The sequence below is a fragment of the Pseudoalteromonas piscicida genome, from assembly GCF_002744175.1.
In the GTDB taxonomy this organism is placed as follows: Bacteria; Pseudomonadota; Gammaproteobacteria; order Enterobacterales; family Alteromonadaceae; genus Pseudoalteromonas; species Pseudoalteromonas piscicida_B.
Genome location: NZ_NKHF01000062.1, coordinates 57,672 through 115,342 on the forward strand (window position 1 = coordinate 57,672; position 57,671 = coordinate 115,342).

The following is a 57,671-nucleotide window of genomic DNA, read 5'->3' on the forward strand; positions in this document are numbered from 1 at the left end:
AGGAGGCACTTACTAACCTTGCAGGTGCACGTTTTATATTGACAACTTACCCACTACTCAAACGAGATGTGGCATATTATAAAGGGCTAGATTTCGATTCTATTGTTTTAGATGAGGCCCAATACATTAAGAATGAAACTGCTCAAATTTCCAAATGTGTCAAAAGTCTTTCGGCACGCTTTAAGCTATGTTTAAGTGGAACGCCCGTTGAGAATAATTTACTCGAGCTCAAATCTTTGCTCGATTTTGTTATGCCAGACGTATTAGGGACTAAACAGCAGTTTAAGCAGCATTTCCAGATCCCGATAGAAAAAGAACAAGATCGCCCACGCGCTCGAGAGCTAAGATCTTTGATCGCACCATTTATTTTGCGTCGAACCAAAGCCGAAGTTGTCACTGAACTTCCTAACAAAACAGAGCTGATTAAAGAGTTGGAGTTTTCTGACGAGCAACAGCGCCTGTATCAGGGAGTTCAGCATCAGGTCGAAAGCAAGTTGCTCAACCTTTTCCAAGAGCAAGGGGTGGAAAGAAGTAAATTGGCATTCTTGGATGCGCTGTTAAAGTTGCGCCAGATCTGCTGTCATCCTCAGCTCGTGGATAAAACCCTGACAGATCATAACGGTGCTAAATTCGAATGGCTGGCTCAACACCTACCTACGTTATTAAGTGAAGGACGTAAGATTATTATCTTTAGTCAGTTCACCAGTGTCTTAGACTTAATTGCCAAGCAATGTCAGCAACAGCAGTTAAAATATACCATGCTAACAGGACAAACTAGGCAAAGAGACAAAGCAATAGAAGCGTTTACCCAAGGTAAGTGCAATGTATTTTTGATCAGCTTAAAAGCCGGTGGCACTGGTTTAAACCTCACCCAAGCCGATACCGTTATTCACTTTGATCCATGGTGGAACCCTGCGGTGGAAAATCAGGCAACCGATCGTGCCTATCGTATCGGCCAGGATAAGCCAGTGTTCGTCTATAAATTGATCATGGCTAACTCCATAGAAGAGAAGGTATTTAAAATGCAACGCGACAAACAAGCGTTAGTTGACGCATTATTTGCCGAGTCAGGCGTTAATCTTGGCCAGTTTGATGAGTCTCAAATGCTCGCGTTAATAAAAAACTAAAATAATTTTGAACTAAATAGAAAAGGGGTGGGTCTATGATAGTGCTTATTGTGAAATTGCTTGAGCAATGGGCATATGTTGATTTCCCCCTTTGTTACTGATTGTAATAGGCCAGCTTATTTAAGCTGGCTTTTCTTTTTTGGCAATTGCTATAATTTGTACTGGTTGAAGTAAAATCACATTTCCCTCCATTTTTATTCCATAATCTCGCGCTTTAATAGCCATAACGGAGAAACGCCATTGGCCAATTAGGATAATGCTATGCTTTGCTATGACGAGACTATGTCACACCTAAACTTTATTGAGACACAATCAGAAACTGACTATGATCTACTAAATGAAGTTGCGAGCTCAGAAGATTTGTCTAGTATACTAACCATGTTACTGTTCGATGATACGCTTTCTGACAAACTCAAACGTCAAGTTAGGCAACAGTTAAAAAAGTTAAAAGCAAAGAGTAAATAAACCCTATGTCGACCCCATCAAGAGTTTTGCTCGTCGAAGACGACCAAGATATTGCAGAGCAGGTGTTATTGTTTTTTAGAGCGTCTGGTTTTGAAATGTTTCATATTGCCGACGGGGCTGAGGTTGTACCTTGGGTGCGTGCTAACCAGCCAGATGCAATCTTGATGGACATTATGTTACCGAATCAAGATGGCGTGGAGTGTATGCGCCAAATACGAACCTTCTCTGAAGTGCCCATCGTAATGTTAACGGCAAAAGTTGCAGAAGTAGACCGTCTTAAGGGCCTTGAGTTTGGAGCGGATGATTATGTCTGCAAGCCCTTTAGTGCCGCAGAGTTGGTCATGCGCATGAAGGCAATTTTACGCCGTTGTGTTAACGCTAATGCCTATCAAAAACCCATTGAAGTGAATCGCGAAGAACTCACGGTGAGGTTAAACGGCAATACTCTGGGTCTGACCAAAGTTGAGTTTGATGTTTTTGCGCTTTTATACGATGCGCCAAATCGGGTATTTTCAAGACAACAAATACTCGATCATATCCAGCCCGATAACTTTGATATTTCTGACCGTGTGATAGATAGCCACATAAAAAACATTAGAAAGAAAATCAAAGGGTTAGATTTATCTCCTAAGATTGTTGAATCCGTTTATGGCGCGGGTTATCGCTACAACGGCCAACAGATCACAGAATGACTAAGTGATTGAAATTTATATCTAAGGTATTATCAAAGTAGAAGAACTGATGAGATCTTAATATGCTTTGGTCAATGCTTTCAAATACGCCTGCATGGTTTAGTTTAATGCTATTTGCGGGCGGAGCTGTCACTCTCCTCCCCGTTGTTTGGGTTATTCGAAGTACGCTAAAAGGCAAGCTTAATGCCCAACAAGCTACAGAACAAGCGTTACGCAGCCAATTAACACAAGCGGAGCAAGTTGCTGAGCAATTAAGATCTCAGCAAATGCAAAACCATGGGCAGTTACAACAATTGCAGGCGCGACTAGCCGAGCGTCAGCGCCAAGCCTCAGAATATCAGCAATTATGGCAGCGAGAGCTAGATGCCAAAGAAGAAATTCAGGCCCATGCCCATGGCCTCGAAGTAGAGATGGCCAATCTACAAACGCTATTGGAACAGAAGCAACAGAGTTTTGAGCAGCAGCTCGCTCAACTAGAGCATGCTAAAGTACAATTAAAAGAAGAATTTCATAATCTTGCAAATCAAATTTTTGATGAAAAGAGCGAGCGCTTTAGTCATCAAAGTAAAGAAAAAATCCAACAGTTGCTCCAGCCAGTTCAAGGAGAATTAAAAGGTTTTCGAGATAAAATGGAAGCCATTCATAGTGAAGAGTTAAAACAACGGGCCTCGTTGAAAACTGAGCTCTTGCACCTACAGGCCAACAACAAAGCCATGACCGAGCAAGCAGATAGGTTAACTACGGCGTTGCAAGGACAAAAAAAGGCACAAGGTAACTGGGGTGAGCTCATGCTTGAGAATGTGTTGGATAGTGCAGGGTTACGACCTGGTTATGACTATCAGCGTGAGGTTAACTTCAACACCGACGAGGGAAAGCTTCGCCCCGATGTGGTGGTATATTTACCGCAGTCACGGCACTTGGTTATTGATGCAAAAACCTCTCTAAATGCCTACACTCGTTATATTAACGCCACGACTGACAGTGAAGCAAATCAAGCCATTGTTGCACATACCGAGGCAATTACAGCACGGATCAAAGAATTGGGAAGTAAATCCTATGAGCGCTTACCTGGATTGAATTCGCCTGAGGTCGTTATCATGTTTATTCCTGTTGAATCGGCATTTGTAGAAGCGGTTAAACACAAACCAACGCTTTACCAGGACGCACTACAAAATAATGTGCTCGTTGCAACGCCTACAACTTTGCTTACTAGTTTAAATATCGTAAAGCAGCTTTGGCGCTTTGAGGAGCAAAGTAAACATACGCGTGAACTTGCGCTAAGAGCAGAGAAGTTTTACAACAAACTCAATAGTTTTTTGCACAGCATGGAGGGGGTTGGCAAACAGCTTGATAAAGCCAAAGAGAGTTATGAACGGGCATTTTCACAACTTTACATGGGTAAAGGGAACCTGATTAAGCAAGCCTCAGAATTTAAAGAGCTCGGTGTAGCCGTGGTGAAAGAATTACCTGATGAATTAGAAGAAAAAGCCAAACTTGAACTTGAGCCAGTAAGCCCTATCGTAAACAGTGACGAGTCTTCATAATTCTACAGCGGAAAAACTTTAAAGGCCCTTCAGGGCCTTTATAGCAATTGAACAAATTCTAAGTACCTTACTTAGGCGCTGGCATTAAGGTGCCTTACATTTTGCGTAGTCGCTATGCCTAGGTGAGTCCGAATATAAATGCATATACAGCGCAAATTGACTGACATCGCGCCAGACATTGCTGTTAGCTGGTGGACAAAGCGATTGTTCGATATACCCCTTAAGTGCCTGTCCTGTTAAAGCCAACTTAGTCGGAATGCGAATAAATACATTGATATCGTCTTTACTGGTTTTTACATGTGAAAACTGCCAAGTGCCAACCATATACTGCTTGGTAAAATAACGGTTAATGCGCCTTTTGGACTCTTCACTCAGCACTAAGCTCGGCGTAGCTGAAGTTTCAGTGGTATAGGCCCAAGCACTAATGAATGAGACTATCGTCGCCAGCACAAAAGTCCAAATGATGGCTGGTGATAAAGTATTTTTAGGTTTGATCTTTACTTGCTTTTGGCTTGCTCTAGATTCAACAATCTTCAACCATTCGGCATGTTTTAGCGTCCGTTGTGTCATTGATACTCTCCGTTTTTGCATGTTGTTATTTAAGCGCTGCAATGTGGAGTAAAGATGGAGTGTCAAAACATCAGACCAGTGCCGTTATGAGGTATAAGGTAGATCAAAAAATTCTTTATTATTGATGTAAGAATAATTCTAAAATCCGCGTCTTTTCTTAGATAGAAAGCTTAATATTAGGTGAGTATTAACTAAGTAAGTACCAACCTTTTAGTCGGAAGTCGAATAGTCAGCAGATTCTGTTGTGTTGTTAACTTATTTACGCAATACGAAGTTGATTTCCCTTCAGAACGACCAAATTAAGTAAACGTATGCTTTTTATTGACGCTGCGTTCAACATATTCACGGGACAAACTATGCAATTTTTGAATAACAAGCTAGAAAACGCGGTTCGCAAGCCTATCTCGTTGGCTGTCGGCGCTGCGCTTCTTTCAACTATTTCAGTTCACGCACAAGCGGAGAGTAACAACACAGAAGCCAAAGAAAGTGTTGAAGTCATCGAGATCACAGGGACAAGAAGAAGCCTTCGTAGTGTCGCTGAAAGTACCGTACCGGTAGATGTGATCTCTTTAGATGACATGCAAAGTACCGGTCAGTTAGAGCTGAGCCAAGTACTAACTACTCTTGTACCGAGTTTCAACTTCCCTAACTCTACGCTTGCTGATGGCACCGATCATGCTCGTCCTGCGGTACTTAGAGGCCTAGCACCAGACCACACATTGGTACTTGTTAATGGCAAGCGTCGCCATGCCGGGGCTTTACTTAATTTAAATGGCACTGTGGGCCGTGGCTCAACAGCGGTTGATTTAAATACTATTCCAGCTGCTGCAATTAAACGTGTTGAAGTACTGCGTGATGGTGCGGCTGCGCAATACGGATCAGATGCCATCGCTGGTGTTATTAATATTGTTCTTAAAGATGCAGAAGAAGGCGGCAGTATCAGTGTGACTTATGGTGAGCACGATACACAAATGGCGGGTGTACCTGATTTATTAGAAACCCGTAGCAATGCTGAAGGCGACTTAGATTTTGTATTAGGTGGTGACCGTAAGCGTAACGATGGTGGCACAACCACGATTGGTGCTAACATCGGCTTTGCTCTAGGTAACGATGGCTTTATAAACTTGTCTGCTGAGTATAGAGATAAGAACCCAACGAATCGTTCAGGCTTTGATCCACGAGAGCAGTATGCTCGCGATGAAAATGGTCAACTAGACTCGAGAGAATTTTCATTTGACCGTTACAATCATCGCTTTGGTAAGGCTGAAGTGGAAGATTTTGCATTATTCTATAATGCTGGCTACAACCTAAATGGTGATACTGAGCTTTACTCATTTGGTAGCTACTCAACACGTGAAGGTAATTCAGGTGGCTTTTATCGTCGCGCAAAAGACAGCCGTAATCTTACCGCTGTCTATCCTGAGGGATTCTTACCACAAATCGTTAGTGATGTAGATGACTATTCGTTTGCAGTAGGCGTGAAAGGTACTGCTGGCGAGTGGGACTACGATGTTAGTACTAACATTGGTACCAATGACTTTTCGCTAGGCGTAGTCAATAGCTTAAATACCTCAATGGGCGCAACGAGCCCTACAGAATTTGATAACGGTGCATTGGTTTATTCGCAGTGGCTGGTTAATGCTGACGCAAAAACGGTATTGGACTTAGGGCTACCAGACGATGTGTTTGTCACTATTGGTGCTGAATACCGTCGTGAAACTTATGAAATCGAAGTGGGTGAAGAGGCCTCATACCTCACTGTGTTAGACGCAGAGGGTAACCCTGTCGCTGCTGGTGGTGCTCAAGTCTTAGCTGGATTCTCACCAGCAAGTGCGGTTGATGAGTCTCGTCACAACATTGCTTTATTTGCAGAGTTTGATACGTATTTAACACAGGACTGGAACTTAGTGTTGGCTGGTCGTTTCGAAGATTACAGCGACTTTGGCAGTACCTTTACTAGCAAATTGGCTTCGCGTTATGTGGTGTCTGACAATTTATCACTACGTGGCGCTATCAGCACGGGCTTTAGAGCCCCTTCTCTTGCGCAAACTTCGTATAAATCAATCGCTACAGTATTCGAAAATGGTGTGCCAAGTGAAGTGGGTCACTTCCCTGTTGGTACAACAGCGGCAAAAGCGCTAGGTGCTCGTGAATTAGAGCCTGAAGAATCAGTTAATATGACTGCTGGCTTTGTGTATACGCTAGATGCCTTCTCATTTACAGTTGACGCCTATCAAATTGATATTGACGATCGCATAGTGCTTTCTGAAAACCTAAGCGGTCCAGAAGTCATTAATATTCTGCAACAAGCGGGTGAGCTAAATACGCAAAGCGTGAGATACTTCACTAATGCCATTGACTCTCGCACTAAAGGCGTTGATGTTGTTGCTACTTATAGCTTAGATCTTGCTGATTATGGCAATTTGCGTTTAAGTGCCGCGGTAAATATTAACGATACTGAAGTAACTCACGTTAAAGCGAACCCCGCAGAGCTTGAAGCGCTTGGCGATAGCTATGAGTATTTTGCGCGTCGTGAAATTGCTCGATTTGAAGACGGCACACCAAAAGATAAATGGAATTTGGCTGCAATTTGGCAGTATGGTGATTGGCAAACCACCTTGCGAGCGACACGTTATGGTGAAACCGTTGATTCTTCAAGTGCCGTTGAGGGTGATGAGGTATTAGATGCTAAGTGGATCACTGATTTAGAAGTTGCTTATAACCTAGGCGATAACTGGAAGTTTGCTGTGGGAGCCAACAACCTATTTGACCAGTATCCTCAAGATACGGTGAGTAATATTGGTTTTACAACGTTTAACCAAATCTTCCCTTACTCTGCGTTCTCGGCATATAACACCGATGGTCGCTTTGTGTATGGCAACATTAGCTACCGCTTCTAATACTAATTTTTAAAAAGATGAAAGGCCAAGCAAATGCTTGGCCTTTTTGTTTCTTAATTGACTTGAACTTCGGATATTCAATGCCTTCCTAGCAGCTAGGATTTAGCGTTAACCGCGTTGAATTCACTTTTAATAGCTGGCTGTGGGATAACAGTTGCCTAAAAACAAGTTGTTATCCCAAGCTCTGATTACTTACAATTCGGGGTCATTTTCTACTGGGGTATCTACCGCATGAGGTAGATCTATTTGTATACACAGGCCACCAAATTTACCTGACTTCACACTGATTTTTCCATTCATCGCTTCTATGATGCTTTTACAAATAGAAAGGCCTAATCCCGATCCCCCTGTGGCACGGCTTCGCGAAGCTTCAACTCGGTAAAGCCGTTCGAACAATTTACTCTGCTCATCCTCTGATACCCCAGGCGAGCTATCATCGACCTGTAAAAATAACCCATGCTTATTCACAACAGCCTTAAATCTCACTTTTCCTGGTTTGTCTGTATATAAGCAGGCATTTTTCGCGAGGTTATCTATAACGCGATCTAGCTTTGGTTTATCAATGTAGATAGCCGCAGTATCATCAACGTGAATGTCGGCAATAAACTGTAGCTGATTACTCGTTACTAACCTATCAATGTCATAGACATAGCTTTGAATAACGGTTTGAGCATCATGTTGTTGACTATGGATCACTAGTGCGTCGTGGTCGGCCTGAGAAAGCTGATAAACATTCGAGATAAGATCGTTAAGTTGGTTGATTTTGTTATTTATTTTCGCATAAGCCAAGGTGCTATCATCAATGAGGTTATGCTCCATCGCTTCAATATGCAGCTTTAATACGCTAAGCGGTGTGCGAAGCTCATGGGAGATATCAGCGAGCATTTTGTCTTTATGTTCGATGTTTAATTGGTACATTTTCGCTTTTAAGTCAGCATTTCTGTGTTTAACAATAAAAAATCCAACAAAAAATAAACCTGCCAAGAAAGTAGCGATTGCGGTAATTAACCACATTTGTGTTGATAGCTTTGCATTTTTTAGGTTGCTCTCTGCCAGTGCTTGAGTATTTCTAGCTTGTTCGAGTTCTTGGGCTTGGATCAGTGCATCAATACTTGCCTTGTAGGTACTGACTTGCTTTTTGATATTCTCGGCATGCAACCATGACTGCAGTTCTGAGGTGGACTTCATAAGCTGATATGCTTCTTTGTAGTCTTGAGTATAAGCTAACGTAAATGCCTTAAGACGATGATATTTTTCTAGTAATACTTCAGCTGTTTCTATCTCTGTTAATTCATCAAGCTTAGTCAATAGCTTCTGGGCTTCGGGTATTTCTTCACGCGCTAATCTGACCTCGAGCTCAGTTAAATAAGCGTAGAACTGTTGTAGTGTAGAGCTTGTTTGGGAAGCATATTCAACGCCCGCTAGCGCATCTGTCAGCGCGCTATCTAGGTCAGACTTTGCTATATAGATAAGTGCCGATGTGCGATAAGAGCGGCTTAATGAAACTCTAGCGTTTAATTGTTTTAAAAACTCAATCGCTTCTTTAATTTGTGATAAGGCCTCGTCAGTTTTACCATTTTGAAATTTTAACTCGGCCAACCTAAGCGCAGTACCTGCCACATTTCGTAATTCCTTTGAAGCTTTGTCGGCAGCCAGCGCTTGTTGAAAAAAGTACTCAGCGTTTTCTTTGTCACCCAATCGAATTGAAATATCTCCGAGGTTGTAAAAGTTAGCGCCTTGCTTTTCGTATTGGTCCGTTCCTTTTAACAGTTCGTATGCTTTTAGATGGTATTGCATCGATTGGGCTAGTAGATTTCTGTGATCAGCAACAACGCCTAAATTATTGTAGGTTTGGGCGATTAGGTTCGACTTGTTCATCGTTTGAGCCGACGTAAGTGCTTTTAGGTAAAAATGTTCTGCTTGCTCAAGTTTACTTAAACTTCGGTAATTAATACCTATTTCTCTATATAGATCGTATTTACGACTCTCAGTCAGGAAAAATTGCTGCTCAATAAAGTTCAGAGTCGATATCGATTTTTCATATAGATCCTGCTTTCTATAAATCATAGCCTGCAGGTAGATGGCTTGATAACGCGTATCTTCATCTTCACTGTCGTCAATCTGCTCAATCATTGCGAGCGCTTCGTTATATTTACCCGCTATTTCAAGCGATTTTAGTTCTGAAATCACGGTCTTGTCTGCTTGACAATGAAATGCAGCAAGTAAAGCAAGTATGGGTAGTATGTTCCTAAAAGGATTCATATAGCAAATTCATCTAGATTTATTCGATGTTACAGTGTGACACTGAAAAGTGGGGTAAATATGGAAAGTGTAAAGGGGGTTTACAACAAAATAGTAAAGCTCCAGACTAAAGAATAGTAATATTATGATATTTAGCCAAAAAAATCCCAGAACAAAATTTTACTAAGTAAGTTAGTAAAAATGTGACCTGTCGAAGATTTAGTTAGTAAAAATTTGGTTTGTGAAGGTTGTAAAGGCGAAAAAACACACGGTTTTTAGCTGGGATCTGGGATCATGTCGATAAGATCGGGATCATTTTGCTTTAAGTTAATAAAAGTCTGATCCATAAACCTAACTGGTTAGTAAAAATATGATCTAAATAATAGTAGTTGGTAAAAGCGTGATCTGTATAGTGAAGGCTAGTAAAAATGTGATCCAGAATAGATAAAAGGGCCTTGCGGCCCTTGCTGATTAAGGAACTATATAAGTAGCTATCTAAATCGACTATTAGAATTGGTTCATCGTGTTGGCTTCACCGCCAGCTTTTAGTGCGTTTTCTCCAGAGAAGTACTCTTTATGGGTGTCGCCAATATTAGAACCCGCTAGGTCTTGGTGTTTTACTGATGCTTGCTCGCGACGGATTTCTTGTCGTTGAACATCACGTACATAGGCAAGCATCCCCGCATCACCAAAATAGCCTTCGGCCAAAATATCCGTGCTTAGCGCTGCGGTGTGATACGTTGGCAATGTAATAAGATGGTGGAAAATCCCCGCTTCTCTTGCCGAATCACGTTGGAAGTTTTGCACCAACTGGTCGGCTTCAGTTGCAAGCTCTGTGGCATCCAGTTCTGGTGCCATTAGTACTTTTGCATCAGCACTAGGATCTGGGTAAGCGGAAAGGTCTTTGCCTTGCTCTTGCCATTGTTGATAAACCTGCTCACGGAACTTCAGTGTCCAGTTGAACGAAGGCGAGTTATTGTACACTAGCTTAGCATTAGGTACTTGCTCACGAACTCGGTTAACCAGCTCTGCGATTTGTTCGATATTTGGCTTTTCGGTTTCAATCCATAATAGATCTGCACCAGATTGAAGACTAGTTACACAATCAAGTACAACGCGGTCTTTTTCTGTGCCCGCTCTGAATTGATACAAACCGTTGTCTAAGCGAACCGGTTTTTGTAGCTCACCACCCAGTTTAATTGCCATCTCACCTTCTTGTAAGTCAGCAGCTGAGGTAACAGGTGTGGTATCTAAATAGCTAGTGTATTGGCTTGCAAGGTCACCTGGTGCTTTTGATACTGGCACTTTTTGCGTCAAACTCGCGCCTAGAGAGTCAGTACGGGCCACAATAATGCCGTCTTCAACACCAAGTTCAAGGAAAGCGTAACGCACAGCGTTAATTTTGGCTAAAAAGTCTTCATGGGGAACCGTCACTTTACCCGCTTGGTGACCGCACTGTTTTGCATCCGATACCTGGTTTTCGATTTGAATTGCACAAGCTCCAGCTTCAATCATTTGTTTAGCTAACAGGTAGGTTGCTTCTTCGTTACCAAAACCGGCATCAATATCAGCAATAATAGGCACTACATGGGTGTCAAAGTTATCAATTTTGTTGAGGATCTCTGTTGTATCTTGGCCTTTTGCTCTTGCTGCATCAAGGTCTTTGTAGAGATGATCTAGCTCTCTTGCATCAGCCTGCTTAAGGAATGTGTAGATCTCTTCAATCAATGCAGGAACCGCTGTTTTTTCATGCATACTTTGGTCTGGCAGTGGGCCAAATTCAGAGCGTAGTGCTGCCACCATCCAGCCACTTAAGTAAACGTAAGAACGTTTTGTGGTTTTATTGTGACGTTTAACTGCCATCATCATTTGCTGTGCGGTAAAGCCATGCCAACACCCTAGTGACTGCGTGTACTGGCTGCTGTCTGCGTCGTATGCTGCCATGTCTTTACGCATCACCTTTGCCGTGTACTTTGCGATATCTAACCCGGTTTTAAAACGGTTTTGTAGGTGCATACGACTGGCATACTCAGGACTGATAGACTGCCAAGTTTTTCCTTGGCTCTGACATAAACTAGAGAAACGATCTAACTGAGTTTGATACTGAGACATAATTAGCTTCCTTCGAACGGGTACTATAAATCAAATTAAATTCTGGTTGTTTGTTACACGAAGCCATCCGGTGTGAGAGTGGTTGGCTGCGGGCTTAATTAAACACTAGGCTGAGAATGTAGATTTTTTAAATTTATAGTTGTTATTGTGAGTATATTTATTGTGAATGGTAAAAGGGGTTCGTTTTTCCGAAAATTGTTTTATGTTTGTTCTATCCCGTTCAAAAAATGTTAATCAAGGACTCTCCATGAGCAAGTATGTCACTCTTTCTGGCTTGCAGATTGCGTCACCATTGGCGCAGTTTGTTGAGCAATCTTTACTTCCCGGTACAGGTATTTCGGTCAATCAATTTTGGCAAGGCGTGGCGGATATTTTTTCTACGCTCGGTCCACAGAATCGGGCATTACTGGAAAAACGTGATGCACTTCAACAGCAGATCGATGACTATCACCTCTCTCATCAAGATTGGCAATCAGTTGAATATCGGACATTTCTTGAATCTATAGGTTACCTCCAACCTGAGCCTGAAGACTTTACTATCGAAACCGAGCATGTAGAGCCCGAAATTGCGAGCGCTGCAGGACCTCAATTAGTGGTTCCTGTGAGTAATGCTAGATTTGCACTCAATGCTGCAAATGCGCGCTGGGGCTCGTTATACGATGCTCTTTATGGTACGGATGTGCTTGGTGAAGACGATGGGGCCGAGCGTACTAAAGCCTATAACCCAACTCGTGGGTTTAAAGTTATGGCTTACGCTAGACAGTTTCTCGATAAAGCACTGCCGTTGACTGAGGGCTCTCATATTGAGAGTACAAATTACGCGATTTTAGATGGCAACTTGGTAATTACACTCAACGATAGTACCCAAGTCAGGTTGCAACAACCAGATCAGTTGGTGGGGTATCAAGGGGAAGCACAAAACCCAAGTGCTATTTTGCTCTGCCACCACGATCTTCATATTGAGATCCAAATAGATCCACATCATCCAATCGGACAAGCAGATAAAGCTGGGATCAAAGATGTTATTCTTGAAGCTGCGCTTACGACTATTATGGACTGCGAAGACTCGGTTGCAGCGGTGGATGCCGAAGACAAAGTGTTGGTATATCAAAATTGGTTGGGCTTAATGAAGGGGAGCTTGAGCGAGACCTTTGAAAAGTCTGGACAATCACTGACCCGAACATTAAATGCAGACAGAAGTTACGTAGACACGCAAGGGCAACGCATGGCCCTTAAAGGTCGTTCAATGATGTTTGTGCGCAATGTTGGTCACCTAATGACAACGCCAGCGGTACTAGATGCAGAAGGAAACGAGCAGTTCGAAGGGATCTTAGATGCCATTATGACAAGCACAGCGGCGCTGCATGATCTTCAGGGCAATAGTCCATTTAAAAACTCGACAGCAGCCAGCATAAATATCGTGAAACCAAAGATGCATGGGCCTGAAGAAGTTGCTTTTACTGATACCCTATTTAGTCGAGTTGAAGCCCTGCTCTCGCTGCCCAAAAATACCATTAAAATGGGAATTATGGATGAAGAGCGTCGTACTTCGGTAAACTTAAAAGCGTGTATTGCTGCCGCTAAGCAGCGCGTTGTATTTATCAATACCGGCTTTTTAGATAGAACGGGCGATGAAATTCATACCTCGATGCTCGCAGGCCCTGTACTGCCAAAAGCGGCAATTAAAGGCCAGTCTTGGATAGCGGCTTATGAAGATCAAAACGTGGATATAGGTCTTAAAACTGGTTTTAGAAAAAAGGCGCAAATAGGCAAAGGTATGTGGCCAATGCCAGATAAAATGGCGTTAATGATGGAACAAAAGCAAGGTCACCCCGAGTCTGGGGCGAATACTGCGTGGGTGCCCTCTCCTACCGCTGCAACGCTTCATGCGATGCACTACCACTATGTGGATGTATTTGCGCGCCAGCTCGAGATAAAAACACGTCAGCAGGCGTCGCTCGACAGCTTACTTACGCCCCCTTTGATGTTAGAGAACAATCTGTCTGCAGAGGATATTCAAGCTGAATTAGACAACAATGCGCAAGGCATATTGGGCTACGTGGTACGTTGGATAGATCAAGGTGTAGGCTGCTCAAAAGTGCCTGATATCAATCACATTGGATTAATGGAAGACAGAGCAACCCTTAGGATCTCAAGCCAGCATATCGCTAACTGGTTATATCATGGCATTTGCAGCGAAGAACAAGTGGAAAAAACGTTTAGACGCATGGCGGCTGTAGTCGATGGTCAAAACGCAAATGATAGTCTCTACCAACCAATGCTCAATGACCACAAACCACTTAACGAAAACCTCGCTTATAAAGCAGCATTATCTTTGGTATTTGAAGGTCGAGTGCAGCCCAATGGGTATACTGAGCCGCTGCTTCACGCCTATCGACAGGCCTTCAAGCAACAGGCTAATTAACACCTCTTTCATTTCGATGTCACTCAAGTCAAGGCTGGTTAATCCAGCCTTTTTGGCTTTTATGTTTGTGTAGAGGCAATCTCAGATCTACAAGCCTGTATTTATATCTCGCAGTTATACTCTACATTTGCGACACAGCAATCAAAGGTACTCGTATTGAAACGCCGTTGAGGGCAATTTTGTGGATCATTTCATCTACAGTTGTACAGCAGTCATGGAGAATGAAAACATTGTACTGCTCGGCCGATTTCGATAGCGCGGTATGGGTTACGCAGTTTTGTGTCATCATGCCGCAGATATATAAAGTGTCGATATCTTTAGATTGGAGCAAATCATTTAAGGGAGTTTGTTCAAAGCTGTCGGCGTAGGACTTTACGATATAGTGGCCGTTTGCTTGTGCTTGGTGGAGGCCATTGTGGAACTCGACACCGTTAGTGTCGGCATTAAAAAATGGTGCCTTCCCTTGCTCTGGATTGGCAATGTGCTGGACATAAATGACCTCTATGTTTTGCTCTGCCGCTTTGCTGATAGCTGTATTGATGTTTGTCAGTGTATTTTCGGTATTCCATAACGGAAAAAGCCCCTCAGGAAAATAGTCATTTTGAATATCGATAACCAATAGTGCGCTGTTCATTTCTTTTACCTCGTCAATTAAATTGTAGAGGTATTGTGATGGTGTTGTAACTTTGACTGGAGTGTCTAAAATGACATTTTTGAGTTCAAATACGACAATATAGATGAAACCTATAACAGTGGCGATTTGTCACTATCCCCGTGCGACGAAATCGGCTGTATATGGTCTAGAAGAGCTGTTTTTTCTAGCAGATAGAATTTGTATCGAAGAGTCACAGAATACCCGCTTTACAACACATGTTGTTACCCTCGGTAGCGTTGTAAAGGGGGATTACAATATTGTGTTATTGCCGCCGAGTATTAGTTCTGATTATTACCTTAAACCTGAACCTCAATTACTTGCTTGGTTAAATCAGCAACATCAACAAGGTGCAGTTATCGCCTCTGCCTGTGCGGGAGCTTTTATACTTGCTGCCTCGGGGCTAAGCCATCAGCGCTTACTCACCACGCATTGGGGACTGACTGAGGCATTTAAACAGCACTTTCCAAACCAGCCTATCGATACGCGAAAAATATTAATCGATCACAATGATATTATGTCGGCTGGCGGCATGATGTCTTGGCTTGATCTTGGATTAGAGTTAGTTAAAAAATATAGCAATCAATTTGTCATGCGAAAGTTAGGTAAAACGCTAGTAGTAGATACAGCACCACGGGAGCAGAGCTACTATCATCAATTTCAGCCAAACTTTCAACATAGTGATGATGCCGTGCTGCGGGCTCAGCAATACATTAACACCCATTATGATCACAATATTTCAATTATGGAGTTGGCTGATATCGCATTGCTTACTCAAAGAACCTTGCAACGACGGTTCACAAAGCGACTCGGGCTAAACCCAAATCAGTACCTACAACGGTTTCGAGTGCAGAAAATGTGTGAACTATTGGAAAGTACTCGTAAACCATTTGATTGGATAGCACATCAGGTGGGGTATGAGGATACAGCAGCCTGTCGTAAAGTATTTAAAAAGTATATGGGCTTAACACCAAACGAGTTTCGACAGCGATTTTAGTTATATATATTTTACTTTAGGTAAAATATATTTGACTTGAGATTGGTTGAAGTTTACGCTTTGATGTAAAAGATACTTAACTTTGAGTAAAGTGAGTGTAACATGGAAAGCAGCAATAAAATTAAAGCATTTTTGGACTCGTTGAGTTTTCGAGACTTAACGATTGCTATTGAGTTTTTGGTAACAGGTTATATCTTATATTTTTATCTTGGCGAAATTGCAGCTGCGACAGAGCAATTACGCCAAGACCCTAGCTGGGTATCTGGGCTATTGCTTAAAGTGATAATTGTTTCTGTGGTAATTTCTATTGCAGGTCAGTTATTACTCAGCTTTGTCAGTGATAAGGATATAGATAGGTCTTTAGATGAACGTGAAAAATTGATTGCACTCTGTGGCGCTAAGCCTGCTTATTGGGTGCTTCAGGTTGGTGTGTGTATTTCTATTTTCCAGTATTGTGCAGAAGCGCAAAATTGGCCGAGAGGATTACCGTTTGAACTCCCCTTTGCACCGCTGCATATTTTAGTGATCGCATTCTTGCTGGCTGAATTAGTCGGTTATGGAACCCAATTGATCAGAGCTCGCTTAGGAGCGGTGTATGGCTGACTTATCCATTAAAAACAAAATTAGAATGCTACGGTTTATGAGTGGCGAAATGACCCAGAAGGAACTAGCGGAACGAGTTGGCGTTACAAGGCAGACGATTATGGCCATTGAAGCTGCCAAGTATTCACCTTCGCTTGAAGTTGCCTTTAAAATAGCCCATGTATTCAACGTCTCCATTGAGGATGTGTTTGAATATAAAGTATAAAATACCGAAATCTGCGTGATGTAAAGCGGGTTTACATCACGTTTTATTATTACTTCCTCTAAATATGCCATCATTTTGTCTAAATGTTAAAAAACGATGATAAAAAAAGTTTAATAATTAGGCATTCTAATCTAATCTTGAAGTACACAACCTGAGGTTTGGATTAGGAACGAGCCAACTCATTGTTTTTTAAATCACATTAAATTATTTCCTTATCTAGTCAGAGCATGTTGGGATAACTCCGCTTCCTGCTCTCGCCAAGGTATCTACATTCGGTAGGCAAGGCGAATTAACGCACTAATAGCTGGCGATTGGAGTGAATTCCAACCCAGTTGGCGCTAAAACTGGCTGCTAGAAAGGCACTAATTATCCGAAGCTCTGGCTAACTACATTGCTATACCTTTTGACTCTTTGGTTGCAAGTGAGTCAGTGTTTCGCTCAACGCGATTGATTATTCAGGCTTGATTACGAGGTGTCATGGTTAAGCAGTATACAGCGATAGTTAACTTTTTTGGCACGGTGAGCTTAGCATGGGTGCTGGCGCTAATGCCTGCTCATGCCAGCGAGTGTAATAAAACGGTGAATATCGGCGTTGTTGCCGATTGGCCGCCATTAACTGTATTTGATGAGCTTGGACCTTGGGGGCTAGATGTGGATATTGCTGAAATGGTGTTTCAGCATGTTGGTGTTTGTACTCAATATATTCGCCTTCCCTCCAGCGCGCGAACTTTTGAAGAAATGTCCAAAGGGATTATTGATGTTGCTGTCATGGTTAGCTACACCAAAGACCGTGAAGTATACGGTGATTTCACTATGCCTTATCGATTTGAACGAATGCGATTGTTTTCTTTATCTCCTCCGCTCGAGTTGGTCAAACTGGAGTCATTGCTAAAACAATCCAAGACGATTGGCTTAAGTATAGGTTCGTATTACGGCGAAGAGATTAACCGGCTTAAGCAAGATGACCGTTATAAAGACCAATTTGTCAGTATAGCCAGTGCTCAACGTCGAGTTGAAATGCTAATGAAGCGTCGCGTAGACTTTATTATTGATGATGTTATCACTGGGAACTATTTTATTAACGAGCAAGGGCTTGCTGAGGCGCAGACTTGGCCGTATGTTGTTCATGATAATCAGGTTCACTTTCTGCTGAGAAAGCATACGTTTAGTCCTGGGTTAAAACGTAAAATCGATGACGCGATAGTGCAGCTTAAGCCAAGAATTGAGCTGCTGGTAAGTACTTATGTATCGAATGCGGTGTTCCACTCTACTGCAATAGCCAATGAATTACCTCGCTATCAGCTATCTTCTTCAACCCCTGAGTAAACCCCAATCTAACTAGCTGCTCAATTTGAGGGGGAGCCACATATTAATGATAAAAGTACACCTGACGAGAAACGAGTAAACACGTAACCTTGTTTTTATCTTAATATTTTAAAGTTTTAGATTCACTTGAACAGCACGATAGCATTGCGCATTTTTCACTAAAAAGTGTGATTTTTAATCAGCTCTAAATTAATCAAGTTGTCACAACAACGCGGTAAATTATCGCAAATAGCTGCAAAATATCAGGTTTTTGAAATTTTTTTGAGATTTTTTGTAATCCTTCAAAACCCCTTAGCTATCATGGGATTAACCTAGGTACAAACGTCAAAAAATTGGCTTTTTACAAAAAGTCAACCTTGAAGTCTCTCTCTTATCCCCCTAAGCTTTATTTTAATTGAACGGTCAATTAATAAAAAGCTATGCCAAAAGTCGGAATGGAACCTGTTCGTCGTCAGCAGCTAATTGACGCCACATTAGAGTCAGTTGCCGAGCTAGGATTACAAGCAACCACTATTAATAGTATCAGCAAAAGAGCGGGTCTCTCGTCAGGGATCATCAGTCACTATTTTGGTGGTAAACAAGGCTTGATTGAAGCAACCGTGCGCTACTTATTAAACAACTTGAAATACAGCTTGTTAGATAAAACCTGCGAAGGTTGCAGTGCCGAGCAGCGATTGATGTATATCGTTGAAGCTAACTTCGCCATGGTACAGCAGCAGTCAAATACGACGCGTACCTGGTTAAGCTTCTGGGCGCAATCAATGCACGATGATGAACTACACCGACTACAGCGCGTTAATAGCCGCCGATTACAAAGTAACTTAGCCACTTCGTTTGCTGCTTTTATGCCAAGAGCTGAGGCAAAAGAAGCCGCTGAACTTGCAGCTGGCATGATTGACGGGCTCTGGCTTAGAGCCGTATTAAGTAAAGCCGACCATCACGCGTTTCATCACAGCGAAACGCTCGCAAAACGCTACATTCAATCACTTATTAAGCAGTTTGGAGGATAATGTGACAGTCCCTGTATATCAAAATTTTATTCATGGCCAGTTCTTGGCAAATCACTCAGGCGAAAAGTTTGCAGTAAGAAATCCAGCAACGGATGAAGTGATCTACGAAGTAGAAATCGCTGACAGCCATGTTCAGCAAGCTGCGATTGAAAGTGCCAGAGCCGGTTTTGCACTATGGTCTGCTATGACGCCAATTGAACGTAGCCGTATTTTACATAAAGCGGTATCGCTATTACGCGAACGTAATGATGAGCTTGCTAAAGTTGAGGTATTAGACACAGGTAAGCCTTGGCAAGAAGCGGAATGTGTCGACATTCAAACTGGCGCAGATGTGATTGAATATTTTGCAGGATTGGCACCTGCTCAGATTGGTAGCCAGCAACCTGTCGGCAATGATTTTTTCTACACTCGTAAAGAGCCATTAGGTATTTGTGCTGGCATTGGGGCGTGGAATTATCCGCTGCAAATCGCATGTTGGAAGTCTGGCCCTGCACTTGCTGCTGGTAATGCCTTAATTTTCAAACCTTCAGAAGAAACTCCGCTAGGTGCGATTAAGTTGGCCGAAATCTTTATTGAAGCCGGAGTGCCTGCGGGCGTATTCAATGTGGTACAAGGCGCTGCAGAGGTGGGCCAGTGGCTCACAACGCATCCTGATATTGAGAAAGTATCGTTCACCGGTGAAGTCGGCACGGGCAAAAAAGTAATGCAAAGTGCGGCAAGCAATTTAAAAGAGGTGACGATGGAGCTAGGTGGCAAATCACCGCTTATCGTCTTTGAAGATGCTGATATTTCTCAAGCTATCAGTGCTGCAATGTTGGGCAACTTCTACACTCAAGGTGAAGTGTGTACTAACTGTACGCGCGTATTTGTACATCGCAGTGTATATGATGCCTTCTTGGCAGAGCTAAAACAGCGCACTGAGCAAAATATTATTGCAGGTGATCCGCTTGATCCAGAAGTGAACCTAGGTGCGCTTATTTCAAAGCAACACCAAAAATTGGTAATGGACTATATCGCAGCTGGCAAAGCTGAAGGGGCAACTGTATTAACAGGTGGTGAAGCCATCAGCCCTGCATCTGCACCAAACGGTTATTTCGTCGCACCAACGATATTTGTCGACTGTCATGACGATATGACTATTGTGAAAGAAGAAATCTTTGGTCCAGTGATGTCTGTATTGGTATTCGATGACGAAGAAGAAGTTATTCAACGAGCAAACAATACGCATTTAGGCTTAGCAGCTGGTGTGTTTAGTAAAGATATTCAACGTGCACACCGCGTGATCCATCAGCTAGAAGCCGGTATTTGTTGGATCAACAGTTATGGTAACTCACCTGCTGAAATGCCAGTTGGTGGCTACAAGCAGTCTGGTATCGGTCGTGAGAATGGCGTCGAGACACTTGACCAATATACCCAGACAAAATCTGTGTATGTAGGTATGAGTGATATTGAAAGCCCATTTTAATCGAGGAGTACTATGACTGATTTTGACTATATTATCGTAGGGGCCGGTTCTGCGGGCTGTGTGCTGGCAAACCGTTTGTCGGAAAATCCTGCTCACAAAGTATTACTGCTCGAAACGGGCGGTAGCGATAAAAGTATTTTTATTCAGATGCCAACGGCGTTATCTATTCCAATGAATACCGATAAATACGCTTGGCAGTTTCATACAGAACCTGAACCGTATTTAGACAATCGTGTTATGCATTGTCCACGTGGCAAGGTACTCGGTGGCTCATCGTCAATCAATGGTATGGTGTACGTTCGTGGTCATGCTAAGGATTTTGATGAGTGGCAAGATCACGGTGCAGAAGGCTGGGATTACCAATCTTGTTTGCCTTACTTTAAGCGTGCTGAGTCTTGGTATCTAGGTGGCGACGAATACCGTGGCGAGAAAGGTCCACTTGGCACCAACAATGGTAATGAAATGGCAAACCCGCTCTATCGCGCCTTTATTAGCGCAGGAGAGCAGGCCGGTTATGCATTTACCAAAGACTATAACGGTGAGCAGCAAGAAGGCTTTGGCCCAATGCATATGACCGTAAAAGATGGTAAGCGTTGTTCATCAAGTCGCGCCTATTTAGACCCAATTAAACACCGTAGCAACCTGACAATTGTAACGGGAGCACTGGTACAAAAAGTGTTGCTAGAAGACAAAGTTGCAACCGGTGTTGAGTACAGCGTTAAGGGTACTCTCAAAACAGCGACTGCTGCAAAAGAAGTCATTTTGAGCGCGGGTTCAATCGGTTCACCGCACTTATTACAGTTGTCTGGTATCGGTGATAAAGAAGCGTTGACTGCCGCAGGCGTTGAAGTGAAACATCACTTACCTGGAGTGGGTAAAAACCTTCAAGACCACTTAGAGTTTTATTTCCAGTATAAATGTAAGCAACCTATTACCTTAAATGGCAAATTAGGATTGATTTCTAAGGGGCTGATTGGGGCTAGATGGCTGCTTGACAAGTCAGGTCTTGGGGCTACAAACCATTTTGAATCTTGTGCCTTTATTCGTTCAAAAGCGGGCGTTGAGTGGCCAGATCTTCAGTACCATTTTTTACCAGCAGCAATTCGCTACGATGGCAAAAGTGCATTTGCTGGTCATGGCTTCCAAGTTCATGTTGGTCACAATAAACCAAAGAGCCGTGGTGAAGTAACGATTAAGTCAGCAGATCCAACGGTTGCACCTAAAATACAGTTTAACTACCTAGCTGAACAAGAAGATATTGAAGGCTTTAGAGCTTGTGTTAGGTTGACTCGTGAAATCATCGAGCAAAGTGCGTTTGAAGACTTTAGACAGAGCGAGATCCAACCTGGTGAGCATATCCAAACCGATGAAGAAATTGATGCCTTTGTGCGTCAAGCGGTAGAAAGTGCTTATCACCCTTCTTGCTCTTGCAAAATGGGAGAAGATGAAATGGCTGTCGTAGACTCACAGACCCGCGTGCGCGGTGTTAAAGGGCTACGCGTTGTGGATTCATCTATCTTCCCAACCATTCCTAATGGCAACCTCAATGCCCCAACCATCATGGTTGCGGAAAAAGCGGCGGACATGATTTTAGACAATCCGCCACTGGCAACTGAGGGAGCAAACGTTGCCATGACACAAAACTGGCAACAAGTTCAACGTAGTTCGGAGATGTAGTTTCGCCACTCGTATGGGAAAGTTCGTGCCCCATATGAGGCCTGCAGTGGCATGCAGTGCAAATTGTTTGCACTGCATTAATGCGGGAATAATGTAAATAAAAACAACGGAGAAAAAATGAGTTACTTCTATCAATTTTGGGAGGGTGACAATGACAGTATGGCTTAGTGCAGGCATCATTTTCACCCTATTGGCAATTGCCTTTATTTTATTGAAGTGGGGGAATTTACAGTGCGTTGGTGTTACACCGGTTAAAACGTTCACTTTTATTGCAATCTTATTTACTTCTGGCCTCGACGTTGGCCTGATCATGTTTCCGCTTACGGAGTTTGCGGGTTACGCAGACATAAAAGCAAGCCCAGAGTATGCATTTACTAATCCGCTGGCCATAGAGTTTGGCTTTTGGGGATTTTTAATCTGGGGGTTCTACTTTCTTACGTGCTTTTATTTCTGCGTAATAGAGCCCAAAGTGAAATTCTTTGAAATTCCTTGGGTTAAATTCATTAATAACCTAGTTATTATCGGTACATGTGCGTTTACTGCATTCTTATTGCTGTCTAACCTACCTTGGTATTTACCTAGTTTAGGCGACGGTGAGTCGATTATTCCTAGTTTCTACCTGATTGTGTTTGCGGCTATCGCTTTTGCGGTTTACTCGAGCACTAGCCTTAAGTACGTGCGTTTTTTAAGTATCACGACGACATGGGTATTTATCGGTTTAATCGCCTTTATGTGGGCGTCAGCGTTTGTCTTTGGTGACAGTGCTATGTCGAGCTATACCAATAACTTGGCATTGATCGGCGGATACTTTGCCAATATCGACCAGTTTGTACTACCACTTAACGACTATCACGAGTTTTATCTATTTTGGTGGTTTGCGTGGAGCATTATGATTGGACAGTTTACATCGCGTTTTGTGGGCGGCTTGAAAACTTATCAAGTTCTAGCAGCAATGTTAATTTTCCCATCGATCCCGATTGCAGCGTGGTTTGGCGTGCTTTACCACTACCATGAAGCTGGGATCCCAACCACTGGCATTAAAAACTTTGCGATGGTGTTTGTAGGCGTGGTGTTTGTGATTAACTCGCTGGACTCATTAATTCGCCTGTATACAGATAATCTTAACCTGACAGTTAGCCGTTTGGGAAAAAGAAACTATATTTTATTTAATATCGTAGCGTTATCTCTGCTTACGCTGTTATTTAAACTTAACTTCTTACAGATCCAATGGGTTGGTGCATTAGTCATAGGCTTGTTCTTTTCTTGCTTTGGTTATATTGCCTACAGCAAGTATAAAACCGTGAGCAAGATAGATAGCTCGCCAAAAGACAACCTTATCGACTTTAGAAAAATTGAATCAGTAAACTAGGGATACAACTAAATGACAACTTTAAAGAAAACTCTTTGTGCATTACCACTTGTACTAGCATCTAATTGTGCATTGGCCGACTGGTCAGCAACACTAACGGGTGTATCTGATTATACCTTCAACGGTGTGAGTCAAACCCAAAACGACCCTGCTTTGCAAGGCAGTATAGATAAAGCCTTTTCAAATGGTGTATATGCTGGAAGCTGGGCGTCTAATGTCGATTTTGGTGGTGACACAGATCTAGAGTGGGACTTTTACGTTGGTCGCTTTGTCGAGCTGAACCAAAGCTGGAGCGTCGACTATGGTATTGCGTATTACTCCTACCATGGTGGTGATGACTCAAGTGACGGTAACTACCCTGAGATCTACACTAAATTTGGTTACGCCAGCGAGTTTGGTCAAACCGAGTTTAACTTTTGGTATAGCTGGGACTACTTTGGTACAGAAGCTGGCCACACGATTGCGATGGTAGCGCATACTTTTGAAATCGCAGAGGGCCATGCACTAAGAGCTAGTTTTGATATTTCTAACTCATTGGATGGTGATAAGTACTTATGGGATGGTAATGATAAGTCTTATAACCACTATCGCCTTGCTTACCAAACTGCATTTAAAGGATTTGATGTCGAAGTAGCTGCGGAAAACACCAGTCTAGACTGGGATACGGCTGATGAGCGTATCGTGCTTTCTGTGTCGAGAACCTTCGACCTGTAATTATCACTAAGGTGTGATGACAGTAATACCAGCCTATAATCTAGGCTGGTATTTTTTTGCGTTTAAGGCAGAATGTTTAAAAAGCACACAGGAATAATACACTCATGAACCTCAATCAGGTCACATTGCCTGTCGATGATATGGTCGCAGCTTGTCAATTCTATCGAGCGCTAGGGTTTAGTCAAATAGTGGATACGCCCCATTATGCTCGCTTTGAGTGCCCTGAGGGCAACGCCACTTTCTCTCTGTCGTTGGCTACACCACCAATTCACAATGGGGCCGTGATTTACTTTGAGCACGAGCAGTTGGATGAGTGGGTTACTGAACTTCAAGGCAAAGGAATCTTGTTTGAACAAACGCCAATGGATCAACCTTACCTGTGGCGTGAAGCCGTGTTGCTAGACCCAGCAGGAAACAAAATTAAACTTTATTGGGCTGGAAATAACCGCCACAACCCGCCTTGGCGCGTTGAGCTTTAATATGTCGTTTTCATACTCCCATTAATTTGAAGCGATAATAGTCAAATACCTGTGTATCAGCCAAATTGGGTACTAGTAACATCAATCACTATTGTCTATCGTAACGAGTGCTTAAACGCTTCTTAGCCTCAAATAGCTTACTACCAACAAGGACTAGATGAGTTAACTATATTGGTGTGTGTAATATTAGCCGTTCATTTTGTGTTAATTTTTTATTTACAAAACGGTGCGGTTTGTGTAACTTTTATAGTGACTAGAATCACAGAGCAAACACTGTTATTGGTCTAGTTGTAACATTCTCCCAATTTGCCGCTGCCAGATAAATGGATGTGCTGTTGCGGCAAATTATTTCACGCTTATTTTCAACTCACTCATTTCTAGGTAACGTGCGATGAATCTGCTCTCTGAATTGCCCAAAAACTTGGATAAAGAAGTATTTGAAACCCTATTAACCCACACCAACGTAAGAATTGAACGCATTGTTTCTGATGGCCATACTTCCCCCCGTGAAGGGTATTATGATCAAGATGAAAATGAGTGGGTATTAGTGTTACAAGGCTGTGGCGAAATAACCTTTGACGATGGTAAAAAAGTCAGGTTGCATGCTGGAGACTGCATTAATATTCCCGCGCATCACAAACATAAGGTAAGCTATACCGACACCAAGGGGCCTACCGTTTGGCTTGCCATCTTTTACTGACACCTTAAATATAACTAAAGTCACCAACAAAGACTTGTTGGTCGTTGGAAACTTGAGTAAACCACTCCTTTAAGCTCTCGATTGCAGCTGTAGTTTTAGCAGCCACCGTGTCTCGGTGTGGCGTCACAGCATAGACGCTGTATTTTCCTAATGACCAATTTACGCATAGACGTTTTAACCTTCCTGAAGACAAGTGATGCCTGATCTCTGGCTCTGGCAATATACCGTAACCAATACCATCTAAGGTAAGCTGAATACAAGCCTGCATATTATTGACCATAAAGCGGGCAGTAGGCAACGTGGCTTTTTCATGAGTTTGCTGGTGGCTCAAGTTATATGGGGATTGCTTGTGGCTTGAGTGGCCTATTAAAGGATGTGGCGCTAAGCTGTCAGGGTGTTCAATATGTAACTTTGCCATCGGGTGATGGCAGCTTACACAAGGAATAAGCTGCCAATCGGCAAGGTGGCGGGCAATAAGATTTGAGTCCTGTAAAGGGCCTATACAGATGGCTAAATCAACACCTTCCGTAATAATATCGATGGGCTCGTCGGTGAGGAGTAAGTCAACTTTTATTTGTGGAAACTGCTCACTCAAGTAACGCAACGGCTTACTGAGTAGCCCACCACCAAAGCCAATAGGGGCTGAAATCTTCAAGATACCTGAAGGTGTGTGTTGCAATAGTTCAAGCTCATGTTCGGCCTGCTTCGCGGTTTGCAGTATTTGTATTGCAGACTTGTAATAGATAGAACCTGCTTCGGTTAACGTGAGGCTGCGGGTATTACGGTTAAACAGGCCAAGCCCAATGTCTTGCTCTAACTTACTGATCTGCTGGCTCACGGCCGATGTTGTCATATGTAATAACTCAGCAGCTTTACTCATACTACCGGCTTCTACTGTTTTGGCGAACACGCTAAGTCCGCGCGTCAATTTCTGATTCATTGTTAAGACCTGCTAAAAATACCTTTAAGAAAAACCGCATTGCTCCAAAATACGCAATCATCATACCATTACAAATGAAAATAATTGTTATTTATCTTGTATTCTATCATGGAGGTTTCTTGATGTTGATGGCCTGTCGTAGTTTGGCGCCACTCTCTTTAGCTGTTGCCGCAGCTCTGCCTTTTTCTTCATTTGCTCAAGTCGATGGAAATGATGCAAAAAAGAAAACAAATGAAGAGGTCGAAGTCATTGTTGTATCTGCTTCTGGTTTTGAGCAGTTACTTAAAAATGCGCCTGCATCGGTCAGCGTTATCGACCAAGAAGCACTGCAGCAACGCTTCTACCGCGATTTGACGGATGCGATGACAGATGTTCCCGGTGTTGTAGTAACAGGAGGCGGAGACAGGGAAGATATTAGCCTTCGTGGTATGGGTAGTCAGTACACGCTTATCTTAGTCGATGGGCAAAGACAAAGTTCGCGTGAAACTCGGCCAAATAGTGACGGCCCAGGCGTCGAAGGGGCATGGACTCCTCCTGTTGCTGCGATTAAACGTATCGAAGTGGTACGCGGCCCAATGTCTTCACTCTACGGCTCTGATGCCATTGGTGGTGTAATTAACATCATTACCAAAAAAGCGCCTGACGAGTGGCACGGTGAAGTGAGAGTGGACGCAACGACTCAAGAAAATAGCAAGTCTGGTGATATTTACCAAGCTAACTTTTTTACCGCAGGTTCGCTGATTAAAGATACATTGGGCATACAGATTTACGGTCAAACCACGCATCGTGATGAAGACCAGATTGTTTCTGGTTTCAGAGGTCGTGAGGCCAATACATTAAAAGTCAAACTGGCTTATACGCCTTCAGAGGCTCACGAATGGCTACTGGACTACGGCATAGCCTCACAAACTTTAGATTCAACTTTGGGAAAAACCGTGGCAGCGCTGGCCCCAGGTGAAAAGTGTGGTCGTCGCGGTTGCCCTGAGTCGACAACAACCGAATACGATAGTGAGTCAATTTCTTTGACGCACAATGGTTATTGGTCTTTTGGTAGTTCGCGTAGTTATCTAAAGCACGAAGAGTTTGATAACAAAGCCCGTGATATGACAGTTAAAAACTTGGATTTCCAGTCGCTTTGGACTTTACCGTTAGGTGATGCTCATAACAGCTCCATTGGCGTAGCTTACCTAAATGAAGATTTAACGGATAAAACCAGCAACCGTATTAGCGATCTGCAACAAGTGGATAACGACCAGTGGTCAGTGTTTGCCGAAGATGAATGGCGTATTGTTGAGCCTTTTGCGTTGACAATGGGTCTACGTTACGACAAAGACGGTAATTTTGGTGGCCATGTTAGTCCACGTTTGTATGGTGTGTTTACTGCCTCTGATACGGTAACCGTTAAAGGAGGTGTCTCAACTGGCTTTAGAGCACCTAATTTGCGTCAAAGTACTGCGGCTTGGGGACAAATAAGCCGTGGTGGCAATATCTACGGTAACCCAGAATTAAATCCTGAAACGTCGCTAAACTATGAGCTTGGTTTATACGTTGAGCTCGCCAAAGGTATCAACACATCAGCAACGGTATTCTACAACGAGTTTGACGATAAAATCTCGCGAGTATCTTGCCCTCTGAGCAAGTGTACAGACGGCCCGAACCAGTTTGGCTCATTACCAACAACTTATGTCAATGTTGATGAGGCGGTAACCCAAGGTGGTGAGATCAGTTTCTCTGGTCAATTAACAGAAAAGCTAAAGCTTAGTGCCAACTATACCTACACAGATTCAGAACAAAAAACAGGCGCATATGCTGGCAACCCACTTAATCAACTCCCTAAGCATTTGTTCCAAACATCGCTTAACTACCAGCACTCTGATGAGTTAAGTACTTGGTTACGCTTCCACTATCGTGGTGAAGAGAGCCAGCCTGTGACTGGGCCTTCGAGAAGAAGTTTGGTGGCACCTTCATATAACCTGACTGACTTTGGCGCAAATTACCAGCTTAATGAGGCTATTAAACTTGGCTTTGGCGTTTACAACCTCTTCGACGAAGAAATTACGCTAGAGGAATATGGCTACATTGAAGATGGCCGTCGCTATTGGGCTTCTCTGGGCTGGAGTTTTTAATGACGCGATCACGCGTTAGTAGTAAGTCGTCGAATCGGCGACTTAAGAAGCTCTTTGATTGGCGCACTTGGCATTGGATGAGCTCTGCTGTTTGTTTAGTGGGTATGTTGTTATTTGCGGTGACTGGGATCACGTTGAACCATGCCAGCCAAATAGAAGCGACGCCAACGACTTACTCAAAAGAAGCAGTGTTACCGGCAGCTTTGCTTACTCAGCTTAATGCGGCTGCCGAGCGAACTGAGCTGCCACATAGCTTTCAGTCTTGGTATCAATCACATACAGGTAACTCCTTGCCTCCATTGCAACAAGTGCAGTGGAGCGAATATGAGTTGTATGTCGCTTTGCCAAGAGCTGGTGGCGATGGCTGGTTTAGTATCGCTCTTGATAGCGGTGAGTTTTATCAAGAGATCACGGATCGTGGTTGGATATCTTATCTCAACGATCTTCACAAAGGACGCAATACAGGGTTTGCATGGCGTATGTTTATTGATGTTTTTTCAGTTGCTTGTGTAGTGTTTTCACTCACAGGCTTATGGCTTTTATACAAGCACTCTCGAGGTCGTAAGTCGACTTGGCCGCTGGTTGCTGCTGGGTTTGTTTTACCTGTTTTAGTGTTAATGGTGCCTGCTCATGCAAAAGCCGATGAGCTAGAGATCACTATCCCAAGATTAAAAGTGGCCGAGTATCACCCTCCCTACGTTGCGGTGTGGTTGGCTGACGCTAAGCAGCAGCGCGTTGCTGACATTGCGGTGTGGTACGACGTCAATATGGCCGATAAAGAAGGTGAAAAGTGGCTAAAAGATTTACGCCTTTGGTGGCGCAGAAGTGGCCGCAGTTTGTCGATGCCAATCGATGGCGTAACCGGCGCAACCAGACGTCCTGGAACAGCAAAGATTGATTTAACCCCTTGGCAAGATGAGTTCAAAGCGTTACCTGCCGGTGAGTATACGCTATTTGTCGAGGCTGCGCGCGAGCTTGGCGGCAGAGAAGTACTAAAGTTACCAGTGACATTACCTATTAAAGCACCAGTCACTGTGATTGCAGAGGGTAAGTCTGAGCTTGCCACAACAATATTAACAATGGAGCCTTAATCGTGAAAATTTCTACTTTAGTTTCTGGTGTATTAATCGCCTTAGCAGCATATAGCCCCCTGAGTGAAGCGCATCGAGTTTGGATCAAGCCCAGTGCTACAGTTGTATCTGGTGATAGCGAATGGATCACCTTTGATGCTGCCATTGCTAATGGGATCTTTAACCCAGATCACTATGCTTACCCATTGGCGCGTTTATCTGCGGTATCCCCAACGGGAGCTGATGTTGAGCTGCAGCATGCTGCAAAGCTGAAGTATCGTAGTGTTTTCGATATTGAGCTGAACCAGCAAGGTACTTATAAAGTGTTTAATCAAAGCCGTTCGCTGGTAGCGCGTTGGACTGATGAAAACGGTGAAAAGCACTATTGGCCGGGACGCGGAAAGATTGGCTCAGTAGAAGCCTTTAACAAAGAAGTACCAAAAACTGCAAAAAACTTGAGCGTTACTGATGTCGCAAGAAGGTTAGAGGTGTTTGTTACTTTAGGCGCACCGAATAAAACAGCGCTGAAGCCGACTGGTAAAGGGCTCGAACTGAACCCGATCTCTCATCCGAATGATTTATACACAGGCGAGCCAATCACACTGCAATACACTATGGATGGCGAACCTGCTGAAGGGGCGGAAGTGATTGTGGTACGTCAAGATGAAAAATATCGTGATAACAGCCAACCAAGTAAATTTACGACCAATGCCAAAGGTGAAGTGACCTTAACATTAGCTGAGCCAGGTATGTATTGGTTTGAAGTGGAATATCAAGATAACAAAGCGCAAGCACCTGCAACGAAACGTGCTGGCAGCTATGTTACTACCCTCGAGGTACTTCCGCTTTAATATCTTTTTGTAGCTTGAAGCACATCACTGTTTCAAGTTCTCGAATTTAGTGGTCATAACAGAGACGCCACTAAGTGCCAAAGGGGGAGGCGTTCCTTCCTCCCCCTTTCTTCCTGCCAATTCACTCTAGTAATCGTAATGCTTTTATATTGTTGAGTTGAGCACAGAAAAAGGCATTGTGACTGACCAACATAAACCCGCTTGGAAGTTGGTTGAGCAGTGTAGCAAGTTCTTGCTGTGTCTCAAGGTCGAGGTGATTATCAGGTTCATCAAGCAACAAAAAACCTTGAAGTTGTATCGCGATGACGATCGCGGCTTTCATCTTCTCCCCACCACTAAGTTGCGCAATAGGTAATGTTACTTGCGACGCGCGGATCCCAATGCTTGCAAAACTAGTCATGATCTCATTTTTTGGCTTATGCAATAAACGCTCAGCTATCTCTATTAGCGTATCGTTTGGGTTGAACCAAGAGCAATGTTGGTCTAGGTAAATACAGGTTGAGGGACGTTGAATATTGCCTTGTTGCAAACTCAGTTTTCCTGCGATAGTTTTTAACAGTGTGGATTTTCCAGCCCCATTTTTACCTATCACTCTGATTCTTTGGGTGGTATCGGTAGACAGATTCAGCGGCTGTGGTTGAGCAAATGCCAATATAGCGTCACATAAAGTGATCTTCTCTTTATTTAGGTTTGAAGGCGTAAAGTGAAATTGGCACTTTTCTTCTTTGTAATACACCGAATTTTGTTTCGTATTTTCTTGCGCCTGTAGTAGTTTTTTAGCTTGGTTAGCAAGCCTTCTTGCGCCCCTATCAGACTTAAAATCGGCCACGAGTTTACTCTGGCTTCCGCTTCTCACTTGGGCTTTACCTTTACTTTCTTGCCTTTGGTGCTGCATATTTGCGCTAACTAAAGCCTGCTTTAGCGCCTTTTGTTCAGCTCGATTAATAAGGTGTTGTTGTTTCTGTTGAGCTTGCTGTTGGGCTAGTACTTCTCTAAACGCATCGAAACCTAGAGAATGATGGCTAAGCTCTGTACGCTTTAAATGCACGATATGATCGGCCGCTTCGAGTAACACGGGATCATGAGTGACAACAACGGCCCCCGGATGGTGTGCTTTAAGTTGTTTTGCTAACCAGAGTCGATTGTGATGATCCATGTGATTACTTGGTTCATCCACCAGCAAAATAGCTGGCTGAGATAATAATACTTGTAGGTAAGCACGCATTCTTTCACCAGGACTCTGCGCTGTAAAGGGGGTTGCCAGTGTTAAGCTCAGTGGTGATAGCTGAGCTTGCCATCTTGACTCTAGTAGCCAGTCATCGTCAATTAATACAAAGTCAGCCTCTGAGGCTACACCTTGTTGTGCTCGGTACAGAGCCGCAAGCTTTTCACTCAGGCCGAGCATTTCTGCAATCGTTTTAAACCGACTTCCTGCATCTTGTGGTAAATAAAAAAGTGGGCCTTGAGCGTGGCGCTCTCCCGTCGTCAGTGGCTGTGTTCCTGATAGTGCTTTTAGTAAATGCGATTTACCTGCGCCATTAGGGCCGGTAATAGCGATAAACTGTTGTTCTATGGTTAAGTCAACCCCTGAAAACAAGGGCTGACCATTGGCAAGTGTCAAGCCGGCATGTGTTAACTGTATTCTAGGCATAAACTAATGCTCCTAGTTGCAGCAGTGCAAAGGGCTAAAAACTCGCAAAAAAGCAATGAGAAACGAGAGTCTGTAAACAGAGCTGAGTAGCATTACAGATAACCATAAGCCTTGCACTGGAAATTAAAAATAAATTCGTCAGTTACAAAGGGCTTAGTTATTCATTGTAATGGCAACTCCTAATGAGGAAATAATACAAATAGAGGCAAAAAATTAGAGGCAAATAATGCCTACACGTATTTTGCAGGCACGAGATTAAATGTCAAGGTACTAAATTGATTAAGTTACAACTGCACCGGCATAAATGGTTTGACTAATGCACCAACCACAAGAGCGAGAAATACGCTGACAAGCGTGCCTAGCATCACGTATTCGGTGAGCTTTCTGTCTTGGCTTTGGGTCAAATCTCCAAAGCGAAATACCGATTTAGCGGCGAGAATAAAGCCTATAGCGGCCCAACTGTCTAATAATACGCAGCTCAACAGGAGTACACGTTCAAGCTGTCCAATTAAGCTCCCTGCTTGCGGTAGGCTATCAAGGGATGAATTATTGAGTTGCCAACGCTCAAGCAACATACTGGTAAATATCGATGCGGGGTGCAATATCACTAAATAGCCCACTATCAAGATTAATAGCTGAATATTAGTAAACGGTTTTACAAATACACTAAGTGCAATATCTGGTTCTGCAATTTGCCAAGTGACAGCTGCCAATATCGCAATGTGTGCACATTGGTCTAGCACAAAGGGAATAACACCTTTGTTAGAATAGGATTTAGCTAGGTCGATACAATAGTGGCTAATACCTACCGCTAGCGCAAAGACTAGTGCACTCCACTGCGCTCCCCAAAACAAAGTCGACTGCCAAAGCAAGATGATTGCAAGTGCAACACCACCGTGCGCTGCACTATGCCATAATAACTTGATGGACTTGTAGTGATGGGTGTTTCTGTCATGCACCCAACTCATAGGTTGAAGATAAAAGTCAGTAATTGTGTGGCCTATAACTAACCACAATAACAATACTTGCCATTCGTTCATAAAGTCCACCTCATTGTAATTTAAGCGTTGAGCATTCAACTATTAGTGAGAGCGTGCAATTGCTAAAAATTGGTCCAATAAAGCATAGTGTGCGCTATTGAGTAATTTAGTCACATTCACCCGGCTGGTGTTGAGTTGCTTTGCGATATCGGCATGGCTCAACTTAGGGTGTGAAATATGAATAAATGCGGCCTCGGCTTGTTTTTGGGTTAAGTTCGAAAGTAATAAATCCACGAATGCAAGGTTTAGCGTAAAATGGGCGTTGCTGTCATTGTTATACCTGAGCCTAGATTGTCCTATTGAGTCTAACCCACGGCCCGCAAGTACCAACGCAGCGCCTGTTGCAGTTGATAAGTCCGCTGCTGTGATATTGACTTCCCCGATTGCGAGACTAAGTCGGGCATCGCTATGCCGGCTAATTAAAAACAACCGTAGCCGTAACGCCACATTGAACAGTTTCGTGGCGTTTGGCAACACAAGTTGAAAGCCATCGCCTCGGTAAAAACTATAATAGCCCTGCTCTGCAAGCGCTATTTCAGCTAAGTAGTCTTTTAACTCGCTTTGTAGCCTTGTAAGTTGTAATTGTGACAGTGATTGGGAGCCGACAATGTCTGCTGTGATCACCGCACCTTGAGAGATTGATGTCATAAAGGTAACTTAATTTGGTTACATATTAGTAAGTAACTAATATTGGTTACATCAATTTTGGTATGAAGCTGGATAAAAAGCAAGCAGCCAATGAGGCTTGTTTTTCGTGAGACTATTTTACCAAAGTGAACGCATAAATGGAGGCAGATAACGCCCCCATTTATGTGAGAAATAAACGTTTATTAACAGTTCTAAGGCTTACTGGTTTTGAAATGTAAGCTACTCATTTTATTTATTTTTACTTTTTTAATTTCTGACCCGTAGTTGTGGATAGCACAGAGTCCACTTGATTACTGACTACTCTCATAAATGGACTTTAACCAATTGATGCTGCGTATTACGGTTTCTGGAAAAGCAGTTTGATGTGTGCCATCGGGCATTGTCTTATGAACTGATAAGCCGTTACTTTGCGTGCTGTTTAGATAGTCAATAAATGCATCGATCTGCGGTGCGCGTTTATGTTCTTCTGTACCAACAGAGATAAATACTTTGCCTTTTAGTGATTGTTTGGAGTTGGGGAGTGCTTTTAACGCATCTAGTTGCCTGACAGATGGACTGCCTAACATATAGTTGTCAAAAGTATCTGGCTGGGTGAGCAATATATAGGCGCCAAATAATCCACCTAGAGAATAGCCAAAGTAACTGCGACTATTGGGTTTTACCGAATAGTTGTTTTCCACATACTGAATAACTTGCTTGCGAATAAAAGCCGCGTGGGTATTGGCTTGGCCAAATTGGTACTTTTGCTGATGTTCACCGTTTTTTGATTCAGTAAAAGAGTAATCGGCGTAGCGGCTAACAAAAGGTCCTTCTTCGAGAAGCAGTGTAGGGTCTATATTTTTCTGCCAAGAGATACCAACGAGAATCACTTCATCAAATAAAAAGAAGGTTGACGAAGACAGCGCTTCGATGTGCCATACGGCATCGGTAAAGTAGATCACTGGGTAACTTTTATCTTTTGAGTACTCCTCGGGCAGCTTGATATAGAGTTCATATTGACGGTCGGTAGTAGTATCTTTTAGTGGAACAATTTGTGTTCCGGGCATTGCATATTGCGGTAATTCATTTGCATTCAGTAAGCCACAAAATAAGAGTAACATCGGCATAAACAACAAACGTTTCATCACACTTTTCCTTCTTTCATGTTATTTTTAAAGCATTCAAGGACACTAATTTAACAGTGCGAGCCACAAAGGCATGACGTACATTTGATGTTATGCTGAATTTTGTCTTTGCATTAAAAAACTAAATTTATCAGCTGGTTATAGTGTTGAGTTCAAACTGATTCGGGGGTATTCTGATATAAATAACCTGGACTCGGCGTAACAACTTATGCTCTGGCAGCTGTTACCTCTTACTACTGCGTTAAATTTGCTGACGCACAAATTAAGAAATAACCTCTGTCTCGCGTGATATTGCGCTTTTGAGCTTAGGTATGTGAGTTGACTAACTCACTTCTTATCTTAGGTTCGGGTTAAATAATAAGAATCGGCGTTGTTAGCGCGTGCGCTAGGCACATTGGGGATTTATGGTAGAACAATATTGGGTTGGTGATTTTTTTGTAGACTTATCACGCAACCAAATTTCACACCAAGGTGAATGTCAAACACTTGCACCTAAGGCGCTAGCGGTACTCACTTGTTTGGCTCGTAACCAAGGTAAAGTGATGAGCCTTGATACTTTGCTCGATACAGTATGGCCAGATACCGTGGTCTCCCCTAATACTTTGCAGCGCAGTATTGCACAATTGAGAAAAGCGCTTGGGGATGATGGTAAGGTGCAAGGTTACATCCAAACGCACGCTAAAAAGGGTTATAGCCTAGAGTGTGAAGTACGTTGGGGCGAGCAAACGAACGAGCTTACAAGTACTGAGCCGCAACTTGAAGTGATGCCAGTCCCTGAGCTTGAAGTGCAACAAGATAAACACGTAAAGCAAGGTCAGAATAAAAAGAAAATCAGTTTTTATGTGTTTGTTTTACTTGCTGTAACTATGCTTATTGGTGCTGTTAGTTATCAACATTTTTCCATAAAAAAACCGTCCCCCCTGATTTTTGATAGCTTACGTTCATTGACTGCAACTGACGATAAAGAATTTGATGCAAGTTATTCTCCCGATGGTGAATACATTGTTTTTCACCGTTATTTAGACAAGTTTTGCGATAATAAAATATGGGCAAAAAAAGCAGATACGCAGCAAGAAATCTTACTTACGGAGAGCTGGGGAGCATATGGCAGACATAGTTTCTCAAAAGATGGTGAGCAGCTGCTGTTTTTGGCTACTGACGCTTGCAATGAGCCCGTTACTCAAAAGCGCTGCTATGACCTTGTAACACTCGATTTTACTAAAGCATTAAAACGTCCCCAGCAGCCAAAAGTTATTCTCCAGTGTAAAAACTCAGTGGTCGATAAGCCTATTTGGTTAAATGATGGCAATGTGGTGTTGAAGCAAAAACAAGACGAGCGCTGGAAGTTGATCAATTACTCCATTGAAGGTGACAGCAGTGTCGATCTTTATAGCGTAGAAGAGGGGACGTTGATTGATTATGCCTATTCTCCTCAAGATGACTTAATCGCGGTAAGCAGTATTCATGCCGATGGCCTGCATTATATCAATATGCTAAAACCCAATGGTGAGTTGATCTCTAGCCATCCGATCCAGCGGTCACCGGAAATTGCTAAATTTCGCGATATCTTCCCCAGTTTTGACCCACTCAACGAGCAATTGATTTTTAGTACCGGACGCCAGCTATTTAGTCTCACTTATGAAGGGCTAGTAAGCAAAATTCAGCTACCGTTTTCAGATCGAATGATGCAACCTGAATTTCGCCCTGATGGCAAAAGTGTACTGATGATCAAAGGGCCCTACGACGGTGATATCGTCAAATTACCACTGACACAGTTAGCACAAGGCGCTCAAGCATACACCAGCTTCGCGCGAACTAACCTGGGTGAAGATCAGGCTGTTTTTCAACCAGGCGGAGACTTAGTGGCATTTTGGTCGGAGCGCTCAGGCACTGAGCAAGTTTGGTTAAGCGATGGCAATAGCACACGACAACTGACGAACTTTCCATTAGATACCTTTATTCGCGGGATCCATTGGGCTGAAGACGGTCAGAGCATATTGGTTAGTGCCAGTGGTGTGCTGACGCAAATTGCTTTAGATGGCGGTTTGACGTCTTACCCTCAAGCCGAACCTGTTTTACGCTTATACCAATGGAATAGCACAAAGCGACGGGCGCTAACTCAGATTAGGGTTAAAGGTGTGATGAAATTAGCAGTTTATGATTTTGCTCATAAATCGTTTGAGATCCTAACACAACGCCCCGTGCTTTGGGCGCTTGAAAGCGAACGTGGCAAAATTGTGTATAAAGATCGACTTGATCAGTTTTGGCAAATAGGTGCCGTTGAACCGCAGCGGCTCACGGCATTAAACAATCAAGGTGGCAGAAGCAAATCTTTTGTGATGCGCGGCAACGTGGTGTATGGCATAAATGAAGATAATCAACTTTGGTCCTATGATTTAGACAAAACCTCATTTACTATACTTGGAGAAGTGCCTACCAGTGTTGACTATCTTACCGACATTAACGACAACAATGTGCTGTTGATAAATCGAATATCGGCCAAAAAAGAAGTGGTAGAACTTATGATTGCCAACCAGTAACTGAAATATAACAATGAGCAAACTAATGGAATATCAGCGTTTTAGACAAGAGCTAGGGCAATTGCTCGTACAATATAAAGGCTATGGTTTTGTACTCGCCTTTTTGCTAAACCTGAGTATTTGGCATATTGCATCTCAGCTTTTTGCTGATCCCTTTGTCTCTAACTTTTGGAATCAAGTATTTTTTTCTTTGCTCTTTTCTGCGGTTTTTTGTCTGCGTTCAGCGCGAAAAACCACTTGATTTTCTTCGCAAAAGAAAGGCACAACGCTCATGTGCCTTTTTACCGTAAGCACGGCTATAAACAATATTGTGAAATGATCTTATACACTTGGTTGATATTGTCGCCCGCTTTAAATTCTTTGCTAATTGGTGTTGGGTCTGAACCAATCCAAATTTTTAACTCTGCGTCGAGATCAAAGTGACCTGCGGATTCTTTGCTGTATTTTGTAATTTTGCCGTATGGAATGCTGAGCATTTCAACTTTGCTGCCTGTCATACCTTGCTTATCAATTAAGATTAAGCGTTTGTTGGTAAAAATAAATAGGTCGCGGATCACTTTATAAGCTTGTGCTACTTCCTCTCCCGATATTAGCGTGTCTTCGAGTAGCTTATCTACTTCACCACCATCTACTTCGCTCGCATTGCCAAGTAGCCCACTTAATAGTCCCATTGTTGTTCTCCAGTTAGTTTGCTTACCAAAACTAGCTTAGGAAACTAGGCTAGTTTTGCCAAATTAAATACTCGTAGAGCGACACTTAACTGATGTCTCTGATCAGGCAAATCTTGCCATCTCGAAAAGCAAACTCCGAGCGACCATTAAGAGAAATTGTTTGCCCTGCTTTCATGCCATTTGCTAAATCTTGCGCTAACTTTGCTTTATAAAGCACCTCAATAATAAATAAGTCATTATCGCGAGTTGCCTTTTGCAAAGACTGGTTGCGCTCAGAAAACAGCTTTGCAGATTGATTTGCTAACTCAGCAAACGCTAACTTAGTGGTGGTACGTGTTGTGACTTCACCATTGGCTAAATTCTCAAACACCACATCATCCGTGAGCTGCGCCAACATGCCCGGGATATCAAATTGATTGTAGGCTGAGAGGTAGTTTTTAACTAAAGTTTCCATTTTTCCTCCTTGGTGTAATGGATGCTAATAACGATTTAGGAATAACAACTTAGATCGGTCTGCTCAACTTCACAGACGCGTTGCACTACTTTTTGCTGCGCCATGTGTCGCATAAATCGACCTAAATGCTCATAGTTTTTTGGTGCATTGGTAAACCCGCTTGCCCAATGGGCGAGCATAAATAAATAATAGTCACAAACTGTCAGTTGCTCACCAACTAAATAGGTCTGCGTTGATAATTGTTTATCGATAAGTGTAAACATATTATCTAATCGCCGCTGCGCGGCTTGTGAAAGCGTTAAACACTCTTGCGCTTGCAGCTGGTACTTCTCAGGATAAAAATACACCATGAGCTCTGGCTGAACTGTGGTTGTTAAATAAAAAAGCCACTGATAAAAAGTGGCTCTTTGCGGTGTATTGGTTGCTGGAATAAGCAGCCCATCGGGATGCTTTTCGCAAAGGTGCAAGCAGATCGCGGCACTCTCGAAGATTACCTGCTCACCATCGACCAAGGTTGGAATGCGTCCTGTTGGGTTGAGTGCTAAATAGGTCGCAGACTTTTGTTGTTGTGTTTTTCTATCGACTAGGAGTAATTCTTTTTTTAGTTGTAAGTGCTCAAGCACGAGATGTGGTGCCCAACTGGCATTACGAGGGTAGTAAAATAACTGATACATCCTTTATGGTCCTTGGCGATATTATTCAGCGTAGGCATGTGTTTCTCAGCAATACTTATTTTTACCAGAGATCACGCCAATCTATCATACATAACGTTTGCTCAATGTAAGGAAGATAATCTGTAGTGAGTTACCTGACCTACTACTTATTTTCTTGCCCAGAAAGCGTGTAGTTAAACTAGCTACATAATCACAATTTATTTTCGGTATGTAAACCGTTATTTGTTTCCGGAATTGGGATGGTTGAGCGCCTAGGCATCGCAATCTCCCCAGAATAAACTGTCATTTACCCTCAGAAGCTTATTTTAAATCAAAATTTACAACGCTGATTGTTGTTATCTTTTAATTAAGATTGCGATGTGGGCGGAGTGTATGCGAATTTGGAGTTTATTACTGTTGGCTATGCCAATCTTTAGTCTAGCTAATGAACCAATTTTGCCCCTGCAGCCAGTTAAACAGTTAGACGCTAAAAAAGTGGCGTTAGGTCGATCGTTGTTTTTTGATAAAAGACTCTCTCGAGGTGAACAAGTTAGTTGTGCCTCTTGTCATCATCTGCATAGTCATGGTGCAGATGTAAAGCCCCTTTCCAGCGGAGTAAATGGTGCGCTTGGTGAGCTAAAAACCCCCACTGTGTACAATGCGGTGTTTAACATTCGTCAAGCTTGGGACGGTCGGGCGCTATCGCTTTATGATCAAGTCGACGCGCCAATATTAAACCCAAAAGAGCATGATATGAGCTGGCCAGAGGTAGTGGCTAAGCTTAATCAAGATAAAGCTCTGGCTGCTAAATTTACCGCTATTTATGGGAAAGGTATTTCCAAACACACTATAAAAGCGGCAATTGCCACCTTTGAAAAGTCGCTGGTTACACTCAATGCTCCATTTGATTTATGGTTAAACGACAAGTCTATAACGCTGTCAGACAGTGCTAAGGCTGGTTATGAATTGTTTAAACGCTATGGTTGCATCAGTTGTCATCAAGGTCGCAATGTTGGTGGCAATATGTTTGCTAAAATGGGCACGTTTGGAGATTACTTCGCTGACCGAGACACACCAATCGCGCGTGCTGACTACGGCAGGTTTAATGTCACGGGTAACGAACAAGACCGCTTTGTATTCAAAGTACCGAGCTTACGTCTTGCGAGTAAACAAGCATACTTTTTCCATGATGGGAGCCACAACACGCTTGAGTCAGCCATCGCTACCATGGCTAAGTATCAACTTGGTCGCAATATCTCAGATACCGATATCAACAAGCTAGTTGCTTTTATCGATAGCCTAGCAGGACAACACCGAGAAATGGATTTGGATAACCACAATGAAGAATAAAGCCTTCATTGGTGTGCAGGCAATTTTGCTGTGTGCGCCTATTGCGCTGTTCGCGTATTTTTATTCCCAACAAGAAATCAATAGCCAAGCACACCAAGCGCGCGTTGCACTATTGATTGAGGCAAAAAGTGTTGATGCTAAGTTAGATGCTGCTGTGTTACAAATGCTCAGTGCGCAATTAAATCAATATGACGAGTTGGCAGAGCTCGCCCATGCCATTGATGCCCTAAACACGACTCAAAGAGAAGCGTTATTTGCACAGACCGCGCCCGAGATCCAGCAACAGTTTATTGCTTATCGGCAGTTATTAAGCGAAAAAGTACTGCAGGTTGAGTCTATTAAAACGGCGGCTGCGAGCATCAAAAATAGCTTGCTTTACCTCCCTGAGTTGGTCAAAGAACTCGAGCAAGCGGACCCTGAGCTAGCGCTCCAAACTAACAGAGCTTTAGCAAACTTAATGTTGGGTCAGCTATATGAATTTGCATTTCAGCCCATAGATAATCGTTCACCCATGAATGAACTCGAACAGCTTATCTATCAACATTTTAATGTGGCCGTCACCAACAGTGTTGAGTTGAAACAAGCAAAGCAGCGCTTTTTATCCTTACCGAGTAATCAAGCTTTTTCTGAGCTTTATGGTACATACAATCGTTACCATAGCCACACCATAGAACAAGCCAAACAACAGCATGAACTACTGCTGATACTCGCTATTGTACTATTTCTACTTCTGGTTATCTTTGCTAATCGCTTGTACGCCGCTAAAAATAAAATCTTGAGTACTAGCCAAACCTTGTCTGATGCTGTCGCGCGTTTAACCGAGGGTTTTGCGCTGTTTAGTCGCTCTGGTAATTTATTGTTGTGTAATAGCGCATGGCGGGAACATTTTGCGATCGAAAACCAAGAAGCTATGCCACGAAAACTAGAGCACTGGCAGCAGCAATTCGGAGAGGTATTTAACGCAGGCGCGAATTTACATCAAACAGATTCAGGTGCTTGGCTGCAAGTGAAACAAACCAAAACCCATAATGACGGTCAGGTTTTTGTCAGTGTTAATGTCTCCTTGTTTAAACAGGCCGAAGAAGAGCTAAGAAAATGGGGGCATGCTATTGAGCAGAGCCCCTCCTCTATTGTTATCACCGATCCAAGAGCGCGGATTGAGTATGTTAACCCCAAGTTTGAGCAAGTTACCGGTTATTCACTTGAGGAAATTAAAGGAAAAACACCTAAAGTACTGGGCTCAAAACATAACTTTACTGACTATAAAGCGTTGTGGCAGACCATTAATCAAGGTGAGGTGTGGCGAGGCGAATTTTTTAATCGTCGCAAGTCTGGTGATTATTATTGGGAGTACGCTTCTATTTCTCCTATCAAAAATCAGCAGGGAGAAATCATTAACTTTATTGCGATTAAAGAGGATATTACTGCACAAAAGAGCGCAAGTGCTCAGCTTAAGACGGCCGCTGCGGTATTTAATGCGACACAAGAAGGAATAATGACAACCAATGCTAAGCTTGAGATCACCGCAGTTAATCCCGCTTTTACCAAAATTACTGGATACGAAGAGCATGAGGTATTAGGACAACGGCCCACTATCTTGAGTTCAGGCAAGCATGATAAACACTTCTATGAACAAATGTGGAGCACTCTGAATAGTCAAGGCCAATGGGCGAGTGAAATCTGGAACAAACGCAAAGATGGCAGTTTATATCCCGAATGGCTGGCAATTAGCGTGGTACATGATGATAAAGGGTTGGTACAACAATATGTAGCCATTTTATCGGACATGACCGAGCGCAAAGCACAAGAAGAGCAAATCGAATATCAAGCTTACTACGATGTACTAACGGGGTTGCCAAATCGTACTTTATTGCTTGAACGCATTGAACAAGATATTAAACGCATGAGTCGCAGCCATCACCAAAGTGCGGTGTTGTTTATTGACTTAGATAGGTTCAAGCGTGTTAATGACACCATGGGGCATGAGGCTGGTGATGTTTTGTTGGTTTCTGTGGCACAACGCTTAAATGAACTATTGCGTAAAAGTGATACCCTGAGTCGGTTTGGTGGAGATGAGTTTGTCTTATTGTTGAGTCAAATTACCCACCCAGATCATGCGGCGCAAGTGGCCGATAAAATAGTCAAAGCGCTAAGTGAACCCTTTGTGATTAATGGCTTTGAAGTTTTCACTGGAGCCAGTATTGGGATCGCAATTTTACCCAGTGACGCAAAAGATCAAAAAGAATTATTGAGGCTTGCCGATCTGGCTATGTACAAAGCGAAGGAAGCTGGACGTAATCAGTACCACTTTTTTGCTCAAGAAATGCAACTACAGGTTAATCGTCGCGTTGAACTAGAACAGCATTTACGTGCTGCGCTTGAGCATAAACGGCTTACCGTCCACTACCAGCCTATCGTGGATATTGTGACGGGTAAGCTATATGGTGTAGAAGCGTTAATGCGCTGGCCTACAGATTTTGGTAAGTATATTTCTCCTGCTGAGTTTATTCCTGTCGCGGAAGAAAGCGGCTTAATTGCGCCTTTAGGTGAATGGCTACTGGGTCAAGCCTGTAGTGATATTCGCAGATTGAACAAAGCATTAGGAATGAACTGCTACTTGACGGTTAACGTGTCGAGTCAGCAATATCGACTCGGTTTTAATGCAACAACGATAAAAAAGATCATGCAGCAATCAGGCTTTCATCCGGAAAACTTGACTCTAGAAATCACCGAAAGCATTTTGCTTGAAGATGATAAAGCGGTCACCAGCTGGCTTCAAAGCCTAAGAGCGACGGGCGTTAACTTAGCTATCGACGACTTTGGTACTGGCTACTCTTCTTTGAGTTACCTTAAACGCTTCCCAATTAATATCTTAAAAATTGACCGAGGCTTTATTCAAGATATAGATCAAAGCCAAGATGCTGTGGTCTTGGTGAATGCGATTCTCTCAATGGCAGAAAGCTTATCACTCAAAGTTATCGCCGAAGGTGTAGAGCAACAAGGGCAGCTTGAGCGCCTACAAGGTCTTGGCTGCCAATACGTGCAAGGGTATTTTTATGCCAAACCCATGGCAATTGAAGGATTAATTGAGTGGGTTGAGCAGTTTGCCATTGTATCGGAGCGCGGATCTCACAAGTTGTGGTTGGATTAAGACGTAGTAAAGATGAGAGATTAGGTCTGCTCCATAAAGGTATCTATTACTTTTATAGCACCAGATTCATTCACCACAAACAAACTAGGCTGCGCGCATGGCGGAGCGGTTGCTTTTGCAGAGCGAGGGGTGAGACAACTAATCCCAATGTTCTCATTTGCTCGAGTGTCATTCCATAAGTGGCTCACTCATTGAGTCATATGTTTTGTAAGTTGGTCTGGTTGTCTCCCGAAGCTGCAATAATATCAATGCTAATTTCTATGCGTGTTGCCTAACGTTGTGGGTATCCGCTTTGTTGCGGTCACCTAGGAATTGACAGGGTTTTTGGCTACTCGCTGTACGTGGCTGACCCTTATAGAGGAAACCAGAGGCGCTTTCAGTTTAATCTAGTTACAATGATTTTAACCGACTAGCTTTTGTAACTGATTGTGGCACTGAATAAAAAACGTAATCAACTAACAACAATAGAGGTATGGCTGGGTATCTTGTTACTTGCGATGAGTTTTTGCACGCTAAGTAAGCAAGTAGTTACCTATCCTATAGAAAAGGCTATAAGCATAGTTCCCAATACCGTTTCAGTTGAACATGGGCTTTCCCAGAATTCAGTGACGGTTATGAAGCTCGACAGTTACTCGCGGTTATGGGTTGGCACACAAGAAGGGTTAAATTTATTTGATCTCAACGGTGTTGAGTTAGTCGGGCAAGCGCCTCACCTAACCCAGTTGAGTGGTCGTGTGATCCAAGGTTTAGCACAAGATCAGCGTGGGAATATGTGGGTTGCCACAAATCGAGGCTTAGATAAGATCAAGGTAAGTGATCTCAGCGTCGAAAATATCTTGCAAAAGTCAGATGCGGGCGCTGTTAGGCAGTTAGATTGTATGTCTGATGGCCGACTCGTTTACCTCAGTGACGGGGTGCTGTATCTCCTTGACCCTAATACGCATCAATCAACTAAACTTGCAGGGATCACTGGGCAAGCGGTTTACTTTTTTGCTTATAAAGATGTGCTGCTGGTACGTTTGCAAGATAGTATTATTGCTTATAACCCCAACACACAGCAGAGTCAGGCGTATCCATTACAGCCAGACGAAGCGAGGCTAGCGCTCTCTTTTAGCCGCACTCAAACTGGTGAGCTTTTGATGCTTACTGCACAAAACAAGTTGAAAGCTTGTAGCTTTACGCGTTGTCGTGAGGTAGTCGTACAGTATGGTGATAAACAACTTGAGTTTCGCCGAATACGGCATTTTGGTGATAAGTTTACCGCCATTACGAATATTGGTGTGGTTATCGGTAGTGCTGATTTTGACAATCTAACCTTAATCAATACGCCCTTCCCAGACATGCTTTACCCCACTTTTAGCCAGCGGGCAGGCATTGTACTGCGGCAAGATGGCGCGATACTCATCGGAAATTATCGCGGCGTGTTTGAGATACCAGCAAACTATCAATCAGTCTCTAGCTTTACCAGCGAGCAGTTTTTAGGTTCCGAAACGATATTTGCTACGGGCAAATTGGAGACCGCACAGGGAGAGCGACTCGTCATTGCTGGGGAAAGTACACTGTTTATTACTGCGGTAAATCGTCAGAAATTAACAGTTGAGCAGCAGTTTTCTATTCCACAAGGAATGAATGGACGTCACTTAATTGCCTTGAATGGGCGGACTTATTTGGCTTCAGATAACAAAGGCGTATTTGAAGTCACGATAGCAGGATTGGTTGAAGTCGATAATAGTAAATTGGCGCAATCGCTCGCTACTCCGCTGATCATAGATATGTATGCAATTGATCAGCACAATACACTGATCTTGCAAAATGCCACCTTAAGTAAGCAATCAACCCAAAGCGGGGTCGCTGAGGTCGTTTGGTCTGTAACCTTACCTACTTTTTCCAGTTACCGTTTGCTCTATAAATCGGGCTACTTATTTGTTGCTACATTAGACCGTGGCATTCTCTATCAGCAGGTTGAAGATGGTTTTGCTAAGCCTTCGCAATCTTGGCGATCATTACTTGAGCATGATATTGCGTTAGACCTATATGATGTTACACCAAGTCAGTTATTAGTGATGTCTGTAGAAAGTGGCGCTGTACTCGTTGAGAAGCGTGAGCAAAACTGGAAGATTGCAAAAACGTTACAGAGTGCTTCACACCCTCCCCTTACCACTTTGTGTGGCGCGCAAACGCAAACAGGAGAGTGGCTACTGACGACAAACAGTGGCATTCTTATTTATGACAATACACTTGAGCTAGATCGCTTTTTTACTAAGCTTGATGGTATCGGGGTGAGAGAGTATCAGCAATTTGGCTGTGGTCAGGTTGGTGAGTTTATTTATGCACAGGGGCATGGCGGGATCACCCTTATGCCAAAATCAAGCGCATCATTGCCTCATTCCGAAATAGCGCTAAACCTAGTGGGCGCTTGGCAAGATGAACAGATACTCCCTATCGATAATCAGAATATCGTTGCGGTTGCCCCTGATTTAGTCAAGTTAAAGTTTGCACTAGCCCCGCTGCCACTCGATGCCAGAGCACAGATCCAGTATCGTTTTGACAGCGAACGAAACTGGCAAACAGCAAGCTCGTCGACTCTGCTGTTTTCTCATCTCACTGAAGATAAATACATGCTGCAAGTGAGAGCGAAAAACTACAATGGCATGATGTCGTCCACTCGCCAGTTTGAGCTCCTGATTCTACCGCCGTGGTGGCGCAGCCCAGCAGCTTACTCTATTTATCTTAGTGCATTTCTTATCTTACTATGGGCCAGTTACCGCTATAGACTAAACAAACAGCAGGCTTATGCTCGCCAGTTAGAGCAACAGGTCGCCGAGCGGACACTCGAGTTACAACATAAACAACAAGAAGCATTGGCATTACACCAAGAAAAAGCTAGATTTATCAATGAGGCTAGCCATGATCTTAAGCATCTTTGCGGCCTTATCAAGCTAAATGTGAGTAATTTGGACTTACCGCTAGATGAACATTTTCAAGGGGTGACAAAAACGGCTATTCAAGGTGCAACGAGCCAACTTAGCCAGTTAGTCAACAATGTTGTTGAGATCTCACATTTAGATGCTGGAATGATATCACCACGACTAGAAGCGGTCAGTATTAATGCATTGTTTTTCTCGATTGAACAACAATTTATGATTAAATGCAGAGACAAACAGATCAGTATTGAAAGTCAGGTGGCAGGACCGCTGTTTTGTCATAGTGATGAGCACTTACTTTCTCGACTGCTCTTCAATTTAGTCGACAATGCAGTAAAAAGTTTGCGAGCCGGAGATGTCATTAAACTGCAAGCCAGCCATGATAGAGAGACATTAATCATTGCCATTGTTGACTCAGGTCCTGGGCTATCCCCTGATATCGTCAATAGTTTGCAAGCTGCATTGAGCGCAGAGTCTAAACGAGTGGTAGGAACTGGATTAGGGCTATCTATTGTTGTGGGTATTACTAGATTATTAAATATAGGTTTGGTCGTTGATAGTGGTTCGACTGGCACCAAATTTATATTGAAGTTTGAAGGATGAGAAATTGAATAAGAAGTTCGTTGTGATCGCAGATGATCACCCCATGTATTTGGAAGCGTTGAGCCTAAGGCTACAATCAGTCGCACCAGATATCACCGTTGAAGCTGTGCAAAACTACACTGAACTGTTTGATTTACTCAATAAAAAGTCATCCTCTATCGACGCTGTTATTGCGGATTTATTAATGCCGCATGGTAACGGCGTTGAAAGTGTCAAGTATCTTTGCGAACGCTTTAGTAATGTGCCGCTATTATTGCTCAGTGGGCAAGATGACTTTGTCACGCGTCAAGAGTGTTTAGATGCTGGGGCAAAGGCTTTTTTATCTAAATGCGATGATAGCGCTGTTTTGGTTGAACACCTCAAGAAAATATTAAAGATTAACAATAGTGGAAATACACCACAGCAACTTGATGCCCTTACTCCCACTCAATATCGAGTATTAAGTCTGATTGCACAGGGGTTATCAAATAAGCAAATTGCCAGTCATTTAGGCATAGCTGAAAAAACTGTTAAAGTTCATGTATCTGCAATATTTGAAAAATTAAACGTCAATAATCGAACTCAAGCAGCGCTGTTATTGAATAAATAATACTGCTGCACACTGCCTTATTACCTTACGGTCAATGCACTGTAAATCCTGATGTCTTCTTGTCTAGTACTATAGTCCTAGAGGGCGGCTTTAGACATATTTCTCAGCCTATTTTTTTGTTCTATCCTCACGCCATGTATTGCGTAAATCGCAATTTTGATTCGGCGAAAGTGTCGATTCACTACGTCCTGTTGGGCGAACAAAAAAATGTTAATCCATTTACTTAGTTATTCGCTCTTTTCCAAACTGAGTTGAGATTAAGTTTACTGTTGAGGTCTTCACTTTGCCTGATTTTAATCACGGGTCACTGTCTTCGATAAAACAAGCGCTGGGAGCTGTTAGTGCAGCAATTGCCATTCCGCTGGTGGCTGTTTGGTTTGCTGAGCTGTCTATTTGGATAAAGCTCTTGGTAAGTTTAATCACGGTGGTACTTTTAACCTATGGTTTCAAAACGCTTGCTAGCTCATGGCAGCACATGCTGTTGATGCAATCACAGGAGCATGACCACCAGCCTATTGATGATAACGTAGCGCTTGCGGCTAACTACCGCGAAGCGATTACTGAACTTGTCCCTCGTTGGGTGGGCATGCAAGATCTCGCTCAGTCTCAACTAGAAAGCAATGTGGTTGAGTTAGTGCAAAAGTTTTCAGATATCCACGGTCGCTTACAACATTCAATTCAAACGTCTGGACAGACAACCAACGCCATGAGTGGTCAGCAAGGTCTGAGCCAGGTTATCGAATTGGCCAATGATGAGCTCGGCAAAATTACCAAAATGCTGCAAACCGCGATGAATAATCGTCGGCAATTGTTAGAAGAAATGACCGAGCTTAATGATATTACCGAAGAGCTCAAAAAAATGGGGGCAGAAGTTGCCGCCATTGCTTCACAAACAAATTTACTAGCCCTCAACGCAGCAATTGAAGCGGCAAGAGCCGGTGAAACTGGCAGAGGTTTTGCCGTTGTTGCAGATGAAGTTCGTACGCTTTCTAGTCGCTCAGGCGAGACTGGGGATAGGATCACCAGACGAATTGACCAAGCGAATGAAACCTTACAAAAAACGCTGCAACGTACCAGCCAATTTGTGGAACAAGATGCCCAACGAATGAACGATGTAGAGCTGGGCATCGAAAAGGTATTGCATGAGTTCCGAGGTGCAGGTGAAGCAATTATAGCCAGTGCCACAGAGCTAGAGCATGAAAGTGAACTTGTCCAGCAGGATGTAGGCGATGTGTTGGTCGGATTACAGTTTCAAGATCGCGTGAGTCAAATTCTTGAAAGTATTAAAGAAGATATGAAGCGCTTTGAACAGCAAATGGAGGCGCACAAACTTGCTCATGCGCAAGGAGGTAGGGTTGAACCTATCAATGTTGCTGCCTGGCTTGCCACGTTAAGTAATACCTATACAACGGTAGAGCAAGCAGCATTACATCGTGGTGATGAGGTGAGCTCACAACCACAAGAACAGTCAGATATGACATTTTTTTAGGAGTAGATATGGCTAAGACCATCATGGTTGTTGACGACTCACTCAGTATTAGACAAGTCGTTGGCATAGCTCTACGTGGAGCTGGATTTGAAGTACTAGAAGCATGTGATGGTAAAGATGCATTGAGTAAATTAACTGGGCAAAAAGTGCACTTGGTCATTTCCGACGTCAACATGCCAAATATGAATGGTATTGAGTTTGTTAAGTCATTAAAACAGCAGCCTGCTTATCGCTTTACGCCTGTGATTATGCTGACAACAGAAGGGGCGGATGAGATGAAAGCAGCAGGAAAGGCTGCAGGAGCAAAAGCTTGGGTCGTAAAGCCATTTAGAGCTGAGCAAATGCTTACAGCTGTCAACAAACTCATCCTTGCTTGAGGGCTAATATGGCCGTTGATGTATCTCAAAAAGCAGATTTCACTATTATCGAATGCTCAGACGAATGCAATATCTTCTATGTACATGCGTTGTATCCGAGCTTTCAAACTGTGGTTGATGCGCAACCTAGTAAGGTCATCGTTGATCTCACTTCAGTGCAAGACATCGACACTGCGGGGCTCCAATTACTGCTATGGCTTAAAAAGCAGCTCCCCGCATCGAGTGAATTACTTATTACCACTGGAGATAATCAGCCGGTACTCGACTTTATGTCACTGTACCAACTCAATACCCAGTTAAGTCATTTAGTCGAGGACAAAGCATGAATCTTGAGCATGCTCAGCAACTATTTATTGGTGAAGCCTTTGAATTATTGGAGGAGATGGAGTCACTGTTGCTCGATGTTGAGTCACAAGACGCCCCAATTGAGGAGCACATCGACGCAATTTTTCGTGCCGCACACACAATAAAGGGTTCCGCAGGGTTGTTTGGTTTCGATGAAGTTGTGCACTTCACCCATAACGTCGAAAGTGTGTTGGATAAGGTCAGGGCAAAGCAGCTGACTTTTGATAGTGTGCTGGCCGAACTCATTCTTGATTGCCAGAATTTCATGTTACAGATGATCAAGAACCTCGATGAAGGCGGTAAGGAAAATGATAGTGGACAGGCACAACAACTTACCCAAGCATTGACGGGCTATTTGGGTGAGCAGGCGCTACAAGAAGATGATTTTAGCCCTGCGCCTAATACAACAAAAGCTTCGCCGGATATTTGGGTTATCGATATTCAATACGACCATGAAGTGTTCAAAGATGGAATGGATCCAGCCTCGCAACTTAAATTCTTGCAATCTTTTGGGCAGCTATTAGATGTCACTATTACACCACATTTCCCCAGCGGTGATTTTGATCCCGAGGTCTGCTATCTGGCAGTAGAGTTACTCTTCGAAAGCAGTGCTGGGCGCGCCCAAATCGCTGAAGCGTTCGAGTTTATTGAGCCTAGTAGTGAGGTCAAAATCACCACTTTTAAGGATATGCTTGAGGTGCTAAGTCATTATCCTGAACAGGTGGATGCACTGAAAAGTCGCTTATCTCAGTGTGGAGTGTCGCCAGCGGAGCCTGAGGAAGCAATACAGCAACCAGCACTCACAACGAACACGCCGCCTACTGAATCGCAACACCCAACCTATGATAATGCCTCTCCTCCCTCCCCCTCTATCGAACCGCAAACAGCTAAAGTATCAAAATTCAAATCGCTTAAAGTGGATGCAGATAAACTAGATGTGTTGATCACACTGATTGGTGAGCTGGTAACTGCTGGTGCTGAAAATGAGGTGATTGTCTCTGAATTGGGCGATGAGCGGTTGGATGAATCTTTTTCTTCTATGATAGCGTTAGTCGAGCAAATTAGAGACAGCGCGCTTTCGTTAAGAATGGTGCAGATAGGTGAATCATTTGGTCGCCTTAAACGTATCGTACGAGATGTTTCAAAAGAGTTGAAAAAAGAAATTCACCTTGAGGTTAAAGGGTCTGAAACCGAGCTCGATAAGTCGATGGTGGAAAAGCTGACCGATCCGTTGATGCATATCGCTCGAAATGCCATTGACCACGGTATAGAAGCACAAGAAATTAGAACACAACAAGGTAAGTCAGCTAAAGGTCACATCACTCTCAATGCGTTTCATGAAGCAGGAGCCGTGGTAATTGAGGTTAAGGACGATGGAGCCGGCCTAGATCCAGAAAAAATTAAGACCAAAGCACTGGAAAAAGGGCTAATTTCACCACAACAGAGTTTAACCACGGAAGCCTGTTACAACCTTATTTTCGAACCTGGTTTTTCTACCGCGGCAAATGTCACCAACTTGTCAGGTCGTGGGGTTGGAATGGATGTTGTAAAACGCAACATTGAAGAACTTCGTGGTCAAATAACCATTAATAGTGAGCTCGGACAAGGTAGCACCTTCCGGATCCGTTTACCGCTCACACTCGCCATTATTGACGGCTTTCATGTATCAATTGCTGATTCCGACTTGGTGATCCCAGTTTCCATGATCCAAGAGTGCCTGTCCTTTGACTGCGAAAGCCTTCCCAATGATCGTAACTACTTTAACCTTCGTGGCGATGTGCTGCCGTTTATACGCCTCAGAGACATTTTTTCAATTAATGAATCTACCATTGAGCAAGAACATATCGTAGTGGTGCAGTTTGGCGACAAGCGCGCTGGACTAGTTGTGGATAATTTGCATGGTGAATTACAAGCCGTGATTAAACCGTTAAACAAGATGTTCCGAGCCATTAAAGGGGTGGGTGGCACCACAATCTTAGGTACGGGAGAAGTGGGGTTTATTCTCGATGTGCCACAGCTGATTGAGTTTGCCGTACACCGAGAGGTTAAAAAGTGCACCGAGCCGCAATTGAAAATAAATAGGATAGATTATGAGTGATCTGGCTATCGCGTCTGAAACTAACGGTCAGTACGCCCAATATTTAACGTTTGTCCTCAAGAGTGAGTACTACGGCATCGCCATTAACTCGGTAAAAGAAATCATCGAGCATCGTGCCATTACCACGATCCCCCTGATGCCCGAGTTTGTAAAAGGTGTGCTGAACCTGCGTGGAGAAGTAGTGCCTGTGATTGATCTTAATATGCGATTTGGCAAGTCGCCGTCAGAGGTGTGTAAGCGCAGCTGTATTGTGATTGTTGAAATTACCTACGAGCAGCAAATCGTCTTGCTCGGCATAGTGGTTGATGCAGTGAATGAAGTACTCGACATCACCGCGAGCCAAATAGAGCCACCACCAACCTTCGGCGCCAAAATCCGAGCTGAGTTTATTCATGGTATTGCCAATATTGAGGAGCAATTCATCGTGTTACTCAAGATGGAAAAAGTATTGTCTGTGGACGAAATGGCCGCGTTAATTGAGCGCGCTATTGACTAATTAATAGTGCAGCGCAGCAGCTATCTTTTACCGTTTGCTGTGGATGCACTCGAAGAGATTGAAATATTAAGTGGATTACACCTTATGTTTAAAAATTTAAAAGTAGCTTACAGACTCGCATTGCTTGCCGGTGTGTTGATCGTATTAATTATTGCGATAGGTATTGCTGGTATTAGTGGGATGAAAAGTGAACACGACGCCATGGAAACCGTCTACAAAGACCGAGTTGTGCCGCTCAAAGACTTGAAAATTATTGCGGATAAATATGCTGTTAATATTGTTGATACCGCGCATAAGGTTCGCAATGGATCAATGGATTGGAGTACAGCTATTGAGAATGTTGAAAATGCAAAAAAAGTGATCAGCGCAAACTGGAGTGATTACCTAAGTACCGAATTGGTAGCGCAAGAAGTTAAGTTGGTTAAAGAAATTAGACCCCTATTGGAAAAAGCCGACGCCTCTGTGGATACCTTATTGGCAATCTTAAAACGCAACGATCAAAGCGGGCTCGAATACTTCATTATTAACCAATTATATCCGGTTATTGACCCTGTTTCAGAGCGTTTTTCTCAACTCGTTGATGTCCAGCTAGTCGTTGCCGAACAAGAGTTTATTACTTCGTCACAAAGCTACGAGAACACACTTATCTTTAATAGCATTGCGATCATCATTAGTATTCTCGCCAGTGTGTTAATTGGGGTTGTGATCACCCGCTCTATCGTCAAGCAATTGGGGGGAGAGCCAAGCTACGCAGAAGAAGTGGTGAGCCGTGTTGCTCAAGGTGATATGACGGTAGAGATTCAATTAGCAGCTAATGATAACTCCAGTATGTTGTTTGCCATTGCGCAGATGGTGAATCGTTTATCAGATGTTATTAGCCGTGTGCGTTCAGCTACGGACAATCTTTCTTCAGCGTCAGAGCAGATGAGTGCAACGTCGCAATCATTAAGTCAGTCGGCCTCAGAACAAGCCGCAAGCGTGGAAGAAACCTCCGCGGCGATGGAAGAAATGAGTGCATCAATTAGCCAAAACAATGAAAACTCAAAAATCACAGACGGCATTGCAGAAAAGAGTGCAACAGATGCAATCGAAGGTGGTAAAGCGGTTAAGCAAACGGTTGAAGCCATGAGGCAAATTGCAGATAAGATCAGCATTATTGATGACATTGCATATCAAACAAACTTATTGGCGTTAAATGCTGCAATCGAAGCTGGGAGAGCCGGTGAACACGGCCGAGGCTTTGCTGTGGTCGCTGCGGAAGTTCGAAAATTAGCAGCCAGAAGTCAGTCTGCCGCACAAGAAATAGGTGAAGTAGCAGGCAATTCAGTTGCCCTTGCGGAAAAAGCAGGTGATTTGCTAGAAGAAATCGTTCCTTCAATCCAGCGCACCGCAGAGCTGGTGCAAGAGATTGCTGCTGCGAGTGCTGAGCAAACCAACGGTGCATCCGAAATCAACACCGCAATTTCTCAAATTACGCAAGCCACCCAGCAAAATGCCGCCGCCTCGGAAGAGCTCTCATCTACTTCTGAAGAGTTGACTAGTCAGGCTACGGATCTACAAGATGTGATGACATTTTTTACGGTTGATGACAAAGCCTTAACCAATCCAAGAAACATGACTAAACCGCTCTCAAAGCTGCCAAAAAAGCAAGAGAAAACCACAAAAACCGAAGTGTTAGACGATGACTTTGACTTTGAGAACTTTTAAGTAATGCCTTGAAGGTTTATCGCTTGGAGAAACGGTATGCAGTACATAGAAAACAGCAGCTTTGAGCAACTTCAGCAGTGGTTTTATGAATCAACAGGCATTCTGTTTAATGATTCAAAGCGTCCGCTCGTTAGTGGTAGGTTGCAAAAGCGTATTCGTCAGATGCAGCTTAACAACTTGGCAGAGTATTTTGAGTTGCTAAGACGAGATGAAGCTGAGCAGCAGGTTGCCATTAATTTGCTCACAACTAACGAAACCTACTTTTTCAGAGAGTCAAAGCATTATGACTTTTTAACGTCTGATGTATTACCTGCACTCACCAAACAAGAAAAAGTCAGCGTTTGGAGTGCGGCCTCTTCAAGTGGGCAAGAAGCTTATAGCATTGCGATGTTAATGGCTAAGCAATGGGGGCTATTCAAACCGTGGCATATACACGGGACAGACATCAATACTCAAGTATTAAAACTAGCTCAGCGCGGCGTCTACCCCATTGATGCCAGTGAGAAGATCCCAGCTGATTTACTAAAGCGTTATTGTGTTAAAGGGAAAGGAAAAGACACTGGCTTTTTTATGGTGATGCCGGATCTAAAAAAGCATGTGACGTTTAAACAAACCAACCTGTTGAAAGTCAATCCAATCCAATCAAGCTACGACGTTATCTTTCTACGTAATGTCCTTATTTACTTCAATATGGATGAAAAGCTGCAGATTTTAAGTAATGTGCTTAATCATTTACGCCCAGGGGGCTGGCTATTTGTAGGGCACTCAGAGAGTGTTACGGGTTTTGATACCAGACTGCAGCAAGTTAAACCTGGATGCTATCGGTTTATTGTATGAACAAGCGTACGGTATATATCGAGCCTGGAGACTTTGCTGCGGGTTTGAAGCTCACCGACAGTTATAAAACGATACTTGGCTCTTGCGTCAGCGCCGTGTTTTGGGAGCCAAATACGCAATTTTTCGCGATGTGTCACTTCTTGTTGCCCAAAGCGCCTGCCGTTCAAACTGGACAGCTTGGACGCTACGGAAACCAAGTGCTACCTGAAATGTTGCGGTTAGCTAAAGGTGCCAGCGTGGAGCTCAATGATATGCAAGTTTACTTATTCGGTGGGGCCAGTAGCGAAAAAACACGGGGTTTGGCGGAGCGTTTTAAAGTGGCCAGCAATAATCTGAGGTATGCCCTGCGGTTTGTGGAGCATTACGGTTTAAAACTAGTGCATCAGGATATTGGTGGGCATTGTGGAAGACGCGTACTGGTTGATGCGAACACGGGGGCGTTTGCCTGCCAAATGGTAGAGAGTGCTGAATATGGAGTAGCCTATGGCCAGAAAAATTAAAGTATTAATCGTTGATGACTCAGCGGTTGTGCGCCAAGTATTGCAAGATATGCTACTGGGGCAGAGTGATATTGAAGTTATCGGTGCGGCAGCCGATCCCTATATCGCGGTGGATAAAATGCGCGGTAACTGGCCAGATGTTATTACTTTAGATGTTGAAATGCCACGTATGGATGGTATTACCTTTTTACGCAAGATTATGGCTAAACGTCCTACACCTGTTGTGATTTGCTCGTCATTGACAGAGCAAGGGGCACAAACAACCATGGAAGCACTGTCTGCCGGAGCGGTAGCGATATTTACCAAACCGCAGCTCGGTGTGAAAAGCTATCTAAAAGAAGCCAAAGCTGAGCTGCTTGAAGCTATACGCAGCGCCGCGAGTGCAAAAGTGAAGAAGCTCGATATCGCCCCCTCTGTAGGCCAGGTAAATACGTCCAGCGTATCTAAGCGTCCACGTAACCAAGCGATGACTAAAACAACAGAGCGAGTTATTGCTATAGGCACCTCAACTGGGGGCACAACCGCCCTTGAATATATTCTAAAACCTCTTGCTGCGGATACGTCAGGGATCGTTATTGTGCAACATATGCCTGAAAAGTTTACTGCTGCATTTGCGGCGCGCTTGAACGGTATTTGTAAGATTGAAGTTAAAGAAGCTCAGGATGGCGATCGGGTTCGTCCCGGTCGGGCCTTGATAGCTCCAGGTGGTCAACACTTAAGCTTGACCCGAAGTGGTGCATTTTATTATGTCAAAGTTAAGCCGGGCCCTGCCGTTAATCGCCACTGTCCGTCTGTCGATGTGATGTTCCGTTCTGTTGCTATGGTCGCCGGTCACAATGCGTGCGGCATCATTTTAACAGGAATGGGAGCCGACGGTGCAAAAGGCTTGCTTGAAATGCGAGAAGCTGGCGCGCATACCGTGGCACAAGATGAGCAGTCATCTGTGGTATTTGGTATGCCTAAAGAAGCCATCAAGCTTGGCGGCGCAGCTGAGGTTATTGCACTGGAGGAAGTACCCATGTTGATTAGCCGTCAAAGTAGTTCTGTTTAGGGGGATCGTATAGTGAGTGAAATTTCTGTATTAATTGTCGAGGACAGTGTCGGGCAAAGACAATTCGCTCAAGATATGTGTATTGGTTTAGGTTTCGTCAAAGTGGATGTTGCCGAGAATGGCCGTGCCGCACTGGAGAAGGTTGAGCGCTCACAGACGTGTTTTGATATTATCATTTGCGACTTAGAGATGCCGGATATAGATGGAATCGAGCTACTAAAATTGCTGTCTGAGCAAAGATGCCAATCAGCCTTTATTATTGTTAGTGGCAGAGAGATGGGGTTGATCTCCGCGGTGGAATTACTTGCTAGCAAACAAGGCCTCTGGGTTTTGGGATCGGTTAAAAAGCCTTTGCTGCCTTCTAGTTTTGAAAAGCTTTTAGACCGCTATTATCACAATAAAGGAAAGTGTGGACTGGTATTACCGCAAGAGAACAAATGTGACGTTAAGCTACAAAAGCTTCGTCAAGCGCTGGCTGAGCGCAAATTTTCATTACATTATCAACCTCAGATAGATATGCAAAGCGGTCGGCTTTGTGGGGTTGAGGCGCTAGTGCGCTTACCGCTCGACGGTGAGACGGTTTTTCCCGGAGACTTTATTCCCCTCTGTGAAGAAAATGGCTTGATTGACGAGCTCACTCTTGAGATCTTGCGATTGGCGGTTGAGCAGAAAAAGCGCTTTACCGAATTGGGACTCGATATTCAAATATCGGTCAATATCTCTGCGGTTTCGTTTGATAACGAGCGTTTTACTGATGAAGTTATGACGTTATTCAACGATATGGGAGCTGATGCGAAACGTATCACTTTGGAAGTAACGGAATCGTCTGTGATCAAGGATATTGCAAAAGCATTAAATGTGTTGGCTCGTTTACGCTTGATTGGTTGCGGCTTGTCTATTGACGATTATGGCACGGGGTACTCCTCGGTAAAGCAACTGTCTGAGATCCCTTTTACTGAGTTGAAGCTAGATCGTAGCCTAATTGAGGGAGTCGCTATTAAGCCGCATATTCAAGCTATTTTTGAAAGTACCTTATCCATGTGTAACAAACTAGGTATTAGCTTAGTGGCAGAAGGGATAGAAGTTGGTGCTGATTGGGAATATTTAGAGATG

The 57,671-nt window shown here is 43.4% G+C and carries 47 protein-coding genes and 1 pseudogene (2 of these 48 cut by a window edge); 36 read left to right on the forward strand and 12 right to left on the reverse strand.

Features of this window, described 5'->3' with window-relative positions:
• From CEX98_RS13690 to rmuC, 4 genes are all read left to right on the forward strand, one after another.
• Positions 1-1,127, forward strand: partial view of a DEAD/DEAH box helicase gene (locus CEX98_RS13690; RefSeq protein ID WP_099642617.1) — the final stretch only. Its footprint begins 1,966 nt before the window's first position; only the last 1,127 of its 3,093 coding nucleotides appear in the window; its start codon lies off the left edge, out of view; the stop codon is at positions 1,125-1,127.
• A gap of 261 nt (positions 1,128-1,388) precedes the next feature.
• Entirely contained in the window at positions 1,389-1,592 is a 204-nt protein-coding gene (locus CEX98_RS13695; RefSeq protein ID WP_099642618.1) for a hypothetical protein, read from the forward strand.
• A 5-nt stretch (positions 1,593-1,597) separates the two neighbouring features.
• Entirely contained in the window at positions 1,598-2,284 is a 687-nt protein-coding gene (locus CEX98_RS13700) for a response regulator (protein WP_099642619.1), read from the forward strand.
• A gap of 62 nt (positions 2,285-2,346) precedes the next feature.
• On the forward strand, positions 2,347-3,828 hold the full coding sequence (gene rmuC / locus CEX98_RS13705) for a DNA recombination protein RmuC (protein WP_099642620.1): 1,482 nt from the start codon (positions 2,347-2,349) through the stop codon (positions 3,826-3,828).
• Between the two features lie 84 nt (positions 3,829-3,912).
• Here the strand turns inward: rmuC and CEX98_RS13710 are convergent, their stop codons facing one another.
• Positions 3,913-4,398 carry a hypothetical protein gene (locus CEX98_RS13710; RefSeq protein WP_099642621.1) on the reverse strand — a complete coding sequence of 162 codons (486 nt, stop codon included), beginning with the start codon at positions 4,396-4,398 and terminating at the stop codon, positions 3,913-3,915.
• A 356-nt stretch (positions 4,399-4,754) separates the two neighbouring features.
• Between CEX98_RS13710 and CEX98_RS13715 the strand changes: the two genes are divergently transcribed.
• Positions 4,755-7,298: a TonB-dependent receptor plug domain-containing protein gene (locus CEX98_RS13715; protein WP_099642734.1), complete on the forward strand. Its 2,544-nt coding sequence runs from the start codon at positions 4,755-4,757 to the stop codon at positions 7,296-7,298.
• A 192-nt stretch (positions 7,299-7,490) separates the two neighbouring features.
• Here CEX98_RS13715 and CEX98_RS13720 read toward each other — a convergent pair whose 3' ends face one another.
• Positions 7,491-9,560, reverse strand: coding sequence for an ATP-binding protein (locus CEX98_RS13720; RefSeq protein ID WP_099642622.1), 2,070 nt, complete (start codon positions 9,558-9,560; stop codon positions 7,491-7,493).
• A 486-nt stretch (positions 9,561-10,046) separates the two neighbouring features.
• Entirely contained in the window at positions 10,047-11,651 is a 1,605-nt protein-coding gene (locus tag CEX98_RS13725; RefSeq protein WP_099642623.1) for an isocitrate lyase, read from the reverse strand.
• 247 nt (positions 11,652-11,898) lie between these two features.
• Between CEX98_RS13725 and CEX98_RS13730 the strand changes: the two genes are divergently transcribed.
• Positions 11,899-14,076 carry a malate synthase G gene (locus CEX98_RS13730; RefSeq protein WP_099642624.1) on the forward strand — a complete coding sequence of 726 codons (2,178 nt, stop codon included), beginning with the start codon at positions 11,899-11,901 and terminating at the stop codon, positions 14,074-14,076.
• A gap of 121 nt (positions 14,077-14,197) precedes the next feature.
• Here the strand turns inward: CEX98_RS13730 and CEX98_RS13735 are convergent, their stop codons facing one another.
• On the reverse strand, positions 14,198-14,710 hold the full coding sequence (locus tag CEX98_RS13735; RefSeq protein WP_099642625.1) for a cysteine hydrolase family protein: 513 nt from the start codon (positions 14,708-14,710) through the stop codon (positions 14,198-14,200).
• A 103-nt stretch (positions 14,711-14,813) separates the two neighbouring features.
• Here CEX98_RS13735 and CEX98_RS13740 point away from each other — a divergent pair, with 103 nt between their 5' ends.
• The 11 genes from CEX98_RS13740 (at position 14,814) to CEX98_RS13790 (ending at position 25,273) form a co-directional block, all read left to right on the forward strand.
• Positions 14,814-15,725: a GlxA family transcriptional regulator gene (locus CEX98_RS13740; RefSeq protein ID WP_099642626.1), complete on the forward strand. Its 912-nt coding sequence runs from the start codon at positions 14,814-14,816 to the stop codon at positions 15,723-15,725.
• Between the two features lie 102 nt (positions 15,726-15,827).
• Positions 15,828-16,328 (forward strand): hypothetical protein, encoded by a 501-nt coding sequence (locus tag CEX98_RS13745; protein ID WP_099642627.1) that lies wholly within the window; start codon positions 15,828-15,830, stop codon positions 16,326-16,328.
• Positions 16,321-16,533 carry a helix-turn-helix transcriptional regulator gene (locus CEX98_RS13750; protein ID WP_099642628.1) on the forward strand — a complete coding sequence of 71 codons (213 nt, stop codon included), beginning with the start codon at positions 16,321-16,323 and terminating at the stop codon, positions 16,531-16,533. Before CEX98_RS13745 ends, CEX98_RS13750 begins: the two co-directional genes overlap by 8 nt.
• Positions 16,534-17,010: 477 nt before the next feature.
• Entirely contained in the window at positions 17,011-17,859 is an 849-nt protein-coding gene (locus CEX98_RS13755) for a substrate-binding periplasmic protein (RefSeq protein ID WP_099642629.1), read from the forward strand.
• A gap of 419 nt (positions 17,860-18,278) precedes the next feature.
• Complete coding sequence (gene betI, locus CEX98_RS13760; protein ID WP_099642630.1) at positions 18,279-18,869, forward strand: transcriptional regulator BetI; 591 nt, start codon at positions 18,279-18,281, stop codon at positions 18,867-18,869.
• A 1-nt stretch (position 18,870) separates the two neighbouring features.
• A complete protein-coding gene (gene betB / locus CEX98_RS13765; protein WP_099642631.1) occupies positions 18,871-20,334 on the forward strand; it encodes a betaine-aldehyde dehydrogenase in 1,464 nt (487 codons plus the stop codon).
• A gap of 12 nt (positions 20,335-20,346) precedes the next feature.
• The gene (betA, locus tag CEX98_RS13770) at positions 20,347-22,011 is read left to right on the forward strand and encodes a choline dehydrogenase (RefSeq protein WP_099642632.1); all 1,665 of its coding nucleotides are present in this window, start codon (positions 20,347-20,349) and stop codon (positions 22,009-22,011) included.
• Positions 22,012-22,162: 151 nt separating this feature from the next.
• Entirely contained in the window at positions 22,163-23,380 is a 1,218-nt protein-coding gene (locus tag CEX98_RS13775; RefSeq protein WP_099642633.1) for a choline transporter, read from the forward strand.
• A gap of 12 nt (positions 23,381-23,392) precedes the next feature.
• Positions 23,393-24,094 (forward strand): TorF family putative porin, encoded by a 702-nt coding sequence (locus CEX98_RS13780; protein ID WP_099642634.1) that lies wholly within the window; start codon positions 23,393-23,395, stop codon positions 24,092-24,094.
• Between the two features lie 104 nt (positions 24,095-24,198).
• Complete coding sequence (locus CEX98_RS13785; RefSeq protein ID WP_099642635.1) at positions 24,199-24,573, forward strand: VOC family protein; 375 nt, start codon at positions 24,199-24,201, stop codon at positions 24,571-24,573.
• A gap of 391 nt (positions 24,574-24,964) precedes the next feature.
• Positions 24,965-25,273 carry a cupin domain-containing protein gene (locus tag CEX98_RS13790; RefSeq protein WP_099642636.1) on the forward strand — a complete coding sequence of 103 codons (309 nt, stop codon included), beginning with the start codon at positions 24,965-24,967 and terminating at the stop codon, positions 25,271-25,273.
• A 4-nt stretch (positions 25,274-25,277) separates the two neighbouring features.
• Here CEX98_RS13790 and CEX98_RS13795 read toward each other — a convergent pair whose 3' ends face one another.
• Positions 25,278-26,213: a LysR family transcriptional regulator gene (locus CEX98_RS13795; protein WP_099642637.1), complete on the reverse strand. Its 936-nt coding sequence runs from the start codon at positions 26,211-26,213 to the stop codon at positions 25,278-25,280.
• Between the two features lie 122 nt (positions 26,214-26,335).
• Here CEX98_RS13795 and CEX98_RS13800 point away from each other — a divergent pair, with 122 nt between their 5' ends.
• From CEX98_RS13800 to CEX98_RS13810, 3 genes are read left to right on the forward strand one after another with little or no spacing between them, the layout of a single operon-like run.
• A complete protein-coding gene (locus CEX98_RS13800) occupies positions 26,336-28,339 on the forward strand; it encodes a ligand-gated channel protein (RefSeq protein ID WP_099642638.1) in 2,004 nt (667 codons plus the stop codon).
• Entirely contained in the window at positions 28,339-29,430 is a 1,092-nt protein-coding gene (locus CEX98_RS13805) for a PepSY-associated TM helix domain-containing protein (protein WP_099642639.1), read from the forward strand. Before CEX98_RS13800 ends, CEX98_RS13805 begins: the two co-directional genes overlap by 1 nt.
• Positions 29,431-29,432: 2 nt before the next feature.
• A complete protein-coding gene (locus CEX98_RS13810; RefSeq protein ID WP_099642640.1) occupies positions 29,433-30,260 on the forward strand; it encodes a DUF4198 domain-containing protein in 828 nt (275 codons plus the stop codon).
• 121 nt (positions 30,261-30,381) lie between these two features.
• On the opposite strand, the gene CEX98_RS13815 is transcribed toward CEX98_RS13810, so the two are convergent.
• The 4 genes from CEX98_RS13815 to CEX98_RS13830 all read right to left on the reverse strand — a co-directional run bounded on the left by CEX98_RS13815 (position 30,382) and on the right by CEX98_RS13830 (position 34,723).
• Entirely contained in the window at positions 30,382-31,911 is a 1,530-nt protein-coding gene (locus tag CEX98_RS13815) for an ATP-binding cassette domain-containing protein (protein WP_099642641.1), read from the reverse strand.
• 284 nt (positions 31,912-32,195) lie between these two features.
• A complete protein-coding gene (locus tag CEX98_RS13820; RefSeq protein WP_099642642.1) occupies positions 32,196-32,951 on the reverse strand; it encodes a DUF3307 domain-containing protein in 756 nt (251 codons plus the stop codon).
• Positions 32,952-32,993: 42 nt separating this feature from the next.
• Complete coding sequence (locus CEX98_RS13825) at positions 32,994-33,599, reverse strand: hypothetical protein (protein ID WP_099642643.1); 606 nt, start codon at positions 33,597-33,599, stop codon at positions 32,994-32,996.
• 290 nt (positions 33,600-33,889) lie between these two features.
• The gene (locus CEX98_RS13830; RefSeq protein WP_099642644.1) at positions 33,890-34,723 is read right to left on the reverse strand and encodes an alpha/beta hydrolase; all 834 of its coding nucleotides are present in this window, start codon (positions 34,721-34,723) and stop codon (positions 33,890-33,892) included.
• Positions 34,724-35,127: 404 nt separating this feature from the next.
• On the opposite strand from CEX98_RS13830, the gene CEX98_RS13835 reads away from it, so the two are divergent.
• Entirely contained in the window at positions 35,128-37,263 is a 2,136-nt protein-coding gene (locus CEX98_RS13835) for a winged helix-turn-helix domain-containing protein (RefSeq protein WP_099642645.1), read from the forward strand.
• A gap of 25 nt (positions 37,264-37,288) precedes the next feature.
• Positions 37,289-37,504: a hypothetical protein gene (locus tag CEX98_RS13840; protein ID WP_242441703.1), complete on the forward strand. Its 216-nt coding sequence runs from the start codon at positions 37,289-37,291 to the stop codon at positions 37,502-37,504.
• Between the two features lie 55 nt (positions 37,505-37,559).
• On the opposite strand, the gene CEX98_RS13845 is transcribed toward CEX98_RS13840, so the two are convergent.
• From CEX98_RS13845 to CEX98_RS13855, 3 genes are all read right to left on the reverse strand, one after another.
• Positions 37,560-37,934, reverse strand: coding sequence for a PH domain-containing protein (locus CEX98_RS13845; protein ID WP_099642647.1), 375 nt, complete (start codon positions 37,932-37,934; stop codon positions 37,560-37,562).
• A gap of 85 nt (positions 37,935-38,019) precedes the next feature.
• A complete protein-coding gene (locus CEX98_RS13850; RefSeq protein WP_099642648.1) occupies positions 38,020-38,388 on the reverse strand; it encodes a nuclear transport factor 2 family protein in 369 nt (122 codons plus the stop codon).
• 35 nt (positions 38,389-38,423) lie between these two features.
• Positions 38,424-39,062: a glutathione S-transferase family protein gene (locus tag CEX98_RS13855; RefSeq protein ID WP_099642649.1), complete on the reverse strand. Its 639-nt coding sequence runs from the start codon at positions 39,060-39,062 to the stop codon at positions 38,424-38,426.
• A gap of 372 nt (positions 39,063-39,434) precedes the next feature.
• Here CEX98_RS13855 and CEX98_RS13860 point away from each other — a divergent pair, with 372 nt between their 5' ends.
• The 14 genes and pseudogenes from CEX98_RS13860 to CEX98_RS13925 form a co-directional block, all read left to right on the forward strand.
• Positions 39,435-40,391 carry a cytochrome-c peroxidase gene (locus CEX98_RS13860; protein WP_099642650.1) on the forward strand — a complete coding sequence of 319 codons (957 nt, stop codon included), beginning with the start codon at positions 39,435-39,437 and terminating at the stop codon, positions 40,389-40,391.
• Complete coding sequence (locus CEX98_RS13865) at positions 40,381-43,542, forward strand: EAL domain-containing protein (RefSeq protein ID WP_099642651.1); 3,162 nt, start codon at positions 40,381-40,383, stop codon at positions 43,540-43,542. The genes CEX98_RS13860 and CEX98_RS13865 overlap by 11 nt, the downstream gene beginning before the upstream one ends.
• Positions 43,543-43,970: 428 nt before the next feature.
• A complete protein-coding gene (locus tag CEX98_RS13870) occupies positions 43,971-47,069 on the forward strand; it encodes a sensor histidine kinase (protein ID WP_099642652.1) in 3,099 nt (1,032 codons plus the stop codon).
• 4 nt (positions 47,070-47,073) lie between these two features.
• Positions 47,074-47,658 carry a response regulator transcription factor gene (locus CEX98_RS23465; protein WP_099642653.1) on the forward strand — a complete coding sequence of 195 codons (585 nt, stop codon included), beginning with the start codon at positions 47,074-47,076 and terminating at the stop codon, positions 47,656-47,658.
• A gap of 862 nt (positions 47,659-48,520) precedes the next feature.
• A pseudogene (locus CEX98_RS23600) lies at positions 48,521-48,751 on the forward strand (methyl-accepting chemotaxis protein); the annotation flags it as partial.
• A 404-nt stretch (positions 48,752-49,155) separates the two neighbouring features.
• Entirely contained in the window at positions 49,156-49,524 is a 369-nt protein-coding gene (locus CEX98_RS13885; protein ID WP_099642655.1) for a response regulator, read from the forward strand.
• 8 nt (positions 49,525-49,532) lie between these two features.
• The gene (locus tag CEX98_RS13890; protein WP_099642656.1) at positions 49,533-49,850 is read left to right on the forward strand and encodes an STAS domain-containing protein; all 318 of its coding nucleotides are present in this window, start codon (positions 49,533-49,535) and stop codon (positions 49,848-49,850) included.
• Positions 49,847-51,967 (forward strand): chemotaxis protein CheA, encoded by a 2,121-nt coding sequence (locus CEX98_RS13895; protein WP_099642657.1) that lies wholly within the window; start codon positions 49,847-49,849, stop codon positions 51,965-51,967. Before CEX98_RS13890 ends, CEX98_RS13895 begins: the two co-directional genes overlap by 4 nt.
• The gene (locus CEX98_RS13900) at positions 51,960-52,463 is read left to right on the forward strand and encodes a chemotaxis protein CheW (RefSeq protein WP_099642658.1); all 504 of its coding nucleotides are present in this window, start codon (positions 51,960-51,962) and stop codon (positions 52,461-52,463) included. The genes CEX98_RS13895 and CEX98_RS13900 overlap by 8 nt, the downstream gene beginning before the upstream one ends.
• An 84-nt stretch (positions 52,464-52,547) precedes the next feature.
• On the forward strand, positions 52,548-54,170 hold the full coding sequence (locus CEX98_RS13905; protein ID WP_099642735.1) for a methyl-accepting chemotaxis protein: 1,623 nt from the start codon (positions 52,548-52,550) through the stop codon (positions 54,168-54,170).
• A 36-nt stretch (positions 54,171-54,206) separates the two neighbouring features.
• On the forward strand, positions 54,207-55,007 hold the full coding sequence (locus CEX98_RS13910; RefSeq protein WP_099642659.1) for a CheR family methyltransferase: 801 nt from the start codon (positions 54,207-54,209) through the stop codon (positions 55,005-55,007).
• Positions 55,004-55,507, forward strand: coding sequence for a chemotaxis protein CheD (locus CEX98_RS13915; protein ID WP_172439773.1), 504 nt, complete (start codon positions 55,004-55,006; stop codon positions 55,505-55,507). The genes CEX98_RS13910 and CEX98_RS13915 overlap by 4 nt, the downstream gene beginning before the upstream one ends.
• The gene (locus tag CEX98_RS13920; protein WP_099642661.1) at positions 55,491-56,558 is read left to right on the forward strand and encodes a protein-glutamate methylesterase/protein-glutamine glutaminase; all 1,068 of its coding nucleotides are present in this window, start codon (positions 55,491-55,493) and stop codon (positions 56,556-56,558) included. The genes CEX98_RS13915 and CEX98_RS13920 overlap by 17 nt, the downstream gene beginning before the upstream one ends.
• A gap of 12 nt (positions 56,559-56,570) precedes the next feature.
• Positions 56,571-57,671: the 5' portion of an EAL domain-containing response regulator gene (locus CEX98_RS13925; RefSeq protein ID WP_099642662.1), read on the forward strand. It continues 132 nt past the right edge of the window; the window shows 1,101 of its 1,233 coding nt (coding positions 1-1,101); the start codon lies at positions 56,571-56,573; its stop codon lies beyond the right edge, outside the window.

What these genes read in the sequence shown, in the direction of transcription:
- CEX98_RS13890 (WP_099642656.1), top strand. Translation starts at nt 49,533, where the DNA reads ATGGCCGTTGATGTATCTCAAAAAGCAGATTTCACTATTATCGAATGC.
- CEX98_RS13710 (WP_099642621.1), bottom strand. Translation starts at nt 4,398, where the DNA reads ATGACACAACGGACGCTAAAACATGCCGAATGGTTGAAGATTGTTGAA.
- CEX98_RS13845 (WP_099642647.1), bottom strand. Translation starts at nt 37,934, where the DNA reads ATGGGACTATTAAGTGGGCTACTTGGCAATGCGAGCGAAGTAGATGGT.
- CEX98_RS13800 (WP_099642638.1), top strand. Translation starts at nt 26,336, where the DNA reads ATGTTGATGGCCTGTCGTAGTTTGGCGCCACTCTCTTTAGCTGTTGCC.
- CEX98_RS13715 (WP_099642734.1), top strand. Translation starts at nt 4,755, where the DNA reads ATGCAATTTTTGAATAACAAGCTAGAAAACGCGGTTCGCAAGCCTATC.
- CEX98_RS13865 (WP_099642651.1), top strand. Translation starts at nt 40,381, where the DNA reads ATGAAGAATAAAGCCTTCATTGGTGTGCAGGCAATTTTGCTGTGTGCG.
- CEX98_RS13900 (WP_099642658.1), top strand. Translation starts at nt 51,960, where the DNA reads ATGAGTGATCTGGCTATCGCGTCTGAAACTAACGGTCAGTACGCCCAA.
- betA (WP_099642632.1), top strand. Translation starts at nt 20,347, where the DNA reads ATGACTGATTTTGACTATATTATCGTAGGGGCCGGTTCTGCGGGCTGT.
- CEX98_RS13850 (WP_099642648.1), bottom strand. Translation starts at nt 38,388, where the DNA reads ATGGAAACTTTAGTTAAAAACTACCTCTCAGCCTACAATCAATTTGAT.
- CEX98_RS13755 (WP_099642629.1), top strand. Translation starts at nt 17,011, where the DNA reads ATGGTTAAGCAGTATACAGCGATAGTTAACTTTTTTGGCACGGTGAGC.
- CEX98_RS13745 (WP_099642627.1), top strand. Translation starts at nt 15,828, where the DNA reads ATGGAAAGCAGCAATAAAATTAAAGCATTTTTGGACTCGTTGAGTTTT.
- CEX98_RS13790 (WP_099642636.1), top strand. Translation starts at nt 24,965, where the DNA reads ATGAATCTGCTCTCTGAATTGCCCAAAAACTTGGATAAAGAAGTATTT.
- CEX98_RS13750 (WP_099642628.1), top strand. Translation starts at nt 16,321, where the DNA reads ATGGCTGACTTATCCATTAAAAACAAAATTAGAATGCTACGGTTTATG.
- CEX98_RS13815 (WP_099642641.1), bottom strand. Translation starts at nt 31,911, where the DNA reads ATGCCTAGAATACAGTTAACACATGCCGGCTTGACACTTGCCAATGGT.
- CEX98_RS13785 (WP_099642635.1), top strand. Translation starts at nt 24,199, where the DNA reads ATGAACCTCAATCAGGTCACATTGCCTGTCGATGATATGGTCGCAGCT.
- CEX98_RS13720 (WP_099642622.1), bottom strand. Translation starts at nt 9,560, where the DNA reads ATGAATCCTTTTAGGAACATACTACCCATACTTGCTTTACTTGCTGCA.
- CEX98_RS13915 (WP_172439773.1), top strand. Translation starts at nt 55,004, where the DNA reads ATGAACAAGCGTACGGTATATATCGAGCCTGGAGACTTTGCTGCGGGT.
- CEX98_RS13830 (WP_099642644.1), bottom strand. Translation starts at nt 34,723, where the DNA reads ATGAAACGTTTGTTGTTTATGCCGATGTTACTCTTATTTTGTGGCTTA.
- CEX98_RS13725 (WP_099642623.1), bottom strand. Translation starts at nt 11,651, where the DNA reads ATGTCTCAGTATCAAACTCAGTTAGATCGTTTCTCTAGTTTATGTCAG.
- CEX98_RS13835 (WP_099642645.1), top strand. Translation starts at nt 35,128, where the DNA reads ATGGTAGAACAATATTGGGTTGGTGATTTTTTTGTAGACTTATCACGC.
- CEX98_RS13700 (WP_099642619.1), top strand. Translation starts at nt 1,598, where the DNA reads ATGTCGACCCCATCAAGAGTTTTGCTCGTCGAAGACGACCAAGATATT.
- CEX98_RS13775 (WP_099642633.1), top strand. Translation starts at nt 22,163, where the DNA reads ATGACAGTATGGCTTAGTGCAGGCATCATTTTCACCCTATTGGCAATT.
- CEX98_RS13895 (WP_099642657.1), top strand. Translation starts at nt 49,847, where the DNA reads ATGAATCTTGAGCATGCTCAGCAACTATTTATTGGTGAAGCCTTTGAA.
- CEX98_RS13795 (WP_099642637.1), bottom strand. Translation starts at nt 26,213, where the DNA reads ATGAATCAGAAATTGACGCGCGGACTTAGCGTGTTCGCCAAAACAGTA.
- CEX98_RS13735 (WP_099642625.1), bottom strand. Translation starts at nt 14,710, where the DNA reads ATGAACAGCGCACTATTGGTTATCGATATTCAAAATGACTATTTTCCT.
- CEX98_RS13740 (WP_099642626.1), top strand. Translation starts at nt 14,814, where the DNA reads ATGAAACCTATAACAGTGGCGATTTGTCACTATCCCCGTGCGACGAAA.
- CEX98_RS13840 (WP_242441703.1), top strand. Translation starts at nt 37,289, where the DNA reads ATGGAATATCAGCGTTTTAGACAAGAGCTAGGGCAATTGCTCGTACAA.
- betI (WP_099642630.1), top strand. Translation starts at nt 18,279, where the DNA reads ATGCCAAAAGTCGGAATGGAACCTGTTCGTCGTCAGCAGCTAATTGAC.
- CEX98_RS13805 (WP_099642639.1), top strand. Translation starts at nt 28,339, where the DNA reads ATGACGCGATCACGCGTTAGTAGTAAGTCGTCGAATCGGCGACTTAAG.
- CEX98_RS13695 (WP_099642618.1), top strand. Translation starts at nt 1,389, where the DNA reads ATGCTTTGCTATGACGAGACTATGTCACACCTAAACTTTATTGAGACA.
- CEX98_RS13820 (WP_099642642.1), bottom strand. Translation starts at nt 32,951, where the DNA reads ATGAACGAATGGCAAGTATTGTTATTGTGGTTAGTTATAGGCCACACA.
- CEX98_RS13860 (WP_099642650.1), top strand. Translation starts at nt 39,435, where the DNA reads ATGCGAATTTGGAGTTTATTACTGTTGGCTATGCCAATCTTTAGTCTA.
- CEX98_RS13920 (WP_099642661.1), top strand. Translation starts at nt 55,491, where the DNA reads ATGGCCAGAAAAATTAAAGTATTAATCGTTGATGACTCAGCGGTTGTG.
- CEX98_RS13825 (WP_099642643.1), bottom strand. Translation starts at nt 33,599, where the DNA reads ATGACATCAATCTCTCAAGGTGCGGTGATCACAGCAGACATTGTCGGC.
- CEX98_RS13730 (WP_099642624.1), top strand. Translation starts at nt 11,899, where the DNA reads ATGAGCAAGTATGTCACTCTTTCTGGCTTGCAGATTGCGTCACCATTG.
- CEX98_RS13910 (WP_099642659.1), top strand. Translation starts at nt 54,207, where the DNA reads ATGCAGTACATAGAAAACAGCAGCTTTGAGCAACTTCAGCAGTGGTTT.
- CEX98_RS13905 (WP_099642735.1), top strand. Translation starts at nt 52,548, where the DNA reads ATGTTTAAAAATTTAAAAGTAGCTTACAGACTCGCATTGCTTGCCGGT.
- CEX98_RS13855 (WP_099642649.1), bottom strand. Translation starts at nt 39,062, where the DNA reads ATGTATCAGTTATTTTACTACCCTCGTAATGCCAGTTGGGCACCACAT.
- CEX98_RS13780 (WP_099642634.1), top strand. Translation starts at nt 23,393, where the DNA reads ATGACAACTTTAAAGAAAACTCTTTGTGCATTACCACTTGTACTAGCA.
- CEX98_RS13885 (WP_099642655.1), top strand. Translation starts at nt 49,156, where the DNA reads ATGGCTAAGACCATCATGGTTGTTGACGACTCACTCAGTATTAGACAA.
- rmuC (WP_099642620.1), top strand. Translation starts at nt 2,347, where the DNA reads ATGCTTTGGTCAATGCTTTCAAATACGCCTGCATGGTTTAGTTTAATG.